Source organism: Verruconatronum alginivorum (assembly GCF_056590205.1).
In genome coordinates, this window is record NZ_JBWPVQ010000001.1 from 1,095,757 (window position 1) to 1,153,427 (window position 57,671).

The 57,671-nt window shown below is 58.1% G+C and carries 45 protein-coding genes and 1 pseudogene (2 of these 46 only partly in view); 20 read left to right on the forward strand and 26 right to left on the reverse strand.

All coding sequences use genetic code 11. The features are described from left to right. The 4 genes in view from ACWUI2_RS03695 to ACWUI2_RS03710 are tightly spaced (each overlapping or abutting the next) and all read right to left on the reverse strand, a layout consistent with a single transcriptional unit that may run on beyond the window. Positions 1-971, reverse strand: partial view of a flotillin family protein gene (locus ACWUI2_RS03695; RefSeq protein ID WP_486981515.1) — the 5' portion only. 802 nt of this gene lie to the left of the window's left edge; the window shows 971 of its 1,773 coding nt (coding positions 1-971); its start codon is at positions 969-971; its stop codon lies beyond the left edge, outside the window. Beyond that, positions 968-1,636, reverse strand: a complete 669-nt coding sequence (locus tag ACWUI2_RS03700) for a YqiJ family protein (protein WP_486981516.1) — start codon at positions 1,634-1,636, stop codon at positions 968-970. The genes ACWUI2_RS03695 and ACWUI2_RS03700 overlap by 4 nt, the downstream gene beginning before the upstream one ends. Then, the gene (locus ACWUI2_RS03705; protein WP_486981517.1) at positions 1,636-2,319 is read right to left on the reverse strand and encodes a PspA/IM30 family protein; all 684 of its coding nucleotides are present in this window, start codon (positions 2,317-2,319) and stop codon (positions 1,636-1,638) included. The genes ACWUI2_RS03700 and ACWUI2_RS03705 overlap by 1 nt, the downstream gene beginning before the upstream one ends. Next, on the reverse strand, positions 2,316-2,843 hold the full coding sequence (locus ACWUI2_RS03710) for a hypothetical protein (protein ID WP_486981518.1): 528 nt from the start codon (positions 2,841-2,843) through the stop codon (positions 2,316-2,318). The genes ACWUI2_RS03705 and ACWUI2_RS03710 overlap by 4 nt, the downstream gene beginning before the upstream one ends. Positions 2,844-2,946: 103 nt before the next feature. Between ACWUI2_RS03710 and ACWUI2_RS03715 the strand changes: the two genes are divergently transcribed. Next, on the forward strand, positions 2,947-3,894 hold the full coding sequence (locus ACWUI2_RS03715) for a hypothetical protein (RefSeq protein WP_486981519.1): 948 nt from the start codon (positions 2,947-2,949) through the stop codon (positions 3,892-3,894). Between the two features lie 321 nt (positions 3,895-4,215). Here the strand turns inward: ACWUI2_RS03715 and ACWUI2_RS03720 are convergent, their stop codons facing one another. The 3 genes from ACWUI2_RS03720 to ACWUI2_RS03730 all read right to left on the reverse strand — a co-directional run bounded on the left by ACWUI2_RS03720 (position 4,216) and on the right by ACWUI2_RS03730 (position 6,331). Continuing rightward, positions 4,216-5,271, reverse strand: a complete 1,056-nt coding sequence (locus ACWUI2_RS03720; protein ID WP_486981520.1) for an Ig-like domain-containing protein — start codon at positions 5,269-5,271, stop codon at positions 4,216-4,218. Between the two features lie 97 nt (positions 5,272-5,368). Further along, positions 5,369-5,851, reverse strand: coding sequence for a hypothetical protein (locus ACWUI2_RS03725; RefSeq protein WP_486981521.1), 483 nt, complete (start codon positions 5,849-5,851; stop codon positions 5,369-5,371). A 105-nt stretch (positions 5,852-5,956) separates the two neighbouring features. After that, entirely contained in the window at positions 5,957-6,331 is a 375-nt protein-coding gene (locus ACWUI2_RS03730) for a DUF3817 domain-containing protein (RefSeq protein ID WP_486981522.1), read from the reverse strand. Between the two features lie 607 nt (positions 6,332-6,938). Between ACWUI2_RS03730 and ACWUI2_RS03735 the strand changes: the two genes are divergently transcribed. Next, the gene (locus ACWUI2_RS03735; RefSeq protein WP_486981523.1) at positions 6,939-7,754 is read left to right on the forward strand and encodes an amidohydrolase family protein; all 816 of its coding nucleotides are present in this window, start codon (positions 6,939-6,941) and stop codon (positions 7,752-7,754) included. Positions 7,755-7,934: 180 nt separating this feature from the next. On the opposite strand, the gene ACWUI2_RS03740 is transcribed toward ACWUI2_RS03735, so the two are convergent. Beyond that, a complete protein-coding gene (locus tag ACWUI2_RS03740) occupies positions 7,935-9,863 on the reverse strand; it encodes a hypothetical protein (protein WP_486981524.1) in 1,929 nt (642 codons plus the stop codon). 141 nt (positions 9,864-10,004) lie between these two features. Here ACWUI2_RS03740 and ACWUI2_RS03745 point away from each other — a divergent pair, with 141 nt between their 5' ends. Both ACWUI2_RS03745 and ACWUI2_RS03750 read left to right on the forward strand, forming a co-directional pair. Further along, positions 10,005-11,438 carry a tetratricopeptide repeat protein gene (locus ACWUI2_RS03745; protein WP_486981525.1) on the forward strand — a complete coding sequence of 478 codons (1,434 nt, stop codon included), beginning with the start codon at positions 10,005-10,007 and terminating at the stop codon, positions 11,436-11,438. A gap of 256 nt (positions 11,439-11,694) precedes the next feature. Continuing rightward, positions 11,695-12,687: a hypothetical protein gene (locus ACWUI2_RS03750; RefSeq protein ID WP_486981526.1), complete on the forward strand. Its 993-nt coding sequence runs from the start codon at positions 11,695-11,697 to the stop codon at positions 12,685-12,687. Here ACWUI2_RS03750 and ACWUI2_RS03755 read toward each other — a convergent pair. Beyond that, the gene (locus ACWUI2_RS03755) at positions 12,633-13,181 is read right to left on the reverse strand and encodes an OsmC family protein (protein ID WP_486981527.1); all 549 of its coding nucleotides are present in this window, start codon (positions 13,179-13,181) and stop codon (positions 12,633-12,635) included. The genes ACWUI2_RS03750 and ACWUI2_RS03755 overlap by 55 nt on opposite strands. Positions 13,182-13,402: 221 nt before the next feature. Between ACWUI2_RS03755 and ACWUI2_RS03760 the strand changes: the two are divergent. From ACWUI2_RS03760 to ACWUI2_RS03770, 3 genes and pseudogenes are all read left to right on the forward strand, one after another. Next, a pseudogene (locus ACWUI2_RS03760) lies at positions 13,403-13,588 on the forward strand (hypervirulence associated TUDOR domain-containing protein); the annotation flags it as partial. Positions 13,589-13,606: 18 nt separating this feature from the next. Then, positions 13,607-13,951, forward strand: a complete 345-nt coding sequence (locus ACWUI2_RS03765) for a DUF3140 domain-containing protein (RefSeq protein WP_486985037.1) — start codon at positions 13,607-13,609, stop codon at positions 13,949-13,951. A gap of 70 nt (positions 13,952-14,021) precedes the next feature. Then, positions 14,022-15,224 carry a LuxR C-terminal-related transcriptional regulator gene (locus ACWUI2_RS03770; RefSeq protein ID WP_486981528.1) on the forward strand — a complete coding sequence of 401 codons (1,203 nt, stop codon included), beginning with the start codon at positions 14,022-14,024 and terminating at the stop codon, positions 15,222-15,224. 662 nt (positions 15,225-15,886) lie between these two features. On the opposite strand, the gene ACWUI2_RS03775 is transcribed toward ACWUI2_RS03770, so the two are convergent. Beyond that, the gene (locus ACWUI2_RS03775) at positions 15,887-18,607 is read right to left on the reverse strand and encodes a leucine-rich repeat domain-containing protein (RefSeq protein ID WP_486981529.1); all 2,721 of its coding nucleotides are present in this window, start codon (positions 18,605-18,607) and stop codon (positions 15,887-15,889) included. Positions 18,608-19,065: 458 nt separating this feature from the next. Here ACWUI2_RS03775 and ACWUI2_RS03780 point away from each other — a divergent pair, with 458 nt between their 5' ends. The 3 genes from ACWUI2_RS03780 to ACWUI2_RS03790 are packed head-to-tail and all read left to right on the forward strand — an operon-like array spanning position 19,066 to position 21,365. Continuing rightward, positions 19,066-19,587, forward strand: coding sequence for a GNAT family N-acetyltransferase (locus tag ACWUI2_RS03780; protein ID WP_486981530.1), 522 nt, complete (start codon positions 19,066-19,068; stop codon positions 19,585-19,587). Positions 19,588-19,593: 6 nt separating this feature from the next. Then, positions 19,594-20,550 carry an ABC transporter ATP-binding protein gene (locus ACWUI2_RS03785; protein ID WP_486981531.1) on the forward strand — a complete coding sequence of 319 codons (957 nt, stop codon included), beginning with the start codon at positions 19,594-19,596 and terminating at the stop codon, positions 20,548-20,550. Then, a complete protein-coding gene (locus ACWUI2_RS03790) occupies positions 20,547-21,365 on the forward strand; it encodes an ABC transporter permease (RefSeq protein WP_486981532.1) in 819 nt (272 codons plus the stop codon). The genes ACWUI2_RS03785 and ACWUI2_RS03790 overlap by 4 nt, the downstream gene beginning before the upstream one ends. Positions 21,366-21,428: 63 nt before the next feature. On the opposite strand, the gene ACWUI2_RS03795 is transcribed toward ACWUI2_RS03790, so the two are convergent. From ACWUI2_RS03795 to ACWUI2_RS03805, 3 genes are all read right to left on the reverse strand, one after another. Next, positions 21,429-22,931, reverse strand: a complete 1,503-nt coding sequence (locus ACWUI2_RS03795; RefSeq protein ID WP_486981533.1) for a bactofilin family protein — start codon at positions 22,929-22,931, stop codon at positions 21,429-21,431. Between the two features lie 27 nt (positions 22,932-22,958). Beyond that, entirely contained in the window at positions 22,959-26,408 is a 3,450-nt protein-coding gene (locus tag ACWUI2_RS03800; RefSeq protein ID WP_486981534.1) for an Ig-like domain-containing protein, read from the reverse strand. Positions 26,409-26,836: 428 nt separating this feature from the next. Next, complete coding sequence (locus ACWUI2_RS03805) at positions 26,837-29,026, reverse strand: InlB B-repeat-containing protein (RefSeq protein WP_486981535.1); 2,190 nt, start codon at positions 29,024-29,026, stop codon at positions 26,837-26,839. A 598-nt stretch (positions 29,027-29,624) separates the two neighbouring features. Between ACWUI2_RS03805 and ACWUI2_RS03810 the strand changes: the two genes are divergently transcribed. Both ACWUI2_RS03810 and ACWUI2_RS03815 read left to right on the forward strand, forming a co-directional pair. After that, on the forward strand, positions 29,625-31,334 hold the full coding sequence (locus tag ACWUI2_RS03810; RefSeq protein WP_486981536.1) for an FAD-dependent oxidoreductase: 1,710 nt from the start codon (positions 29,625-29,627) through the stop codon (positions 31,332-31,334). A gap of 6 nt (positions 31,335-31,340) precedes the next feature. After that, positions 31,341-34,847, forward strand: a complete 3,507-nt coding sequence (locus tag ACWUI2_RS03815; RefSeq protein WP_486981537.1) for a discoidin domain-containing protein — start codon at positions 31,341-31,343, stop codon at positions 34,845-34,847. Between the two features lie 45 nt (positions 34,848-34,892). Here ACWUI2_RS03815 and ACWUI2_RS03820 read toward each other — a convergent pair whose 3' ends face one another. Further along, positions 34,893-35,561, reverse strand: coding sequence for a hypothetical protein (locus ACWUI2_RS03820; protein ID WP_486981538.1), 669 nt, complete (start codon positions 35,559-35,561; stop codon positions 34,893-34,895). 271 nt (positions 35,562-35,832) lie between these two features. On the opposite strand from ACWUI2_RS03820, the gene ACWUI2_RS03825 reads away from it, so the two are divergent. Both ACWUI2_RS03825 and ACWUI2_RS03830 read left to right on the forward strand, forming a co-directional pair. Then, positions 35,833-36,213 (forward strand): hypothetical protein, encoded by a 381-nt coding sequence (locus ACWUI2_RS03825; protein ID WP_486981539.1) that lies wholly within the window; start codon positions 35,833-35,835, stop codon positions 36,211-36,213. Positions 36,214-36,385: 172 nt separating this feature from the next. Further along, a complete protein-coding gene (locus ACWUI2_RS03830; protein ID WP_486981540.1) occupies positions 36,386-36,550 on the forward strand; it encodes a hypothetical protein in 165 nt (54 codons plus the stop codon). Between the two features lie 833 nt (positions 36,551-37,383). Here the strand turns inward: ACWUI2_RS03830 and ACWUI2_RS03835 are convergent. Beyond that, on the reverse strand, positions 37,384-38,838 hold the full coding sequence (locus ACWUI2_RS03835) for a PhoH family protein (protein ID WP_486981541.1): 1,455 nt from the start codon (positions 38,836-38,838) through the stop codon (positions 37,384-37,386). Positions 38,839-39,890: 1,052 nt separating this feature from the next. Here ACWUI2_RS03835 and ACWUI2_RS03840 point away from each other — a divergent pair. Further along, positions 39,891-40,628, forward strand: a complete 738-nt coding sequence (locus ACWUI2_RS03840) for a PEP-CTERM sorting domain-containing protein (protein ID WP_486981542.1) — start codon at positions 39,891-39,893, stop codon at positions 40,626-40,628. Positions 40,629-40,849: 221 nt separating this feature from the next. On the opposite strand, the gene ACWUI2_RS03845 is transcribed toward ACWUI2_RS03840, so the two are convergent. Both ACWUI2_RS03845 and ACWUI2_RS03850 read right to left on the reverse strand, forming a co-directional pair. Further along, positions 40,850-41,287, reverse strand: a complete 438-nt coding sequence (locus ACWUI2_RS03845) for a hypothetical protein (protein WP_486981543.1) — start codon at positions 41,285-41,287, stop codon at positions 40,850-40,852. Between the two features lie 289 nt (positions 41,288-41,576). Then, positions 41,577-42,455: a phytanoyl-CoA dioxygenase family protein gene (locus ACWUI2_RS03850; protein WP_486981544.1), complete on the reverse strand. Its 879-nt coding sequence runs from the start codon at positions 42,453-42,455 to the stop codon at positions 41,577-41,579. A gap of 112 nt (positions 42,456-42,567) precedes the next feature. On the opposite strand from ACWUI2_RS03850, the gene ACWUI2_RS03855 reads away from it, so the two are divergent. Next, positions 42,568-43,461, forward strand: a complete 894-nt coding sequence (locus ACWUI2_RS03855; RefSeq protein WP_486981545.1) for a helix-turn-helix domain-containing protein — start codon at positions 42,568-42,570, stop codon at positions 43,459-43,461. On the opposite strand, the gene ACWUI2_RS03860 is transcribed toward ACWUI2_RS03855, so the two are convergent. From ACWUI2_RS03860 to ACWUI2_RS03885, 6 genes are all read right to left on the reverse strand, one after another. Then, positions 43,451-44,440 (reverse strand): transposase, encoded by a 990-nt coding sequence (locus tag ACWUI2_RS03860; RefSeq protein ID WP_486981546.1) that lies wholly within the window; start codon positions 44,438-44,440, stop codon positions 43,451-43,453. The two genes, ACWUI2_RS03855 and ACWUI2_RS03860, sit on opposite strands and share 11 nt — an antisense overlap. A 204-nt stretch (positions 44,441-44,644) precedes the next feature. Further along, the gene (locus tag ACWUI2_RS03865) at positions 44,645-46,333 is read right to left on the reverse strand and encodes an AIPR family protein (protein WP_486981547.1); all 1,689 of its coding nucleotides are present in this window, start codon (positions 46,331-46,333) and stop codon (positions 44,645-44,647) included. Positions 46,334-46,445: 112 nt separating this feature from the next. After that, positions 46,446-46,838: a hypothetical protein gene (locus ACWUI2_RS03870; RefSeq protein WP_486981548.1), complete on the reverse strand. Its 393-nt coding sequence runs from the start codon at positions 46,836-46,838 to the stop codon at positions 46,446-46,448. Then, positions 46,817-47,668, reverse strand: a complete 852-nt coding sequence (locus ACWUI2_RS03875) for an ImmA/IrrE family metallo-endopeptidase (RefSeq protein ID WP_486981549.1) — start codon at positions 47,666-47,668, stop codon at positions 46,817-46,819. Before ACWUI2_RS03875 ends, ACWUI2_RS03870 begins: the two co-directional genes overlap by 22 nt. Positions 47,669-47,687: 19 nt before the next feature. Continuing rightward, positions 47,688-47,918 (reverse strand): helix-turn-helix transcriptional regulator, encoded by a 231-nt coding sequence (locus tag ACWUI2_RS03880; protein WP_486981550.1) that lies wholly within the window; start codon positions 47,916-47,918, stop codon positions 47,688-47,690. Between the two features lie 397 nt (positions 47,919-48,315). Then, on the reverse strand, positions 48,316-48,624 hold the full coding sequence (locus tag ACWUI2_RS03885; RefSeq protein WP_486981551.1) for a hypothetical protein: 309 nt from the start codon (positions 48,622-48,624) through the stop codon (positions 48,316-48,318). 729 nt (positions 48,625-49,353) lie between these two features. Between ACWUI2_RS03885 and ACWUI2_RS03890 the strand changes: the two genes are divergently transcribed. Further along, on the forward strand, positions 49,354-49,575 hold the full coding sequence (locus ACWUI2_RS03890; RefSeq protein ID WP_486981552.1) for a PIN domain-containing protein: 222 nt from the start codon (positions 49,354-49,356) through the stop codon (positions 49,573-49,575). A gap of 273 nt (positions 49,576-49,848) precedes the next feature. On the opposite strand, the gene ACWUI2_RS03895 is transcribed toward ACWUI2_RS03890, so the two are convergent. From ACWUI2_RS03895 to ACWUI2_RS03905, 3 genes are all read right to left on the reverse strand, one after another. Next, a complete protein-coding gene (locus ACWUI2_RS03895) occupies positions 49,849-53,076 on the reverse strand; it encodes a ribonucleoside-diphosphate reductase subunit alpha (protein ID WP_486981553.1) in 3,228 nt (1,075 codons plus the stop codon). Between the two features lie 53 nt (positions 53,077-53,129). Continuing rightward, on the reverse strand, positions 53,130-53,522 hold the full coding sequence (locus tag ACWUI2_RS03900; protein ID WP_486981554.1) for a four helix bundle protein: 393 nt from the start codon (positions 53,520-53,522) through the stop codon (positions 53,130-53,132). Positions 53,523-53,628: 106 nt separating this feature from the next. Next, a complete protein-coding gene (locus tag ACWUI2_RS03905) occupies positions 53,629-54,714 on the reverse strand; it encodes a ribonucleotide-diphosphate reductase subunit beta (protein WP_486981555.1) in 1,086 nt (361 codons plus the stop codon). A 413-nt stretch (positions 54,715-55,127) separates the two neighbouring features. Between ACWUI2_RS03905 and ACWUI2_RS03910 the strand changes: the two genes are divergently transcribed. The 3 genes from ACWUI2_RS03910 to ACWUI2_RS03920 all read left to right on the forward strand — a co-directional run. After that, positions 55,128-55,754, forward strand: a complete 627-nt coding sequence (locus tag ACWUI2_RS03910; protein ID WP_486981556.1) for an RNA polymerase sigma factor — start codon at positions 55,128-55,130, stop codon at positions 55,752-55,754. After that, positions 55,751-56,236: a hypothetical protein gene (locus ACWUI2_RS03915; protein ID WP_486981557.1), complete on the forward strand. Its 486-nt coding sequence runs from the start codon at positions 55,751-55,753 to the stop codon at positions 56,234-56,236. Before ACWUI2_RS03910 ends, ACWUI2_RS03915 begins: the two co-directional genes overlap by 4 nt. A 97-nt stretch (positions 56,237-56,333) precedes the next feature. Beyond that, on the forward strand, positions 56,334-57,671 hold the 5' portion of the coding sequence (locus tag ACWUI2_RS03920) for a sodium-dependent transporter (RefSeq protein WP_486981558.1). Its footprint extends 33 nt past the window's final position; the window shows 1,338 of its 1,371 coding nt (coding positions 1-1,338); the start codon lies at positions 56,334-56,336; its stop codon lies off the right edge, out of view.

The window sequence follows — 57,671 nt, forward strand, 5'->3', positions numbered from 1 at the left end:
TTCTTGGCGACGGCGATCGCCTGCTCCTGTTGGGAAATCTCGATCGACTGGGCCTTCTGAATCTCTTCGGTTTCGACCGCCCTCAAGGAAAGGATTTTCGCCTGATCGACCCGCCGTTCGGCTTCGATGTCGGCTTCACGGGCCTGCCGTTTCTGCTCCGCCCGTTGCTTGGCGATCTCGGACTCCTGATGGGCGCGCTGGGTCTCCACCTCCTGCTCTTTTTGCAGGCGAGCGTATTCCATGTTCCGGGCGATCTCGAAGTTCTTCCGCTCCGCCTCGAGGTTCTTTTGTTCGATGGCGATCCGGGTGTCCTGCTCGATGTCGTTGCGCTGTTTCCGTTTTGCTTCGACGGTTTCGGTCAGCTTGGTCAAACCTTGGGCGTCGAAAGCGTTGTCGGTTTTGAAGAACTCCCGTTTGGTTTGGTCGAGGGAGGTGAGCGACACGGTTTCGAGCTCCAAACCGTTTTTCCGCAAATCCTCGGTCACGGCGTTCTGCACCGACTGCACGAAGTCGGCCCGCTTCTCGTGGAGTTGCTCCATGGTCATCTCCGCCGCCACCGCACGGAGAGCGTCGACGAATTTACCTTCGATCAACTCCTTCAACAGATCGGGGTCGAGCGTCCGCGACCCGAGGGTCTGGGCGGCGTTGGCGATCGCGTCGGCCGAGGGAGCGACCCGCACGTAGAATTCCGCCTCCACGTCGACCCGCATCCGGTCCTGGGTGATCAATCCGCCTTCGTTCGCCCGGACCACCGCCAAGCGCAAGGTCTTCATGTTGACCGGAATCACTTCGTGGAGGATCGGGAAGACGAGGGCGCCGCCGTCCATGATCACTTTTTGCCCGCCGAAACCGGTCCGGACGTAAGCGCGTTCCTTCGAGGAACGGGTGTAGAGCTTCGCCAGAATGATGCCCGCCGTGATGAGGGCGAAGACCGCGATGCCGGCGTAGGTAAGGATATCGATGATTGTCATTTTGAGGAATCGATTAGATTTGGATTAGGATTGTTGATTGCGTTGAAGAAAATTCCGCTCCTGGAGACCAGGAGGACGGAGGAGCCCCGCTCGAGGACTTCCCCCTCGTTGTCGGGTTTGACCATCACGTAGTGGTCTCGTCCGAACTCGTCTTTCAGCCGGGCTTCCGCCCCGCGGTCCCGGGTAGCCGTGCCACCGGTGACCAGGGCCATCCGGCCGATGAAGGTTTCCTCGCTCACGGCGTAGGTTTCGTCCTTCGGTATGACTTTTTCCAATACACCGTGTCCGACACGGAGCACCGGCAAGACCACCAGGAAAACCGGTATCCACGCGACGGCGGCCGGCAACAAGGAACCGGTGATCCCGTGGACCATCGACTGGAGGATCAATCCAAGCACTCCGAACGCGGTCAGGAAAAGGATCAGGGTGATGAGAAACGGAACTTTTCCGATTCTCAACCACCCGAGGAACTTGGTCATCCCGCTGGTGTTGGTGAACTCCGGAGCATCGAGTCCGTCGAAATCGATGCTCGGTACCAACTTGTCGAATACATGCGTGATCCCCGCGCCCAGCACCAGACTGGTCCCTTCCATCAAGGCGATGATGATCATCACCGTCAGGGCGACGGTGAAGGGAAGGTTTTCGCTCGCGAGGAACAACGACATTATTCGGGACGGTTGAGCAGCTTGGCCTTTTGCAGGCGCTCCTGGATCTGATTCTTGCGATGAAGTTCCTGCAACTCGGCCATCTTGGCGGCGTCCTGACGGTCAAGGCCGGCGTCGCCCCCCGGAATTCCGGTGGTTCGTTCGTGGACCCGCGAAAAGGCGCCGGCCGCCCGCTCCGCCCGATGTTCCGGCTTCTCCTTCGCCTTCCCCCCTCCGTCGACACCGGCGGCGGCGGCCGACTTGCGGGAGGCGCGGAAGCGACGCAGGTCCTCTTCCATTTCCCGCTTCTTCCCCTGGAGGGCGACGATCGCCTGGTTGAGTTCCGCTTCCTCCTCTTTGGCGCTTTGCAGGCTCTGTTCGAGGACCGGCAACTGCGCCTCGATGTCGAGTTGCTTGGCGATGGCGGCCTCGGCCAGATCTTCCCGGTTTTCCTTGAGCGCGGTCTGGATCTGCTCGCCGTAACTGTCGTGGCGGGCGCTCTTGTCGGTGATCGATTTCACCAGCAAATGCTTGTTGGCCTCGACCGTGCCGAGTTCCTGACGGACGTCGGCGATGACGTTGTCGACATCGCGTATCGCCTGTTCCATGACGGTTTCAGGAACGGCCCCTTCGATGGCGTCGACAATCGAATTGGCGGTGCCCGTGATGATTCGCGAGATACGGTTGCTCAGTTTTTCTTTCATGGCTGTTCTGCTTCGGGTTTAAGGAATTGCTTGGACATCGCGTCCGTCAGTGAAAGGAGGCTTTTCAAGCGCTCCCGGAAAAGTCCCGGATCGTAACACGGCGGGGCGGGCGAAACCCCGATCCGCAACAAACCGTCGATCAATTGGAAAATCTCGTCGAGCAGGCGTTTCTCCAACTGATGGAGATGGGCGGCTTCCTCCTCCTTTCGGCCGGGCCGGCGGCTCGTCATCAACGTCGCCATCAGACGCGGCAACGCCTCCACCAAACGGTTGACGAACTCGGAACGGAGACCGTGGTCATATTCCATCTCCTGGATCTGTTCGTAGGTGGGGTTCATAAGATTCCGGAATTCCATCAGACAATTCCGGAAATCCCGGAGATTCTGCTGATGCCGCCGATACTCGGAGAGCACATGCCGCATCTTATCGCTCAACGTTGTAGCCCCCGGAACCTCAAGCGCAAGAAGGAAATCCGCATCTTCCATGTCCACCCGGCAACTAATCGTGGTCGTTTTCTGTGGCATAAGAAAACATTTGCAACAAAACGCATACGATTGCAAACAAAAATTCTTGGGATGAACGGATTTTTCTCGGCAGTGCCCGGAAGGCCTTGGAAAATGAAGCGTCATGACTTCTTCCCTTTTCCGGATCCAACGATCGGTTTCCCTCCTCGCGGGTGGAATTTTATTTACCCTTCTTTCGCCGACTTTCGCGCAGGCGACCGGTTCCGGAAGCAGCGTCCTGGGGCCCCTTTCGGAACAGGTCCGGGGATTGAGCATCGGCCCGGGAGCTTTCCACGTCTTCGGAGCGGATCTCCGGGGGGGTGCGGCGGGAGATGTGAGCGTCAGCCGGTTTCCGATCCAGCTCGACTACAACCCGCCGCCGGACGCCCGGGGGTTTCTCCGGGTGAATTCGGTTTATGAATACTCGGACTACCGTTGGAGCGACGAGGATTTCTTCGAAACGACCGATCGCGTCGCGTTTTCCGCTCTCGGTTTGCGTCGTTTTTCAGAGTCTCCCTGGGGGATTTTCGCTTTTGGGCAGGTAGCGTGGACCGCCGAAGCCAACGGGGGCGATCTCTCGCGAGGCTTTTCCTCGACGGTCATCGCCGGTCCGGCTTACAGCTTCTCCAGAGCGTTGAGCGTAAGCGCCGGAGCATTGGTCAGCGTGCAACCCGAGCGGGAAACCCGGGTCTTTCCAGTCGGATCGGTCAACTGGCGGATCAACGAGCAATGGAGTCTTCGCACCCTCAACGGTGCCATCGTCACGTTCGTTCCCGATCCGGAGGAACGTCGGCTGCAGGTTGATTTCTCCACGGAATACCGGACCCGGGGAATCCGCTTGCGCCGCCAACTTTTGCCCGACGGATCGATGCGTCGCCCCGTCGCGGAGGAACGGGAGATCGCGGCGGGGGTCGGGGCGATCTGGAGGATGACCGACCACTGGAGCTTGCAAACAAACGCCGAATATCTGTTCGGACGCAAATGGCGGTTCCGGTCCGATGAGACCGATTACCGAACGGTCGACGCCGACAATGCCGTTTTGGCCGGGCTCCGCCTCTTCTACGCGTTTTAGACTTAGAGGTTTAAGGTCGCTCGTTCGGCGACGATGGCGAAGCCAAAAGCGCAAAATTCGCATCTATCCCCCCGTGGGGTGAGTCGGCCTTCCGCTTAAGTTCCTATCATTGCGCCTTTTGTGCCTGTGACAGCGGGGAAGACAACACACCCCACCATGCTTGCGCATGGTCCCCCCCTCTCTAGAGGGGAACGGCGTACACGAAATTCCCCTCTAGAGAGGGGGGGACCGCTCGCCAGAGCGGTGGGGTGTGTGGTCGGAGCGGATCCGGGAAACCCCAACCCCTTTCGAACGGGGTCTAAACACCGCTAGCTTAAGTTTTTAAGGTCGCTCGGCCGGCGACGATGGCGTCACCGTCACCGCCGCCCGGCGGATCAATCCGCCGTCGCGGGTCCGGACCGAAACGATGGTTTCCCCCGGCGAATGGGAGGTCACCACCCCGAACGGACTCACCGACGCGATGCTTGGATCGGCGCTCGACCAAGTCACCCCTTGGTTCGCCGCCTCCGACGGTCGGACCATCGCGACGATCTCGACGAAATCACCCGGAGCCAACTCGACCGCGTGGGTCTCCAACACCAGATCCTCGACCCCAACCGGCGTGGCGGCGCCGTAGTCGTATTCATAATACCCACCGACTCCCGGCCGATCGAATCCGGCGCGGATAAAGGAGATCGCGGCATAGGCTGTCAGCTTCCATGGATACGTTCCGACTTCGCGCTCGCGTTGAAGATGGTAGTAGTCGTCGACGTCGTTCGCGCCGCCGATGAAGGCGTTGAAATCCCCTAACCCGGCGGACGGATTCGGCCACGACGGATCAACCATGTTCTGGGAGAAGTCCCAGTTGAAAACGATGTTGTCGCGGAGCCGCAGATTCACCGGCTCCTCCCGGGAGTGGATCCCGGCATTGACGCCATCCCCGAGGCGGTTGGCGACGATGTTGTCCACGACATCGATGTCGCCGACGAAGGCACCGACGATTCCCCAAACCGCCCGGGTTCGAGGCGCGCGGTTATCGGTCGGATCCATCAACCGACCGTCGAGGACGACGTTTTGCACGATCCGGTTGTTGAAATCATAGACCGCCGGGTCGCGGGGCGGAGCCACTCCACCCATGTTCACCCCGACCGCGTTGTTGACGAAAAGATTTCGCTCGACCACCCCTCCGGACCGGGCCTGCATCCCGTGTGCCGCGCCCCGGACGGCGATATTTCCACGCATCACCCCGCCGGCGCCGTTGCTGTATTGGATATAGACATTGTGAGCGAACATATTGGGTCCGGCCTTTTCGACATGCGGCGTCCAGCCGTTGTGATCGAAGAAGTTCTCCTCCGGTCGGCCGAGGCGGTGTTGAACGCGTCCCGCATGTCGAGGCAAGGCATGATTCGGACTTTCTCATTCATCCCGAGACTCTCGCCCGGAATTGCGGGAAAGTCAGCCGCGTTCTATCACGCCGGATTTCAAAGTCGACGTCTCAACGAAAATACCACCGCACTCCGACGGCGGCATTCAGGTTGAGTTTGGTACTCGGCGCCAAATCGAGGATCGGCACAAGCTCGCCGAACACCTCGATCGGAGCTTGGTCAAAATGATAAGCGATCCCGACCGGAATCCGCACTCCCAACCGGTCTTTGCCCCGATCCCCCCGGCCGGGCCGGTTTTCGCGCCCGGCTTTGAATCGCGCGCCCACGCCGTAATAGACGGGCAGGGCTCCCCGCTCCACCGGAATCAGCTCGAAGTCATGCCAAAGCCAGTCGGCGTGCAAATGAAAGGAGGTCGGTCCGTCAAACGACCAACCGATGGCCCCATCGATGGCCGAACGTTCGTCGATCCAATGTTTCACGGAGATCCCGGTCGGTTCCCCGACGATGACACCGACGCCGGTGCCGCCGTGCTGGGCATTGACCCAGCCCGCGGAAAATACGCTCAATGCGAAAACCAATATCGTCTTTTTCATAGAAACAAGTCCCCGGTTTATCCGCTCCGGTTGGAATTTTTCTATGAACTCATGCGCGACCCCGGCAAGCGTTCTTGGGCCGAGGCCGCGGTTTTCACATTTTGCTTACGCCCGACCGCTGCTTGCAGCACCGGCCGCCGTCGAGGGAATCCCGGATTCGTCCGCGGAGTTTTTTGAGTCCAGCCCCGAAACCCCAGGCAGACGGCGGTCGATCACGAACGGGCCAAACGGGAAGAGCGACGCCACGAAAGCCAAAAACGCGAACCGGAACGGCCACCGATATTCATACCAGCAGCGCAATGCCAGAATGCAATAGGCGATGAACAAAATGCCATGCGCCCACCCGACGACCTTCACCGGCCATTCGATCCCGAGACCGTATTTAAGCGGCATGGCGAGAAACAGAAGCACCAGGAAGGAAATTCCTTCCGGGATCGCCACCCGACGAAAGCGTTGCAGATGTTTTTGGTCCTGTGACATCCGAACAAGGGATGGTCAAAACTTGCGGAAAAGCAAGCAAACCACGCCGGATCTCGCCCTCGGCAAAAGTGGGTGAGGCGACCCGCCTCAGCGAGTAGGTCCAGCAGACGGAGCCCAGGAACCGCCCGGAGCCGGGACGGCTCCGCCACTTTGTGGCTTATTACGCCATCGGCGTTTCGCCCTGCAGCCCAGGGTTGCCGCGCGAAGCGGGGCTACCCTGGGTCTTGGTCCCACGAGTCGTTCTACCCCGAAGGGGTTGCGCCCGGGCCGGTGTGCGATGGTAGATCGGAGGCGGGCGGAACCGCGTTGCGGTTCGTGGCCTCGGGTATCGTTTCCCAAGGTAGGCCTCGTTGCGCTCGGCTCAACCCCGGGCTGGAGGGCGAAAGCCCGTTGGGCTATGGAGGCCCGATTCTGGCGTGGGTCGCCCAAGTGGGTGAGGCGTCCCGCCTCGGTGCGTCGCTCCTGCATACGGAGCCCAGGCACCGCACGGAGCCGGGACGGCCCCGCCACTTTCGCGTAAATTTCGGCGGTGGGAAAAACGTTGAACCGAAGCCCTCCTTTGCTTAAGGTCGGCCATCCATCAAAAGGATCGACCGGAAAGGCTTTTATGATCATCGACGTCCACACTCATCTCAACAATTACGACGAAGAAAAAACGGTTCCGCTCTCGGAATCGCTCGCGAACTTGCAGGCATCGATGGCGAAAAACCGCGTCGCCCATGCGATGGTCCTCACCTCCTACAAGGTCAACGAGCACCGCCCCTCTACCGCCGACGTGGTGGAGGCGACCGAAAACCTCCCCAACATCCATGTCGTCGCCGGGATCAGCTACCTCAACTACCGGGAACGGGACCTGCGGGAGCTGGCCGACTTTCTGAAAGACCGCCGTGTCGTCGGCTTGAAGTTATATCCTGGATACGAACCGTTTTACCCGGCCGACAAACGCTGCCAGGTTCTTTACGATCTCGCGATGGAGTTCGACGTGCCGGTGATGTTCCACACCGGCGACACGTTCAACCCCAAAGGGAAACTCCGGTATTCACATCCTCTCAACATTGACGAAGTGGCGGTCGACAATCCCAACCTGAAAATTGTCATCTGCCACATCGGCAACCCATGGATCCGCGACTGCATGGAGATTGTTTACAAAAACAAGAACGTCTACGCCGACATCTCCGGCCTCGTTCTCGGCGACTTCGAATCGAAGTTCAAGAAGTTCATGCTCCAGCAAGTGAAGGAAATGATTCTCTACGCCGGCGAACCCCATTACCTCCTCTACGGCACCGACTGGCCGATCTGCCGGATGGCAAGCTACCTGAAATTCGCCAACAACCTCGGCCTCCCCCCGGCCCACAAGGAACTGATCCTCTGGAAAAACGCCGCTCGGCTTTTCAAACTGGATCTCCCAACTCCGTCGACATAACGGAGCGATCGTTTATGTTCCGGTAGCATGCCGGCTTTCGCCGGATGACTTTCGCCGGATGCAGGAGCCGCCCGCTTCAGCCGCGGTCGTGAGTCGCCCGGAGTCCTGAACCCGCATCTCGGCCCGACGACTTTGCCCAAAGGACGAAGCTCCCGTCACGCCCAAACGCTGCCCACTCGACTACCGCCAGAAATCATGAGGCTCGGCCGCCCGCGGAGGCGGGTTTGCCGCTTCGCCGGTCGACCCGCCCCAGAAATCAACCTTTGGCGAAGTAGCCGCCGATCCGTTGCCCCGGGAAGTCGGTCGGTTGTAGTCGAATTCCGCGACCTGAAAACCACTCTCGCCCGCCAATCTCACGAAACTCGCCCGCATCGACTCGGCCATTTCCCGGGTGGCGTAATACCCCATCAAGGTGGTTTCGCCCGGAGCCAACGCCCGGATTTCATCATCGATGATTCGCCGGAACGGCCAAGTCCCGTCGCCGCGGCGGTGCACCGCGAACGTGTTGGAAACCGACACCACCGGCGACCGCTCCTCGATGGTTTTCGGCTCGAGGCTGTAGGAAAAGAAATAGACCTCCGGTCCCTCCACCCGATGCGACGACAGAGGAACACCTCCATCCGGAAATTGCGCCAGCAGATTTCGACGCAACTCCAGGATCATCGCCTGCCGCCTGGTCTCGATTTCCCCCAGTTGCCGTTGGCGCTGGGCCTCCAGACGCTGCCGGGCCTCCCGTTGCTCACGCTCCCGCTGATGATTGGAAATCATCGTTCCGAGATTTCCAATGAACTCCCCTACCGCCGGATCGGTGTCGCCGAAATACAAATCGGCGCTCGCCCGGATGCTTTCCCGCTCGGCGGCCTCCAATTGCCGCATCTCCTCCCGCAAGCCTTGGAGTCGCCTCCGGTAGTCATGCTCCAACTCCTCCGCCGTGGCGTAATCCCCGCGGAGGTTCGTCAGATCTTCGATGTTGCTCCGAACGTCCCGGACGGCCTGGCCGGCGTAAAAGCTGCGCGAAAACGCCTCCACCCGTCGGTCGATCGCCTCGTGCGTCTGCCTGGCCCGGTCGGCGCGCAGCCGTTGCTCGGCCTCGAAACCGGCGAAACTTTCCTCCGCTTCCCGCCGCCGCACCGCCTCGGCTTCCGCTTCGCGGGCGCGCCGCTGTTCCTCGAGCCCCGTGTGAAATGCGGTCTCGCTGATCTGCCGGAATTGTCCGTCGCCTCCCCGGCGATAATATCCTCCTTCCGGGGAACGGGCGAATTCCGGGACTCCGCCGCCGCCGGAACCAACGCCGCTCCCACCCCCGTCGGCCGCGGACGAACCCGATCCCCAGAAATTCCCCGAGGCAAATTGGTTCTGCCGCCGGGCGCTTTCTTCCGCCTGCCGCCGTGCTTCCTCCGCCTGCCGCAACGCCTCCTGTTCCTGATAGCGTTGGAGTTCCCGCTCCTCCTCGGCCCGGCGCATCTCCGCCTCCCGCTCGGCTTTGGCCCGCTCCTGAGCGAGGCGACGCTGCTCCGTCCGATATGCATTCTCCAACGCCGCGTTGCGCAGCGGCCTCGGGTCCGCGTTCACCACGAGGTGAAGGCCCCGTATGAATTCCCGCGCTTCTTCCGCCGAATACTTCGGGGGCAAATGATCCGAGACTTTGCCGACGATTACGATTTCCCCGGAATAACAATTCCATCCGCTCGGATCGGTAGGCTCCCACGCGAACTCTGCCACCGGCACTCCCCCGCTCATGACCCGCCCCGAAAATAAGACGGGCGGCGCCACGGGAGGAGGCATCGAAGCCGGGATCTGAACTCCATCGACCCAATACCGGCTGCTTCCGACCGCCGATCCCCGAACCCGCCCCATGATGATCGTGATGTTTCCGGAGCAACTAACCAATCGATAATTCACTTCGATCAGCGCATTTTCATACCCATCGGGTCGCCCCGGACCGGACGAAGCATAGATCACCACCGCGGTTCGCAAATCGTTGGGTACGCCATCCCCCTGCCCGAAGAGCGGTGATTCCCCCCACCAGATCAATGCCACCAACACCCCCAACCACAAGAGCCGCCTCCACGGACTTTCCCCCAGCAATCCTGCCTTTTCCGTTTTCATTGAACAAAACCGAGCCAAAACCGACCTGCCCCCTTGGCAAGTGATGCAAATTAATGTCCAGACTACGAAATAAGAACAGCAAAAAAAGCGTGACAATTTGCTTGTCCCGGGTTGCACGCCCGCCGATGAATATCGCCACCAATGAAATCCACCGCCATCCTTGCGTTCTTGCTGCTCTTATCAACCCTCTCCCTCGGCGCCCAGAGTCCGGTCGCCAAGTTCATCTTCGAAGACGCCGAAGCGGCCTTTGCGAACCAACAATACGACCGGGCCCTGCAAAAACTCCGGGAGGCCGAAGAGGCCTTCGGCAATATCAATCCGCCGATCCTTTACCTCCGCATCATGGTTCGAAACGATATGGTGAGGAATGCTCCGCTGGTCGACGGCGAAACCCTCGAACATTTATTGGAGGATTGCCGTTTCTATTTAAACGAATACGGGGGAATTCCCGCGATCGTCGACCAAGCCCGCGAAGTTTACCGGATCTCCGATGGCCTCAGGAATCTTCCGGTCGAACGAATGGACGCGCTTCTCGCGGCGGGTAAGTTCCAGGAAGCAATCGACTTCGCCGACCACTTCGGACGAACCGTAAAGGCCGGTCTCCCGGAACCCGCCCATCGACTGAAGGTTCGCGCCCTCCACCGACTCGTCACCGCGGAGAATTACGACAGCGCGGAGCGCGCCCGGCGGCTGGTCCAAGAAGTCGGTGATTACCTTGCCCGATTCTCCGATACAGCTGCCGTTGGAAACGGCGACGGCTTGCGCGAAATCCACGACGTCGAAGCGAACCTCCCCGGACTTGAAGACTATCTTGAAGGTAAACGCCTCCTCGCCGCTCACGAATTCGATCGGTCGCTCGCGGTCTGCCAGGAAGCCGCCAGACAGGGAAGCCCGATGGGGATGGCTGCCGTCGGCGTCCATTTCCTCGCTGGACATGGCACGCCCCAGGATTTTTCCATGGCGAAACACTGGTTTGAGAAAGCGATCGAATTTGGACACGCCCCGGTCGCATTCTTATATCTCGGACGCATGTACCATAATGGCTGGGGAGTGACGCAAAACCATGCGACGGCCCGCGGATGGTACGAAAAGGCGATTGTTCACCCTGATCGCGCGCACAGTCAAGTTGAGACGGAGGCGATGCTCGGCTTGGGCGTCCTCTATCGCGACGGTCAGGGAGTCACGCAAGACCTGGTGAAAACCGCGGAATGGTTTCGAAAGGCGGCGGAGGCTGGCAATCCCACCGGCCTGAGTGCCTATGGGAGTCTGTATTTTTTTGGTCGGGGTGTGCCCCAAAATGATGCGATTGCCAAAAAATGGTGGGAACTCGCGGCGGTTCACAATCAAACCGTCGCTTTATTCAATCTCGGTTACCTCCACGAAACCGGCCGAGGAGGCGTTCCGCAAAATTACGCGGTCGCCGTGCAATGGTACACGCGGGCGGCGGACCTGGGCTACGTGGATGCCATGAAAAGAATAGCGGAAATTCATCACACCGGTGGATTCGGCGTGACCCGCGACCGACGGCAAGCGCGCGAGTGGCGCCAAAAAGCGGCCGCCGCCGCAGCGAATTGAAGCGGGTCCCAATGGGTCGGACGTATTCGAACAGACGATCTGATCTGGTCGATAACCCTCCCGCGCCGGGACGTCTACCCTGTTGGTGTCCCGCCTTCAGTCCGAAGTTGAGGAAGGTGTGGGATCGCCTATAGGCGACGGTAAACAAATCGGCCAGATGAATTAGTCTTACGTATTCGATCCATTGCGACAATTTCGCCTTGCCATCCGGCTCCGAAACCACTCTTCTCCTGGAAAACCAATAACCTACCCGCATATGCCCGACCTCGCTTCCGCCCGCCACTTTAACGAACTCCTGGCCGACGACGTCTCGTCTCCCCATTACGATTTCCTCACCTTGTTCTCCGGCGAAGGATTCTTCGCCCGCCGCCGCGCCAAACGCTGCTTTGGATTGCTGAAGAAATGGGACGAACGGCTGCGCCCGGTTTTGCGTCCCGATGAACGGGTGTTCTTCGCCACCACCGGGACCACCTCGACCTTCGTGGAACAATGCTTCGTCGGTTGGGCCGCCTACTACCTGAACAATCGCGCCATCGTCTTCACCACCGAACGTTTGTTGCTGCTTCACATCAATTCCCGCAAACGTCCGCGGAAGTTGGTGTCGCAAATCCGTTATGAGGAAATCGCCGCCATCCGGTCAACCTGGAACGGCATTTGCCAGATCCGGTTGCGCAACGGCAAAAAACTCAAATTTCTCAAGGTGCCGCGGGCCGAACGAAAATTCCTCCATCGTTTCCTCAAAGACGTGGTGAAACCGATTCCCTTGGCACCGGGCGAACGGGTGCGAGCCCCCGAACACCTCTGCCCGTTCTGCTTTACGGTCGTCCCCGGGCATCCCAACACCTGCCCTTCCTGTGAAGCGACTTTCAAATCGCCGACCAAAGCCACCTTGCTATCCCTCGCCTTTCCCGGACTCGGCGACTTCTACCTCGGACACCGCCGCTTCGCCTTTCTGGAAATGGCCGGCGGCGCCTTCCTCTGGTTCGCGCTCATCATCGCGCCCTGGCTCGCTGCGGGTACGATCGATCCGGAAACGGGCGAGATTTTTGCCGTCGATTCCAACTTCTGGATTTCGAACGCGATCATTCTCGGCCTGGCCCATGGCATCGACGCGGCCATGACCCGGCACTTCGCCCACAAGGGCCATTACCCGGGCTCACCTCCTTCTCAACATGCAGGGAACGAAAATCAAGCCTACATCGTTTCCACTCCCACTTCGACCGGCAACGACTTGGAGACCACGTCGTAAACCGGCGAGAACTTAACGAATCCCGCGATTTCCTCGGCCGGAACATCGGTCCGGACCCGGAACTTCGCCCGGATTTTCTGATACCCCGGCCGCACATCCTCTCTCAAACCAAGGAAGCCTTGCAGGTCGAGATCACCGGAAAAGTCCGATTCAAGTTCTTCAATTTTGATCCCCCGGGCCGCCGCATGATAAATGATCGAAGTCGTCATGCACGCCGACAAAGCCACCAATAGATGCTCCACCGGATTCGGACCTTGGTCGCGTCCCAGTAAGACCGGCGGTTCGTCCGCGGTTACCTCAAACGGCACGGCGCGGCCACTCTCCTGCCCGGCCGCATGATACCCGCTGATTTCCGAACGATTGTGCCCACCGTCGATCCAGTGATTGTGCGCTCGAAACTCGCCTTGCGCCAAATCTGGATTTTCCCGAACAGCGCCGACCATCTCATTCAGCTTTTCCGTATCGACTCCATTGATATGATATTTTGAAATCATTTCGCACCTCCTCTGTGGAATTTCCCTCACAACACGATCCTCCCGAATTCGCCGGGACTCAAATGGACCCGAATGTTCGCCCCCCTGATTTTCGGTGGGGGGCAAACCGGTAACGAGACCCCACGGACCACCCGTATGAATGGTCCTGCGGTTTGACACGCTAACGGATGGACGGAGTGTTGAAGTCAATCGAACCAACGGATACAACCGGGAGGAAGCAAATGGGAAACAATCTACAACGCGGCGATCGGGTGCAGTGGAAGACCTCGCAAGGCAAAACAAAGGGAAAGATCGTTCGGAGGCTCACTTCGCCGACCAAAATCAAGGGACATCAGGCAGACGCGTCGAAGGCCAAACCGCAATACCTGGTGGAAAGCGAGAAGAGCGGGCAAACGGCCGCGCATAAACCAGAAGCCCTGGAGAACATTTCAGCGGACGACACCGGCGACAAAAAGGTGATCCGCGAGACGTTTCATCGTCTGGTCAATATGCCACCCGCTGAATTGAAGCGATGGCTGGAGTCCGATACGTCACGATCAGTCGGATACAAAAAACGGGAAGACGCGGAGTCGGTCGGACACGCATCCGGTCGCCGGATTCTGTCCTTGCTCCGGACCAAAAGAAGCGAACTCTCCGACGACGATTACAGCCACATGCGAAAGGTGATTGGTTACATCCGCCGTCATCTCGCCCAACAACCCGAAGGGAATTTGTCCGACACCCCTTGGCGTCACTCCCTGATGAACTGGGGCCACGATCCGCTGAAATAAACCGCTCCAAACAGGACACCCCACCGGGGGGAGGGTTGTCCGCCAGGTGAAATGGCCCTGCGCATCAACCATGCCTGCGCATATTTTGGCTTGCCTCGGTCAACTCAGGAAGGTTTTAGTCACGACGATGACCGCAGCTTCGTCGGATCGCCCCTTTCTTCCTCTTCACAAAAGCTCCTCCTACGACCGTCTCTGGCGGGAACTGGAGAAAGTCGTCACAGCCCATTTGCCGATTTCCAATCTCGCGCTCTTCGCCGAAATTGCCCATGAAACGGTGCCTCAAATCTTGCACAGCACAGGACGGCTCTACGAATCCCTGCCGACGGAGATTTGCCGGAACATGATCGTGACATCCCCACTTCTTGGATACCTGCGGAGCAACCCGGGCAGAAGGATCGTCCATTGGCAGGATTACGGGGGCACCGAAAAGGAACATATCTCGACCTCCCACTTTCGCAAATACCTGAAGCCGCATGGTTGGTGGTATTTCATCAACCTCTGCGTCTATCGGAAACAGAATCACCTGGGCGGATTACTCCTCGCCCGCACCCGGGCTCAAGGTGATTTTTCCCAGGCGGACCGAACTTGGCTGGAAGAGCTTTATCCGCATTTGGAAACGGCTCTACTCCGTTGCGCCGCACACTTTGAAGAGTCCAGTCGCCACGCGGCGGCGCGGAACTGGTGCGAAAACCTCCCCCACGCCGCCATCTTGATCGACTGGAATCTCACCCCGGTTCTCTTTACTCGTGCCGGACGGGAGGCCCTGCAAAAGTGGAGTTCGGGTCCCACAGCCGGACGACCCGTGGCCAAATCCTCCTTACTGGAACTTCCCGCCGATCTCCGTGCGATCATCCGCCGGTGGAAAGAGACTCACTTCCGGCGGCTCCTGGCATACCAACCGGTCTCCGCGGATGGCCCGATTGAACACCCGCACCCGACGGCCAACGGCCTCTCGGCTTGGATCCGGGTAATTCCACCTGTCCGCGGCTCCCGGCGATTTCCTCTGTTTGAAGTGACTTTCTCGCTTCCAGAACCATCCCCCGAACCGGCGACCCGTCTCCTGCTGGATCGGACCCGAAGATTGTTAACCGCCGGGGAAAGGGAATTGCTGGACCACATCCTGCAAGGATTGAGCAACCAGGAAATCGCGGATCAACTGAGTAAATCGATTGGCACGGTCAAAAACCAGATCAGCGCGATCTACACCAAACTCGGAGTGAAAGCCCGCCCTAAGCTCCTCGCTCTCGCCCGCCACTTAGCCACCGATACCTGATCCCCGATCCGTTCCTCCATCCGGCGAAAGCCGGGATGCAACTTACGCCGGAGCTTCGTGCTTTAGCCGATGACCACCGGGCACGGGGATCGTCCGCAACTCGCCCGTCGAACATCGGCGGCTGAATCGCGCCGCTCCTTCATCCGGCGAAAGCCGGGATGCTACTCCAAGCCGGAGCTTTGTGCTTTAGCCGAAGACCGCCGGGCACGAGGATCGTCCAAAAACTCCGCCCGTCGAACGTCAACGACTGAAACACGCCGCTCCTCCATCCGGCGAAAGCCGGGATGCTACTCCAAGCCGGAGCTTCGTGCTTTAGCCGAAGACCGCCGGGCACGGGGATCGTTCCCAAACTCCGCCCGTTGAACGTCGGCGGCTAAAGCGACGCTAAAGCGCGCCGCTCCTTCATTCGGCGAAAGCCGGGATGCTACCGGAGTTTCGTGCTTTAGCCGAAGACCGCCGATCGTCCCCAAACCCCGCCCGTCCAACGTCGGCGGCTGAAGCGCGCCGCTCCTTCATCCGGCGAAAGCCGGGATGCTACCGGAGTTTCGTGCTTTAGCCGAAGACCGCCGATCGTCCCCAAACCCCGCCCGTCCAACGTCGGCGGCTGAAGCGCGCCGTTCCTTCATCCGGCGAAAGCCGGGATGCTACCGCCCTACCGACCGTCACGGAGCCCACGAGGGCTCCCGGCCTGCGGTGATCAACACCGGCGAGCTGCTTCCTTCGGCGCTCTCGATCCGGTAGATGTTGCCGTCGTTTTCAAACGCGATCCACTGCCCATCCGGAGACCAGGTCGCATGGGTTCCCGCGGTCAGCGTGTAAGTATCTCCACTCGCCAGGTCTCGGACGCGGATCTGGCCGTTGTGGTCAAAGGCAAGATAGTTGCCATCAGGCGACCAAGCGGGCCGGCGCCCGGAGCCGAGACGGGAGCTCGGGTTTCCGCCGGTGGCGTTCATCGTGTAGATCCCGAAGTTGACGCCGTCGCTGAATTGTTCCCACGACGGATCCCCGGAGACGGCCAACCGGGTGCCATCGGGCGACCAAGCCGGGTCGAGCATGAAACCGCCATCGGTGATTGTGCTTCCTTGTCCCCCTCCAACCGTGGTGCGATACACCAACATCGGAGCGATGGCGGGATTAGCGCCGTCCTTCCGGCGGGCGGCATAGGCGATGCTGCCATTGGCCGCCCACGATCCGGCATAGAAATTCACCTGATTGCTCCCGGAAAAGTGACTGGCCCCAACCACGCGGGTCTTGTTCGCACCGGAAACGTCGACCCGCCAGATTTCTTTCTCTTGGAACTCTCCGTCCATGTAAAGGATCCGCGTGCCATCCGGAGACCAAGAGGGACGCGCCTGGCCGCTGATCCAACTTTGGTTAGAAAAATGAACCGAGGTAACCGCCTGCGGAGTCCCGCCATCCGCGTCGATCGTGTAAATGGTATTCTCGTGCACGAACGCGATCCGCCCTTCGACCTGCGGCTCCGGAACACCGGCCCATTCCCCGAAGTCATGGGGCGTGGCGACGGTCCGCATGTCAAACTCCCAGCCAGGGACGACCGGCAGAGCGTGAAGAAACGCCTGATCGGGGAAAACGTGCCGGAAAAATCCGTTCGCATCGGTCTCGACCGGAAAATTTTGATTCGGGTTGTAGTAATTCGCCAAATACACTTGGCCTTGCAGCGGGTTGCCTTCGTCGTCGACCAAAGTCCCTTGGACTTCATGGATGCGATAGACCTCAAAATTCACCGGGCCCGGACGAGTCATCGTGATACTTTCCGGTTCGAAGGCCCACCCTACTCCAAGAATTGGCGTCACCGTTACCTCGCCCTCCACTTGCTGGTCCCACAGTTCATCCAGGATCGTGGTCACCTCCCACGAGCCTTCCGAGCTCTCGAAGGCCACATCGATCAAAGACCATTCCGACGGCGCTTCGGAACCGTCCTTGACCGTGATCGTGCCGTGCAGGAAATACGGTCCGTCGCAAGTGCCGGTCTCGACGATCGCCCCCGATTCCAGCAACTGATCAACGACGTACCAAGCGTCGTACTCACACCAATTCGCCGGGGTGCCGGAGAGCCAGAACCGCTCGGCGGCCGAATTCTCCAGGTGATAGAAAAATTCGACCTGGGTATCCCGCAGGTCCAAACTCCAGAGCTTCGGCATGTGGATGTCCCGCAGGGGATGAACGAGGCTCACTTGAGTCCCTCGTAATACGAGGGTGCGCAACTCCGGCAAATGGCCGAAGGCGGCGATGTCGGAAAGTGGGTTGTTGTGCAAATGGAGCAACGAGAGCGAGGGATGTCCGTCCAAAGCGGATACGTCGGAAATTGAGGCGTCCCGGGCCAGCAGTTCCTTCAAACCGGGAAAACTCTCGACTCCGGCGAAGCTGGTAAGCGGGGTATTGTTGACGCGAAGGGATTCCAGCGAGGGGAGACTTCCCAGTTGGGAAAGATCCGTAACCCCGGTTCCGCTGAGATCGAGGTGAACCAGCGGGAGTCCCGCCAAGGCCGTGATGTTGGTCAACGGAGCGTTCCCGGACAAGTCGAGATCCGTCAAATCGCTCAAACCAGCAAGGGGAGAGAGGTCGCTGATGGCGGCGCCGGAAATGTGCAATTCCTTCAAACCGGAGAGCGCGGCAAGCGGGGAAATGTCGGACAGGTTGCTGAGGTGGGCGACATGAAGAACTTCGAGATTCCGCAGATACTCGATCTCCTTCAAATCGGCGTCCGGGCCCCCATTGAGGTAAAGCTCGGTGATGCCGTCAACATGGGCCCGGGTGATCGGCTTGTCCGGATCGTCCCGAAAATCGGGATCCTCCTCGGCGAGAAGTCGGCGGACGGTTTCATTGAGGAGTGGATTGGTGAAGACGATGGTTTCGATCACCGGGTAAAACACCCGGAACCTCATGAAGCGGGCCCCGGCATCATCCGTCGCCACCGCATCACGCACCATGATCACCTCAGGGAAGTCGCGCAGGACGACCGTGTGGCCGGGCCCCGAATCCCACTCCACCAGATCGGTCGAAACCTCGACGACCCGTTCGAAATCGCCGGCTTCGGGGAACGTCTCGGCTTCGAAATAAAGATACTCCCTCCCCTCGTGTATGATCGTCGTCGGCCGGGGCAGCAGATCCTGACTCGGGGTCAGCGGATCGAGACCGAAGATGAACTTGATCAGATTGGGAATGTTGTCCCCGGCCGGATCGTCTTCCGGTCCGCGGTGCCCCGGTTCGACTCCGCTCTTGACGATCCACTCCTCGAACGCGGCCATCGTCGCAGCCGAACCGGATTCAGCGCTCGGCACCGCCGAAGCACTCCGCAAATCACCGCGGAAACCGATTCCGAAAACCAAAACCAGCAAGACGAAAAACGAGACTCTATTCATAACTATTCACGCTGTAACATGGAAAAACTTCCGCGACCGACGACGAAAGAATCGGTGTGACGAACCCGAAGGGGTGACTCCGAAAACGAAAGCTCCCGGCTTTCATCGGCGATCGTGGTCCCCCCATCATGCCGGACCGCGCCGGACGCGGCAAGGTAAAATGTCCACATCGAGCAGACCGACGCCACCGGCCGCTCTGACCCGGGCGAAAAACACTGACTAGCAGATTGCAGGGCCAAATCGGAGGGTTGGCTTCCCAGCCGACCTTCCTCCAGCCCGACGCCGACGGCGGACGGCAGGATGCCATCCCTCCCAGTGGACGGACAGTTCACCATGTGTCTTGATCGCGCCCTGAGTCGTCTATCTGCTATCATCTATGCGTCTTCGCCTGCAATCAACCCTTGCGCTCGCTCGGCGACGGGTTTCACTTGACGCAGTTTTTAACTTCATTTCCCGTCATGATCAATTTCCGGCATGCGACCCTCGACGACCTTTCACTCCTTCGGCATTGGGGAAAGCAACCTCATGTGATCGCGTCGGGAGCCGGAGAATGGGATTGGGAGGACGAACTCGGAGAAGCCCGGGAATGGCGCGAACAATTAATCGCCGAACTCGACGGGCGACCGATTGGCTTTGTCCAGATTATCGATCCGGCACTGGAGGAGACTTGCTACTGGGGAGAGATCGGTCCCGGATTCCGCGCGGTCGACATCTGGTTGGGCGACAAAGAAGATTTGGGAAAAGGCTACGGGACCGAGATCATGCGAATGGTTTTCTCACGTTGTTTCGAAGACGAAGCCGTCGAGGCGATCCTCATCGACCCAATGGCAACGAACACCCGGGCGCACCGCTTCTACGAACGCCTCGGCTTTCGTTTCGTCGAGCGTCGCCGATTCGGCGACGACGATTGTTTCGTGTATCGACTTCTTCGCGACGAATGGACAGCACCTCTGCCCGACGACTCCGGCGACCGTCGCTGAAAACGTATGGCCCAGATTACGTCCAATTCAAAGTCGAGCGGCGAGGCTGCTGCGGAACCGCTGCTGGAAGTCCGCGGCTTGATGAAAGACCTCGGCGGCAAACGAGTGGTCGATGGGGTCGACCTCTCCTGTCGGGCCGGCGAGGTGCTCGGATTGCTCGGTCCGAACGGGGCCGGGAAAACGACATCGCTGCGCATGTGTTACGGGTTCCTCAAGCCCGACGCCGGAAGCATCCGGATCGCAGGGCATGACTTAATCACCGACGGGGACGCGGCCCGTCGCGCGCTCGGTGTTTGCACCCAGGAGGATTCCTGCGACGTCGATTTCACGGTGCGGGGAAACCTGGAGCAAACCGCCCGCTATTACCGTCCCCATATTCCCAACACATCCTCTCGGATTGATGAACTGCTCGATCAGTTCGGACTCACCGACTATGCCAGCCGCAAACCCGACACACTCTCCGGCGGCTACAAAAGGCGTCTCATGATCGCGCGTGCCGTCGTGCATAATCCCCGGGTCGTTTTCCTCGATGAACCGACCACCGGGCTTGATCCGGAGGCGAGAATCGGCGTTTGGAAACTGGTGGCGGACCTTCGTTCGGCGGGCATGGCGGTGGTGTTGACCACCCACTACATGGACGAAGCGGAGCGTCTCTCCGACCGATTGATCCTGCTGCGGGCCGGGAAAGTCCGTGCTGCGGGGACAACGCGCGAGTTGCTCGGCGACCTGGTCGGTGAACACGTGGTGATGATGTCGCCGGCGGCGGAGGAGGCCAGCCGGATCGAAGATTGGTTCCGGGAAAAAGGAATCCGTCCCTCGACGGTGTTCGCGGACTGGCACATCGCGCTCGACGCGGCGGGATTAGCCGCCTTCGTCGCCGCCTTCCCCGAACTCCGCTACGAAGTGCGGTCGCCGACGCTCGACGACTTATTCCTCAACCTGAGCGAGGAGGAACCTGTATGAGTTTTCTGGATTTCTTCCGGGCTGCGTTTCACTGGCAAAGCCGGGCAGTGATGGGACGTCACTTGCGGGTTCATTTGCTGAATTGGCAAACCGCAACCGTGCCACCGGTCTGCGAACCCCTGATCATGTTGCTGGCCTTCGGCATAGGACTTGGGAGCCAGATCGGGGCCTTGCCCTGGAGCGGACGATCGCTCGACTACCTCTCCTACCTGGCGCCGGGAATTCTTGCTTACACGGCATTCATGACCTCGTTTTTTCAGTCGCTCTATTCCGCCTTTATGCGGATGCATTTTCAAAAAGCGTGGGAAGGACAGTTGACCACGCAAATTCGGCTGGAGCATGTCGTCTGGGGAGAAGTCCTTTGGTCGGCGACCCTGGCGACCGCCTATTCGTTGATCGTCTGCCTGGTGCTGCTTGGTTTCGATCTGGCGGGAGCGGTTGCGTTGGACTGGTCCTGGATCGTGTTGGCGTTTCCGGTGGTTTTTTTAACGGCTCTGGCATTTTCGGCCGTCGGACTCTTCTTCACCGCCACGATTCCGACCGTCGACCACATGAATTTGCCGTTCTTCTTGGTCATCCTGCCGATCGGATTCGTCAGCGCCACCTATTTCCCGTTGCCGGACGTTTGGTGGTTGGCCGGGATGATGCAATTGAACCCGCTGTATCACCTGGCTGAAGGTTTTCGCTGGCTGCTGCTGGAGGGGCGGCCCACCTGGCATCTGCCCGTCGCCCCTCTCCTCGGCTCGATCATTGTCATGGCGCTCATGCCGCTCGACATGCGCTTGTTGCGCAAACGGGTTTTCGGCGATGCTTGATGTAACCGTCTGAAAGGCCAACCACGGACGGCAGGCTGCCATCCCTCCCAGTGGGGGCGGTTTTCACCGTCTCGTCCGGCGGAGGGCCACCGACACCAAAACCGCCAGACCGAATACCAGCACGTAAGTTCGCGGTTCGGGGATGTAGCTGAGATTAAGATCGCTCCCGTTCGTACTGAGCTCGAAAGACCAACCCTCCGGGATCGGATTATTCGCTTCAAATTGGCTCGTGTCCAAAAGTACCGAGCCCGTTGAGAAACCCAGAATCGTCTCCCCCGTTGCGAGCAACCACTGGTAGGTTCCGTACGGGTCGAACCCGCTTAACGGACCGATCGCATTGTCCGGGTCGAGAGAGATCAAGTGGATTGTGAAGGGGTTCTCCTCGGTTGCCGTGATCGACAGGGTGTGCTCGACCACGAACAAATCCCAGCCTGGATCCTGGCCGGCCCCACCGTCGGCGAAATTGATTTCCACCTCGTAGTTTCCGTTCGACCCCCATTCAGCCGACTCCGCCGTGAGGGCTCCGGGACTCGAGCCGGGCGCCAACGTGCCGCCGTCAGAAATCACGACCGATCCCACCCGGCCACCGCCCGCCAGGACCCCGTCATTGGTGACACTCAACGAGGCTGAACCCGTGGCGCTTCCCGTTGTATTCACTACTTGGAGTCTTCCGGCGGTCACCGAAACGAGCCCTTCGAAATCGCCTCCTTCACTTAGAATTAAGTTCCCCGTTCCTTCGTGCTTCAGAGTTCCGCTTCCTCGAAGTGCCCCCACCAATGCGATGTCCCCGGCGCCCTCAACGACGACTTCACCGTGGAGTGAAAGGCCGGAGGGCAGGTTCGTGGTCGCGCCTCGGGCGCGAATCCGATCCCCGTTCGAGAACTTCAATCCTTCGCCCTCCAGCGGGGTCAGGTCAACGGTGACACTCCAACTTTCGAGTTTTCCGGCACCTTGTGTCGCTTCATGTGAAAGCAGAAGCTGCCATTCCCCGGCCGCCGATCTGCCGTCGAAGGAATTGAGCTTTGCCGTGCGCGGATCGGTGTCGACCACGTTCTCGGGAAGTGTTTCCCGGCCGCTGGGCGCCAATACGCCCGTGAGCGGGTTCTGGTTAAGCTCTCCGGTCAAATTCCGGTAAGAGTGAATGTCGGCAGCGCCATCCTCAAACGTGACGTCGAAGCCGTTGTCCATGTATCCGAACGGCCACTCATTCGTCTTTCCAACCCGGTTGAGCAAAACCGCGTAGCCGCCTTGATCGTATCCAAGGCCCGCATACCAATCGCCGTTTGCCATCGGCCCGCCTTGTCCGGACAGCGTCAATCCGACGCGCACGGCCGATAAGGTCGCGTTGCCGAAATCGACGGCCTGGGTGTTCAGCAGCTCGCCTCCTTCCGGGACGTTTTGGTTGATGGTAAACTCGCGCGACACCACCAGGGACGACTGGCTCTCCGCCTGGCCGCCGACGGGCAGGAGGACGGCGCACAGTCCGGCGATGGCAAAACGGACGAGTGCGACCCGCAGCAATGTCCGTTCCCCTGTTTGAATAGCTACCTGAAAGTTCTCGTTCATTTTTTGATCCCTTCTTACTGATTCCTGCTATTGCCTCACCGCCCGGTAAAAGCGCTCAGTGTAGTCGCCCGCGTCTTCGTCAATGTATTCGTAAACTCCCGACGTTCCTGCCTCAAGGCTGCCCAGAGGTTCCCATTCTCCGTTCAGGTCACTGGTAGCCTGGATTTGGTAGGTTCGTCCGGGCACTCCCACAAACCGGAGGCGAATATGCCCCGCCGTGTCCGGCACGGATTCGATGCCGAGGAGATTCAACGTTTGATCGTCCGCATGGTCCCGCACGACGACAACAACCGTCCCCAAGGCCGAACCGCCCTGTCCGTCTTCCACTCGAAACGTAAAGGTGTCGTCTTCGTCAAACCCGGCCGGCGGCAGGTAGAATACCCATGGCTCCTGGTAGAAAACGTCGCCGCCGGCTGCGCTTCTTGCCGCCACTTGCCCGACCGCCAACGGGTTGCCGAGCGGGTCCTGGCTCGCTCCGAGCAGGTCGGCGAAAGGCAATCGCGCCGATTGACCGGGGAGCCGTTCAACGGTGACCGTTCTTTGCGGCTCGGCGATGATTTGGAGGCTTTCGCTGATCGGCTCGAAAGAATCAGCCTCGAGCTCTACAACGAGGCGGAAGAACGTGAGCTCGGTTTCCGGGTCCAGCGGAACCAACGCTTCCCAAACCGTCGCTTCGCCATCGTCGGTGAGACCGATCCAACGCAGTGCCACATCCTCATGCGTGGTCCAGAAGCCTTCGTCCAGGGAGTCGCTTGATTGCAGCATCCAAGTGGCTTCACCTTCATCAAGGTGGTGGTTTGCGCGGAAACGGATCACCGCGTGGTTTTCCTCGCCAGCTTCCTCCATTCCCTTAAACCGCATCAATTCGGGCAACGCTTCAGAATTGGGGTCGAGTCCGAAGAAATAGGAAAGAGCGTTGTTGATGCCGTTGCCTGACGTGTCAGTTCCCGGCGCCTCGACCGCCCCGGCCTCGAAAAAGCGCGTCTCCATCCACTCGGTATAGGATTCGGGGTTGGCGGTGACGTCGAGGTAAACGGCGATGAGCCCCTGATCCATCTCGTGGCTGTTAACGATCTCGTAGGAATAGTTGTATTCTTCGGGAACGTTACCGATTCCATCTCCGACACGAGCCATGATAACCCCACCGGCGGCGCCCCCGCCGGCCTGAATAAGCGTGTATCGACCCGGGCCGAATCCCGGCATCGCCTCGATGTCCACTTCGCCTCTGAAACCGCCGATGTAATCGACGATTACGAGATCATTTTCACCTTGCCCGACTATCCCCGGGCGACCGAGTTGAAAACGGAACCGGTCCCCGAAACCGAGGTCGCCCCTAAATTGATAGAGACGGGTTGTCTGGATTCCGGGGCCGATTTTAAACTCACTCCCGCCTTCGGGATAGATGTGTGCGAAACCGTGCTGGGAAAAATCACCTTTCATCTTCATCGCCGACCCGGTCCTGAGATTGACGAGATTCATAGCGGAACTCGCATCGATTTGCAGTTTCGTCCCCGCTTCGAGCGTGGTTTGCGACAAAGCCGTGCCGCCGGTCAAAAACAAGGTGCCGTTGCCCCGAATGGTCGCCGCGCCGACATCGGTTTCCGTCGCGTTCAGGATCGTTCCCTCAAGAGGCGTGTCGCCGTCAATGTAGATTATCAAGGTGCCGCCTCCGGGAACATAGGTCGTCGGTCCCAGGTTGGCGGGACTCTCCTCGTTTCCGATTTGCAGGTCCCCCTCGATCAACCGTATCCTTCCAGGAAAAGAATTTTCTTCAGCGAGAAGCGTCAACGGTCCGTCGCCGGTGTGTGAGATACGCAATTCCCCGTCCGGGCTTCCGCTCAGCGGGGAACTCAACACGGGGTTGTCCCCGGTGAAACGCAGCTCCAGCACCCCGCTGTTGATTTCGAGAGGGCGGTCGAAGGAATTGTCGATTTCGTCGATGACGAGACGATTGCTACCTCCCTTGATAAGTTTCCCGGGCCCTTGCAGGCGGGAATCGGTCAAGCGGAGTCTGTGGGAGATCGGATCGATGCGGCCACCACCTTCCCCCAGGTAGATGAAGGAATTATCCGACATGGAAGTATCGAAACGATAGTGAAACCGGATTCGCCCGCCATTGTCGAGAAACAGGCGTTGGGTCAGGAAGTTCCGTTCGCTCACGCTCAAGGTCGCTCCGTCTATTTCATATTCGGAAAACTGACCGTGGCCGGAAAAATGCAGTGTACCGCCGCCCTGAATACGCAGACTGCTTTTGCCGAGGACGTCGCCGCCAAAGTTGACGGTCACCCCCTCGTCAACCTCGATAATGTTACCTTCCGTGCGATGGAGGAAGAGGCTCTTCTCCGGCAGATTCATGCTTTCGGTGAAACGCAGCGTGCCGCCTTTGAGGCTGACGTCATTTTCCGCCGGACCAAGATTCTCAGCCGCGGCGATCTCGGCATAGTCGGTGACCGCGAACGCCTCTTTGACCTCCAGACGCAAGTCGAGGAATTCGAGCTCCACCGCGTCGAGGCGGTAGCTGAATCCGACCGGCACGTCTTGCAGGTAAGTGATTTGGAATGTCCGGGGGGACGCATACGATAGACGAGAGAGGCCTGGTAAACGGACAAAATCGTAGAGAATGTATTCCCCGGCACCGAAACCCGGCAGAGCCTCGATACTCAGGTAGCCGAAGAAGTGGGAGCGCAGAATGGGAAAATTATTGAGATCCTCGAAATCGAGCCGCAGGAGATCGTTCACCCCTTCACCTACCACGCCGGGTTGCCCGAGGCGAAAGTGGATCGTGCTCAAAGGCAGATCGAGAGGGGACTGGCCGGTGAAATCGTAAGTATCCCAAAAGGCGTCATTCCGCGAGTTGGGATGGGTAATATTTACCCCGTGCGGCACGCTGAATTGGAAAAAGCTGCCGGTGAGCGTGCGCGGGCTTTCACCTTGCTCGCTGAGATGCAGTTCCGCTCCCTGGCGAAGAACCAGGAGCGATTGAGCTTGATTGAAAGAGCTGTCTTGCGCCGGCATTGGCATTTGGAAATCCCCGCGCAAGATCGCTCCGCCCCACACGTCGATGCCGTGGGCTTCTCCGTTGAGATCGACCTCGCCCTCCTCGATGGTCAGGGTAAACAGGAAGTTGTCGGGATTGCTCAAGTGCAGGCTTCCCTGATTGCGCTTGATGAAATGGTCGACTCGTTCCAGGACTCCTTCCGTTGTTACCGAATCAATCAATTGATCCAACTCCACCTCGCCGCCAGGCAGATCGAACACCACCGTGCCCTCCTCCAGATCCTCCAGGATCAGCCCACCGGCGACATCGCTTTCCTCGGTCACGGTATAGATCCCGCTATCGACCACGACCTGACCGTGAAGAGATGTGACCAGAGCAAAACCCAAACCCAAGGCAACGGCCGAAACAATCAGGCCTGAATGTGGGAGAGTTGAACGCAATTTCTCTTCGCGCGTGGACGGCTTAGGTGATGTCTTCATAATATGGCTCCCACGCGGTGAACGGGGTTTGGCGATTCTGCTTGCAAACAAAAGGAGGAGGGGCATTGCACCCCAAACCCCAATGCCCTGCGAGTCAACGGAAAATTTGAAGCGAACGAGAGACGCGACCCGGGAGAACTTACAGGCCCCTTTCAGGTCCGGGAAAGGAGTATGCGGTCCTATTCAGTTGCCCCGGTTAGCGATGGGACGGAAGAGATCGGCCAGGCTCAGGCTACGCCGGCAGTAACAGGAGGTTTGTCACCTCGATCGCTTTCGATGATCCTGCTTCGGTTATGTCGTCCCACCAGCGGTTCTGTCCTCAGGGAGAGGCGGATCCAGGCGGCTGCGACGGCAATCGTCCTCGCTGATGAGGTCGGAGAATTTCGGTTGGATAATGCAAATTTCACGCCTCGGACAAAGAACCGTTACTACAAACGAACCTCTTCCCATTTCCCGGTGTCGTAAAAGTATAACCAGCGCTTCTTCGGCGTTCCCCCGACTTGATAGTAGGTCCAGCCACGGGTGTTGGAAAAGAAAAAGGGATAGATCTTCAAACTGGTCCAGAGCCAATCCTGTTGAATAGGGTGCCATGTCCACGCACCGTGCGTAAGTCGACCGCTGCCGAAAAACATCCATCCGTGTTCTTGATGTGCGATCCATCCTCTGGTGGTTGCGTGATCGAAATTCCGGTCGTCGAAAGCGCCGAATACAGCAGAGTCCCGCTGGTAGTTTGATGGGTCGCGTACCAGGCCGAAGGAATCGCTTCCCGTGTAGCTGAAATCATAAATAAAGGCATGCGAACCGAAGCTGCCTAACGGGTTTGTATTGGAGAAAGCGAAGGAGAGGACGTGTTCTCCGTCTGGGATTTCGATGGTCCGGGGCCTTTCCGGGATTGGGGATGCTCCTTCTTCAATTCGGGCATCATTCAACCGATAGGTGAAATAATCCCTTTGCCGGGCCGTCTCACTCACCCGGTAGGAAAACCGTAAAGTGCCCGGTCCCCAGATACGGGTTTTGAGTCTCGATGAACTGTGTCCCCGCAAAGGTCCGTTCGTAAAATAGGATCCATTCTGTGAGCGTCCCAACCTCCATTCGCTCTCACCGCCGGTCAACCAGACGCTGTCGGGCAGTCCCACCTCATCACCCCTCAACATCCTAAAGAAATGTGCCTCCACCGCGACGTCCGCGGTCATTTCAACAGTAATCGGATTCTCTAGACCTTCCCGGTCCCCGCGCCAACCGATGAAGGCAGACCCCGGTTCGGGAATAGCTTTCAATGTCACCTGTTCCCCGGGAGCGAAGATATTTCGTTCAGGCGTCCACGAAATCCTTCCCGGACCCCGGCTCACCACGTCGAGAGCTACGTAGTTTCCCGGCGTGAAGGAGAGCGTATCCATGTAAGCCGGTCCGAGGGAGATACTCGCATTGTTTCGCCACCACGCCAACCTGTTCCACCCCTCTCCCAGCGAAACCCAGCGCTGTTCCCACCCCACGTTTTCGGGCCCCCTTCGGACTGTATTGTCATTCACGGACAAATACAGGTGGTATGGAGGAAAAGCAGGATCCCCCTTCCACCAAAAGGAGACGACGCCGGGCCCTTGGATTGCCGTTCCCAACCAATTGGCGGGATTGGCGACGGAGGGGATACCGAAAGCGAGTTGACCGCTATGGACGACTTCATTTTGCGGCCACCAGCCAACCAACTGCCCGAAGAAGGCGTTTCGGATCGAGACCCATTCGAAATCTTCTCCGACGACGCCCCCTCCGTCGGTCGCTGGTTGAAAAATCGCCCTGACAGACCGGTCCCGATCCATCGTCAACCGAAGGGGAATCTCTCTGCCGATGCCTTCCCACTTCCAAAAAACGTAGCCTTGATTCGGAACTGCGGTTATCTCCACCCCGGTCCCCAAGAGGTATTCCGAAAGATCAGGCTCCACCTTCACAGTGCCGCCAACCGTCTGGTTGATGGTGAGACGCCGAGTGGCTCTCGGCGTGAAATGAACAGAGTCGAGCACGATCACCGCTGGCATTGAATCAGGGCGGAATTTGAAAGCCTCCCATTGAAGATTGTGCGGTCCATCACGCGTAAGGGTTAAATCCACCCGCTGCCACTCATGTGACTGACCGAAGGTCTCGCGGGTCGAGCCGTTGTGCTTAAACGTAAGTCGAGCCGCGTCGCCGAAGACCTTCGCATAAAATGAAATGTGCCCCTGGCCCTCGAAATTCGTCTCCAGGATAACCCGGGTGTCGACGTCCCAGGAAGACCGTTCAAGCGGTCCGACTTGCAGGGCCGTTTCGCCCGAATGAACGTCGGACGTCTGAGGATGCCAAAGAGGCTGGGGCACGGGGCCAGGTATGAATTGACGAAAAGAGAGTTCCGGCGCGCCGACGAAGGCTCCATCCACGTCCTGCGCGAATGTCACGTGCGCGTGGATGCTGTCATCCATGGTCAACAGAATCGGACTCGCAGCCCCGAGATTCGCCAGCGCCGAACCCCAGCCACGAAGGTAAAAGCCCGGGTCCGGAATGGCATCCAGATAAACCTGGTCTCCCGGCGCGAACCGCTCTCCTCCCGGAATCTGAATCACATGGCCGTGGGCTCCTTTGCTTACACTCAAGACGGTTATTTCACCCTGCGAGGGAGACGTGGCACACATGAAAAATGCGCAGGAAAACACTGCGCTTTGCTGGAGTGCTCGGAAAAGCATAGCGGATGAGAACAGCTTTAGAAATCACCGTCAACTCCGGGCAGGCATCCACAGGTTGTTAAAACGACGAGGTAGGGTGTCGGGTTCATAAGAATCTGAAAAGCAACTCCACTTCCCGCCGAAACACACGCTCATCGGGCTTCCACGGCCACCGCGATCATCGGAATTCTCGCCCCCATCAGCCTTCTCCATTGCCCCGTGCCCCCCAAGAGGCCTCGCCTCCCCCCAAAAGACGTCGGGGCATCCCCGGAAACCAGCCGAGGAATCTTGGATCTGGCAAGAACCAGGACCTGACGTCTTTTGCGTTGCCCATCCGTGATGGATGATGTTACGCGGATTGAACGGATCAAAAATCCTTCAACAATACGAATGGTTCCGGGATTGAGTCCACCACGGCTGGGCCCGTTGAATACAGTGACCAATAATCCCACTAAAGCTGAAAGCTTTATGAAATCGGATACCAGCGAAAACCGGGACCAATGGAGAGACTTTTTAAAAGATAGAACCAATGACGAATTCAGAATTCAAGCCCAACGGACCGGGGGTGGCCGGACGGGCGTCGGTAGCCGAACATGGCGAGCTCGACGTCGATGTCCTGATCTACGGTGCGACCCCCTCAGGGATCATGGCCGCCGTTACGGTGAAGGAAGCCGGTCGATCCGTTGTAATTATCGAACCCGGAAAATGGGTTGGAGGCGTTCTGGGTGCGGGCCTCAAGCCAACCCAGGATATGCCGAATTACGCCGCCGTAGGGGGGATGACGCGGGCGCTCATGCTAAAGCTGGGAGTCAGAACAGATGAGACGCCGGTAACCCTTGCCCTGGTCAGGGATCTGATGAAGCGAAACATGAGTCCGAAGCATGTCCGCGAAGATTTTCTTCACCTCTTGGAGGAGAACGAGATTCAAGTCATTTATGATCACCGGGTGAGCCGGGTCGAAAAGGAGCGCACTCGGATTGTTAAAGCCGTTTTTGACTACGCGCCTTTCCATGAACACGGCTACCCCCTTCCCCAAGCGAAAAACCCCGAAAGTCTTTGTGTTGCCGCGTCGATCTTCATCGATGCCAGCTATGAGGGTGATCTCTTGGCGAACGCCGATGTCTCGAATGAGATCGGACGTGAATCCGTTCTGGAATATGGAGAGGAAATGGCCGGTGTTCGTCCTCCGGTCAATGTGACACCTATCGATCCGTTCGTCGAACCGGGCAATCCAAAGAGCGGATTGTTGCCCATGGTGATTGACGATCATCATAAGCCCGAGGGTGCCGGCGATCACTACACCCAAGCCTACAATTTCAGGTATTACGTGACCTCGGATCCCGAAAGGCGAGTTCCCATTGCGCCCCCGGATGATTATGATCCACTTGATTTTGAACTCGTCGGGCGATACGTGGAATTCATCAAAGAGGATTCCAAGGACGAGGAGGAAATGCTCGAAAGATTGAGCTGGATCTTTCCCGGATGGATGAACCGGGCAGATTACAATTATCAGAGGAAATCGCTCATCACCATGGCTCCGTTGAACGTCAGTCATCTCTACGCCGGAGGTGACTATGCGACCAAATCGCGGGTGTGGAAAAGCTACCAGGATTATGTTCGGGGTCTCTACCATTTCCTCACCACTGATGAACGGGTTCCAGAAGCTTTTCGACAAACAACCTCCGAATTGGGACTGGATCGTTACCATTTTCCTGATACGGAGGGATGGCCTCACCAGCTGTATATCCGGGTGAGCCGGCGGATGGTCGGCCGATACGTCATTACGGCACGCGATGTGTATAATCAAACGCAGGTGGATGATCCGATCGCCCTTGCTCAATATGGCATCGACACTTACCCTTCCCGGCGTGTCTGGGGGGAAAAAGATGGAAAGTACTTTGTCGCCGTCGAAGGAAATATGTTCGTGGGCGGTGTGAGCGGTCCAACCAATGTTCCCTACCCCATTCCCTACCGGGCGATCACTCCTCAACGTCACGAATGCACCAATCTCCTGGTTCCGGTGTTGTTTTCCTCTTCCCACCTCGGATATGCCTCCGCACGGATGGAGCCCACCTTTATGATCGCAGGTGAATCCGCCGGAATCGCCGCGATCCAGGCCGTCGAAGAGAATGTCGCCGTCCAAGATATCGACCTCGACCGATATTTGCGCGTGCTTCGCGAACGCGGCCAACGCCTAACCTGGGAGGAAGCCCAGAAACAGGACAACCCAGAGCAATAAGTATCCATGAAAAATATTCTCAAATCCAAGACATTTCGGTTTCACCTGATTCTCATCTTACTCGCGGCGGCCGCCTCCCTTTCCGGATGTGCCGTTCAGTCCATCGAAGCTGGAGAACCTGCGGAAAAGAGCGATGCGCAAGACCTTGCGCTCAATAAACCGGTCCGGGTGACCTCCACCGGATTCTGGCGAACCCCCGCCTCCCATATTACCGACGGAGATCCCGACACCGGTTGGCGCGCTGCCAGTTCCGATCCGATGCCGTACTACGTCGAGGTCGATCTGCAGGGGATCTATCAACTGAACCGTATTCACCTGGTTGAACGGATGCGGGGAGGCGGGTATCGGATGACCGGATACGGTCTGTTTGTCTCCTCCGATCGTGACTTGTGGGCGAAAGTCGATCAGGGAGCCACCGTCGGCACCGGAATTGCCATCGATTTTGACACCATTCCGGCGCGATATATTCGCCTTTGGATAACCAGCAACGACGGACTTGATTTGCCGATGATCGCCCAGATTGCCGCGTTTGGCCCTCCGGGACAACCATCTGAGAGAACGCGAAGCAGAGCCAGACCGGCCGCTACCGACTCATTGTCGAGCGACAGCGAAATTACCGCCTTCTCCCTGCGCGAGGCCGATGTCAGCGGCGAGATCGTCCGAGCCACCTGGCCGCGCCGGGAAGCCGTCCCGGCGGGGAATGGAAAGTACCGGTTTATCGAAGAATACGAAAAGCGGATTTCACTCGTTGTACCGCGGGGAACCGACTTGACCTCGCTCACACCGGTCTTTGAAAGCAATGGCGAGCAGGTCCATATCGACGGAGTTCCCCAGGAAAGCGGTGTCACCCAAAACGATTTTCGCGAGTCGATCACTTATACCGTAGTCGCGGAAGATGGCTCGGAGAGCGCCTACACGGTCACGGTTTATGAGGAACCTTCCGAAGCGGTAATCACGGTGTATGACGAGGAGATCGGAAACACCATGCCATTTGTCGGTTACAGCGCGATGAATCTGACGCAAGGCGACAATCTCGCCTCTTGGTACCGGTATTCAAACGTGAACGCCGTCCGCTACTGGTTGACTCCGGGCCGGCATGTCGGGGAGGAAAATGTCACCGTAGACGATGAGGTGACTGACCCGGATGCATTGGATGAAAGGAAGAACGAACTCCGCCGCCTGATGCTAGCGCGACGCTCCCATGAGACCGGCATCGACTGGCAGGGAGTAGCGGATCGCAACGAACTGCTTTATAACGTGGGCCTTCGTTACACCACTCACTATGCCCTCACGCGCCTCCGTGAACTCGGCATCGAAATGATGGCGGAACTCAACGACAGCGATTGGGCGGAGCCATTTGAGAATGAGGAGGACAAATGGCAACGAGCCTGGGTGCTTTGGCAGATGTTTTACGCGCAGTCGTTTTACCTGGCGTCCAAATTCGATGTCTGGAATTTCCAGGGACCAAACGAGCCCGATCATCAACTCGGCCGCTACAGCGGGTCGGCGGCGGAACGGGCTGCCGCCGTGGAACGGTTTGTGTTTATGAACTCCATTTATGCCGACGCGATGCGGGCGGCGGTGGCGGACGTGAACGAACTCTACGGCAAATCCCTGAAACCGCTCTGGGGCGGTCCGACCCTGGCCTCGAGCCCAACCGCGGATATCTCCCTGGCTACGATGCAAGCGAACCGGACCAACTACCGGGGGGAAACGGTCGACTCAGACATCGTCGATCTGTTCGTGATGCAAAGTTATTCCGGCCATGCCTCGTCGTTCACCGGGGCCAACGAGTCGGCGCGAAACGTCATGCGCGAGCACAATCCATCGGGAGTGGTTCTTCCCATTGCGTACACAGAATTTAACTACATGCCGGGGTCGGTATGGAGAAACCAGAGTTTCACCAGTGATGCCCCTCATGTTTTTCGTTCGATGGCTAGAGTCTGGAGCGAGAGCATGATGGATGGGATTTACGGGATGTTCCAATTCCGCATTGCCCGGCCGATGAATTTCGGCGGCAATCATATGCACCTGATGTTTCGCGGCCCCCAGGATCCGGCTCGAAACATCCTCTATGGAAGGCCGTATTCCGTCAGCTCTGAAGCTCCCGGGCATCCGCTGGCAAATGTATTGCTCAACGCCACCAGCTCCCATTTCGCCTGGAAAACCGCAGCGGACGCCCAGGGGCCCCACGAGGTAATCTGGGACTTGGAGGAGCCTCAAGATATACGCTGGTTCTTGATGAATCTCGGCTCCCGTGACGAAGGGCTCACCCACGCGGCATTGCAATATTGGGATGAGAGAAATGAGGCCTGGAAGACTTTTCCGGGCGGCGAAGTGCGCAACGGTAGTGTCGACGCTTCCCGTCCGATGGAGACGCACAACAGCCATATAAAACTCAGCAACATTCCAACCGTGATCCGCGAACGACCGCTCGAGGAAACGATTCGAACTCGCAAGATCCGTTTCTACTCGGAAAGCCCCGGGCCGATCACGGTTCGACGTATTTATCTGTCTGATACGGCAACCAACGGCGATGTGGGAGGCCCAATGAAATCGGCGGAAGTCACCCGACTTTTCGCGGAAGGGTTCAAGGGAAGCCGTCCATTGTATCGAACAGAGGCACAGGTTCCGCACGATCCTGACTACAAAGCCTACACGGCTTACGACGCCGAACGGGACCGGTTCGCGATCTGGATTCCTCAAACCAGCGATCGGGTCGATTACGAGACGACGCTCGATTTCAGTCGTCTGCCGGAAGTCAAGGGCGGGCTCGTGACGGTGCGCGAGGTGAGCCCCGAGTTTTTTGGCGATGTTGTCTACCAGGGGATTCTGGAGGAGTCCGGCAGGGTGACTCTGACCCACCCGCGCTCAAGTGTGTGGCTGGTCACTTTACAGCGCGGAAGAGAATTGGAACCGCTTCGGGTGGAGCCCGGCGATCGGGCCATGGTAGGCCTCGGAACATACGCCCAAACTCCGCTCGGATCGCCGTCGGAGATGATCGTCCGGCAAAACACCGCGAAACTGGACCTCAATCGGGCGATCTATCTGAAGTTTGACCTGACGGATGTTTCCGCGGAAGAGGTGCGCTCGGCCGTATTCAACGTTCATGGAAACTGGGCGACCGATATCGAGGGTAACGACAGACTTCAGGCGGGCGAACGCTTCACCATTCATTTATATGGGATCGACGAAAACGAGTGGAATGGTGACACCTTGACCGGAGCTTCAGCTCCGAACATGGGTCGTGGCGATTCCGTGATCACCGGCGCTGGTTCGCAACCGCTCGGCGTGATCTCGCTGCCCAAAGATCCGGGAGAAACCACGTCCGACATTACCGATTGGATACGAGAACGCGTCGGAGGCGAAGTTTCTTTAGTGCTGGTTCGCGAGCGCCGTCATGAGAACGAGATCAACGATAATGACTACGTTGTGATCAACACCCGAGAAGGACACGATGTTTCTCTGACGTTATGGCTCGACAGCGCCACCAACAACGAAGCATCTCCCTAAACCGAGATCACCAAGCCCTCCCGATTGGCAACAACCGGCATCGGGTCAATCCGGACAGTCCGCGAGACTGGCGGCCTGGGAGTAGCCGAGCTGTTTGAGTAAATTGACCAAACGGACGATTTCGCGGAAACTGGCACTCGCGCCCATCCGCCCGATCCGGCGATAATAGCGGGCATCCTGAGGGAAGCGTTCGGCTTTGCCGTACTGACGAATATGCCCGCACACGTTTTTGATGTGCGTGTGCAACTGCATGAGAGCCGAGACCAATTCAGGCTCCAGATACTCCGAATATTTCATGTTCAGGATCTCCCAAAGGTCCCCGGCTTTCTCGTCGAAATAGGCATAGCTCTCTTCCGTGAATAACGTGCCGTCGACAAGTCTCGAGGTGAGTTTCTCTGGGGTGAGCCTCTCGAGTTCACCGAAGAGGGATGCCCGTTGTTCAGACACGGCCTGAAACTGGACCCTTTCCGAGTCGGTCTCGGACAGATTCGGTTGAAAGCCGAAGACCCGGACGGCAATCCCATCGCGCAGCCGGTTGACGTTCCGCCCGATCAGGTAGTCAATTTGCCCCCGCACGATTTTCCAACGCTTTGTTTTGGATCGGACAAGCAAGGTATCAATAATGAACAGGGTGAACGCCGCCCCCGCTAACTCGGTGAACATTCCCAAGGTGACGTCCGGGTGAAGCTCCTGAAATATCCAAAGCCCGACCATCGTGATCGCAATGGCGGCGTAAACGGTGATCGGAATTTCCGACTGCAGGAAGAGCGTCCACCGGGATTGTGTCGCAGTGGTAACCGAGGGCGAGGAAGTGGCTGAGTCTTGGTTTTTCATGGTCTGTGAGGGGCAAATCTAAGACCGCCGCCGTGGAAATCAATGAGGTAACAGGACTGACCCCCAACATTTCACCCGCTTCTGCAATGAGGAGGGCAAATGATGCCGTGGGAGGGTTTATCTTTCCCGTCGTTCGTGCTTCACTTCCCTGGTGAACCTATTCGATGTGAGATGGCTGTGGCGAGCGGTGCGGGGGCGGAGCGTGACGTTTGCTCTCGTGTTCTTTCTGGCAGTGATCGGACTTTCCGCCCCCCGCGCCTTGCGCAGTCTCCTGGAATATTTCTCTGTCCCCTGGCTGGTGGCGTGGATTGTTTCCCTGCTGCTTCTCGGTTTCCTGGCGAAACTCGAACCCAAACTCATCGCGTCGGCAAAAGTGCGGTTCCGCATCGCACTGGGATTAGTCTTCGCCGCATTGGTATTCGCTTTTATAATACCCCGTCTGCTGCCGCGGGAGGATCCACCACCAGAGACCGAACAACAGGAAGAGGAACGACAACACCCGAGACGGATCAGGCGACCCGGCCGAGGTTGAATGATCACGCATCCTAGCCAAGGAGTTCACGATCAGGCTCGAGACTGGGCAATTGGGAGACAAAAGACCGAAGGAGACGCCCGAGGAGATTCTTACCCAATTTAGAAATCTGCGACGGTTGGCGCGCAAATGCCCTGAGTCGCCTAAATTGCCAATCAAGCGAGGGCCGACGTTGAAGCGAATCGTCGCGGACGCCTCCTTTTGCGGGGCGTGGGTGCTCTCCGACGAAAGTTCATCGCGGGCCGAGAAGGTGCTGGCGGCGCTCCTGCGCGGAGAACTGAAACTGTGGGACGCACGTTTGGCCGATGCAGCGAAGAATCTCAACGTGCTTCCTTGACCCTCTCGAAACAAGCGGCAAGCCCGTTCTTATCCGCAAGCACGCGGAATTATCAATGGCTTTTCTCCAGAAGGCGCTGTTTTTCCGAGGACCGAGACAGCGGATCCTTGCCGGAAATGCAATTTTGATCCTCGGCTTGGTTTACGTCCAAGTCGAGAGAAAGCCGAACCTTACGAAGGGAAAGAACCACCGCGCTCAATCCCACCAAGAGCGTCGCCAGAGAAACCGCCACCGCCCCGCCGACGGCCAGGATTTTCCGCGGTTTGCCTGGCTCTTTGGATTTTTGGAACCTTATAGTCGATACTAACTCTCGGAGCGCTTTGTTGCAAGTGGCAGACGGGGTTCAGAGCGGAGGTTTCCACATCGCGAGTCATCGAGCCGGGATCTCCTTTCCAGTTGCCTCAATCCAAGCGGCAGCGGAGAGGTTACCGGCGACATCGGAGGCCCTCGACCTCGTTGAGACTTGGTGATTGAGGGTTCTCGGTCATCGGGTCGTGTGAAAGGCAGCGATTCGCATCGGCGAATGCTCCCGGGCTTGGGTAACCATCAGAACAAGAAATATGGCTAACCTCTTACGAAACTTCACTGTTCATGCGGGTTGCAGGGCGATCAGGTTTTCGCGCGAAGCGCTTTGGAGTGCGGTGCGTCCCCGCACCGCTTTTCGAACGGTCAGTGATAGCCGCACGCCCGGCAGCCATTCGACTGATGGAGGTCTTCCGCACGCTCGAAAGCTCCGCGGGGACGCGGAGCACTCCAAAGAGGCTTCGCCTCAAATCCAAGTTTCATTCTATGTTGTTCCCCGGGCGCAGCCAGGATTGTTGCTGCAGTGAAGCTCACATCAACGTCACCGCCAACTCCGCCAGTTGGCTCCGCTCCCCCTTGGTCAGTTTCACGTGCGCCGAAATCGACGTATCGCGTAGCCGGTTGCGGGCGTAGACCAATCCGTTGGACTGGGAATCGACGTAGGGATTATCGATCTGACTCGGATCGCCGATCAGGATCAACTTCGATCCTTCGCTCATCCGGCTGACCACTGTTTTCACTTCGTGAGGGGTCAATTGCTGGGCTTCGTCGAGGATGAAAAACCGGCGCGGGATCGACCGGCCGCGGATAAACGACAACGCCTCGATCTCCAGGAGGCCGGCTTCGATCAGTTTCACATACGGCTTGACCGGCGGGCCTGATACCGCCGCCGCCAGCTGCTTCTTTTTGCTTTGCTTCGGCTTGCGCGTTCGTTCCTGACCATAACTCCCTCCTGAAACCGGAGGGAAAATCACGTTCAACGCGTCATGGTATGGTTGCAGCCACGGCGTCATTTTCGCCTCGATGTCCCCCGGAAGAAATCCGAGTTCCTTTCCCAGAGAAAAGATCGGACGACTGATACTGGCTCCATCGTAATGTCCCTCCCCGATCATATGGAGGGCGCTCGCGGTGGTGACGATTGTTTTGCCGGTGCCGGCCTTACCGTAGCAGGTGACCAACTGGATCTCCGGATCGAGCAACGCGTCGACGAGAAACCGCTGCTCCGTGTTTCGCGGCTTGACCGGAACCGCCCCGGGAAAGGTCAGATGGGCGGGCAAACGCAACCGCCGCACCAGGCCGTGCCCCACATAACGCGCCGGCTCCCGCCGTTCCTCGTCGGTGGCAAGGAAAACGTAATCGTTGATCCCGAGTCCCTCTGGAAGGGATTTGCCGATCTTCAGCTCTCCCGCTGAAGCGAAGCGTTGAAGCTCATGAACCGTAATCCGGATCTCCTCGTAAAACGTCTCCTCGTTGTCGAGCTTTTCGGTCACCTTGTCGTTGAGGAAATCCTCCCCCCGCAATCCGAGGGAACCGGCCTTGAGCAACATATTGATGTCCTTGCTGACCAGGACTGCCGGGCCCGGGACGGTTTCCTCGAGATAGAGCAGACAAAGGAGAATGCGGTTGTCGATCTTCGTGAGGTCGGGGAAAACCGAGAGCATCCGTTCGAGGCCCTTGCTTTTGACCGAACGGTTGGTCAGATACGGATTCACCACCACGGAAAGACGACCACCTCCCGGAAGCGCCGCCCCCTTGGTCATTGAGGAGCCCTTGGCGGCGAAGAGCTGCTTCAGTTGCCGATGAATGTAGCGCGCGTTGCGCCCTTTCTCCGACGGATCGCTCTTGAACCGGTCCAGTTCCTCCAGGACTTCGACGGGCAGGGCCACGTCATGTTCCTCGAATTTATAGATGGAATCCGGGTCGTGCAGCAGGATATTGGTATCGAGGACGAAGGTCTTGGGGCTCTTTCCAGGCTTGGCTTTCATTCGCGAAAAAACCCAAACTTGCGGCCCCGCCTCCGAAGGTAAAGCACGAACTCCGGGGTGGAGGCGATTTTCCTAGAAAAAGACAGGGGGGCCCACCGTCGCAGGATTTGCCCGGTTGCCCCGAGGCCTCCTGCGGCTCCCTCCACATTCGCCCGAACCTTATTCAGATGAATTCAGTGAAACATGCGCCAGCGGAAATCCCGACTCCACCAACAGCACTTGGCAACGGCCCTGGAACGGACGTCCCGTCAACCGTCGAAAACGATTGCGGCGGAGGGGAGCATGTCATGACTACTGACAATTACCTCTCATTGTAACGCCGGACAAACTAACTGTGACGCTTGCAGGGGCTCCCATGTCGAGGCGCTGGGCGAGCCAAGGGTTGGGAACGGCTGTGGTTTGCTTTATCCTTGCCGCCAGCACCACCTTTTTTGGGCGCGGACTTCCTAGGTGGCAATGCGGCAAGATCAATCTTGAACTCCGTCGCGAACGCCTGCAGTCGCTCCTCCCACCCCTCCCACTGCTCCTCCCGCCGACGCGGCCTCGCCCCATGGTCTTCGCCCAGAAGTCCAGCCCGGTCCAGCTCCGCCCCTTTCAATTTCAGGTCTTTGACCAAAGCCGTCCGAAAATCCTTCGACCCAATCGCCCAACCCCGGCTCAGGTTGGAGAATCGGCCCTCTCTTCGCTTCGGATCCACTTCGGCCAGCATACGGGCGGCCGCTTTCACCATGGCAACGGCTAAACCGATTCGCCCAAGTCCCTTCAGCCACTTCATCCCCTTGCTGAAATTAGTCTGCGTGGGTTTGCAGTGCCAAATGATAATAAATACTCATAACCACGGAAGGCATGAAACACAGACAAACTAAGGAATTCCCCCTAATAAAGACAGGAAGCAAACCCCATTTAAATCAGAGATTTAAAAAATCTTTAAAGAGAATTGACTAAGGGTTGCTTGAATCCCCATACACATCTCCGCTGGACGAAAATCGTCCTTCACGCATGACGCGTCTAAGTCAACATAAACACAAGAATAACCTGCACAACTAACACGAATGGAAATAAAATCGATTCTCTCATATTTGAAGACGGGCTGCCTGTCCCTTATCGTCGGTGGTACGGCATCTCTCGCCCACGGCAATGAAAGTGGCCTCTACTTCGATTTCGACAACAACGACCTGCAAGGTTGGTATAATGTACGGACTTCGACGACCGTCGACGGGCCGACCGAGTTTGCCGCCTATGACCCAACCCAGCCGTGGGCGTTCGAGCCGCTTGCTGGCAATAGCATTATCGCGCCGACGCCGTTTGGGACGAATGATGAGGGTGAACGCACCCGCGACCATGCTCACCAGACCTTGGTTTTGCGATCCCCCGAGTTTCTTCTTGATGGAAGCGGCGGCATCTCCTTCTCCCTTTCGGGAGGAACGGGTAATACGATCAGCCCGGGCGCGAGTTTCGAAAATCTACCCGCCGTTTCTTCAGGGGCAGGCTTCATGGGTGTTGCCCTGCGCCGCGTAAGCGATGACGTCTACGTGATGGCCACTTCCAGATCAATGAATGGCCAAGCTTGGGAGTTGCTAGGCTTTTCCGAGCAAGCTCTCGCTTCTTATGTCAGCGCTTCCGAAAGTTATACACTCGATTTAATTGACACGTTCGATGGAAGTTGGGGTTGGATCGCCATGGACGATGTTTTCATCAGTGGCACTGTCATTCCCGAACCGTCCGCTTACGCCTTGATTTTCAGCGGGCTCCTCGGCGGATTGGCCCTCCTCCGACGCCGGTTCAAGTAAAGGTGCAACCTGCGCTGCATGGCGCTTCCAGACAGGTTATACGAACCGGGTTATTTCCCCTTGCTCGGATGACCTGTGCCACGGCCAGATAACCGCAGTCCAACGCGCTTTTCACAGAACGCATTGGGCTGCCGGTTTGGCAGGGACCTCGCTCGAATGTCTCGGTTATCAAGAGCAGGTCATCATTTCTGGCAAGGGCGGTCGAGGGGGTCATATCGTGACTACTGACAATTACCCCTTTTATTGTAACGCCAGACAAATTGACTAACGATTGCAGGGGCTTTCATGTCGAGGCACTGGGCGAGCCAGGCGTTGCGAACGGCTGTGGTTTGCTTCATCCTTGCCGCCAGCACCACCTTTCGGGAGCGGACTTCCGAAGTGGCAATAAGGCGAGATCGGCCTTGACACTCCTTCGCGAATGCCTGCAGTGGCTCCCTCCTACCGCCGACGCTGCCGCGCCCCGGGTCTTCGCCCAGAAGTCCAGCGCGGTCCAGCTCCGCCCCTTTCAATTTCAGGTCTTTGACCAAAGCCGTCCGAAAATCCTTCGACCCAATCGCCCAGCCCCGGTTCACGTTTGAGAATCGGCCCTCTCTTCGCTTCGGATCTTCTTCGGCCAGCATGGCGAGGTATTCGTCATCCTTTCCATCCGTCCCGGTCATCCTTTAATTGCCCCGCCTCGATAAGCACCATTTCAGGTTCCATGAAGCCGGGACGCTCGCGACGCCGAAACCACCACAAGCTGCTCCATTGATAGGCGCCCACCCACTTGGATGCATGAAGCCGCCAGCCGTGGGCCTCGCACGCTTCTGATCACATGGTAACAGGCTCCAAGGCATTCGAGACGTAGCTTCCTTGTCGTGCCTGCGATTGAGAATCAGGAAGGAGCACGCGACGGGACCCCGTGCGCTAATTGACCACTTGCGCGAATTGAGACAACCTTATCCCTGCTCAGCATTCGACGTCTTTGCCTTCGCTGCCGAAAATGGCGAGACGCTCCTCCTTCGACCATTCTTGCGCGCCGGAATTGCGGTAATGAAACTGCAGGGCGCGGCGGCGCAACGGGGAATTGTTATGCGGCGTGCCGTGCGGGAGCAGACCATCGAACAGAAGAAGCCCGCCCGGTTTCAGCGGAGCCGCTACGATCCCTTCCTTCCCTTTCATCTCGGTGTCGCAAATCTGCCAGTCCCGTCGCTTGAAGTGGATCACCGGACCCTCCTTGTGCCGTCCGGCCAGCACCCGCATGCAGCCATTTTCCAGAGTGGCTTCATCAAGGGCGACCCAGACCCCGACCACCCTGGTGTCGAGGGGGAAATTGAAATAGGCATGGTCCTGGTGCCACGGTTTCTCGCGGCCCAACTGAGGCGGTTTCAACAGGGCCATATTCTGGAACATCACCGGCGTTTCGCCCATTATCCGCTGGATGAGAGAGATCAGTTTCGGATGATGAGAGAGCGCTTTCAGCCGGTCGTCGTAATCGATGAAATGCATCAGCTTGCGGACGGCGTCCTGGCGGGCTTCCGGACCGAGGCTCGGGAGAATCTCGCGAGCCCTGGCTTCAAACGTGACTCCGTCGAAGTCCGGGTTTCCGCCCATGATCAAGTGAATCAGGCCGGCGATCGCTCCCTCCACCTCGTCCGGGGTGAAGGCATCCTCAATCGCAAGGTAACCCTGTTCTTTGTAGAGTTCAATTTGCTCGTCGGTGACGTTCCCCAGACCGTCGATTTTCTCCGCGATGCTGTCATGGTTGTAAAGATCAAGCGCGTGCATCTCGGCACCCGGATCGTATTCTCGTTCCACTTTCTGTCGTTGCGTGTCTACCTGGCTCATTTGCATTGAAACGGGTTTAAGGGGTGAGTTAAATGTAACACTCCCATGATAATACCATGCGTCCAGGGTATCCGCCATCGACTGAATCGACATTAATTTGTATTTATACGATATGGAACAGAGAATCGATTGGGGCGGTGTTGGCTTGCGTCTGGGGCGCTGCGGACGGGTCCGCTGCGAACCGGGCTGGCGACTGGGGCCGGAGTGGTCGGGAAGCCTGACCGATTTCGACCTCTGGCTGGTCTGGGCGGGGAAAGGCCGGATGTGGACGGAGGCCGGCGAATTGGAGCTGCGGCGGGGGATCTGCCTTTGGATGCGCCCCGGCGGACGCTATGAGGCAGTGCAGGACGGAAATGACCGGCTCGGGGTAAACTTCGTTCACTTCATGCTCTATGACCGGGGTGAACGCCCTCTGCTTGGATCCAGGGCGATCCCGCGCGAGCTGTGCGAGTTGGAGGATGCCGGCTATTTTAAGGCGGTGACGAGCCGCATCATCGAACTGCGCCGCCGCGGGTTGCTGAGGGCGGAGGCGGTGGCGAGCGGACGGAAAGGGGTGCCGGAACTGCTGATGGAGGCTCTGTTGAGAGAATTCGAGAGCGGCGTCCCGCCCGGTCCGGCCGGAGAACCGGCGGGGCTGCCACGGCATCACCGGGAACTGATCTTCCGGCAAGTGGCCCGGATCTACGAAAGTCCGGCCACGGCGCCTGCGGTGCGTGAGCTGGCCAGGGAGGCCGGCTACAGCCCGGATCATTTCAGCCGCGTCTTCAAGAAGGTCACAGGGCACACGCCGCAAGCATTGAAGGTCCTGGCCCGGATCGAGCGGGCCAGGCAATTGTTATCCGAATCCTCGCTCTCGATCGGGATGATCGCCGTCGTTCTCGGTTACGAGGATGTATTCTTTTTTTCACGACAGTTCAAGGAGAGGACCGGCGTTTCGCCGACCGAATACCGACGCCGAGGGGAGCTCCAGAAGACGCCAACCGCTCCAGAAGACGTCAGGTCTTGACTCTTGACAAAATCAGTTTTCCCACGGCCCTTTCACCTTGGCTTGTGAGCACAAAGCGGCGAGCGAACTGACTGGCGGATGCGGGCCGCCCCATGGCAAGGCGCTCGGCCAGCCAACTATTCGAGACCGAGGTGATTCTTTTCATCGCCGCAGCCAGCAACGCTTTGTCGGGAGCGGATTTTCCAGACGGTAACTTCATCAAGTCAATCTTTGCGATCTCGGCCAGCACTCGAAGTTCCTCTTCCCACGCCACGGCTCGCTCCTTTTGAATGGTCTCCGGCTCCAACCCCTCATAGCGCGCCCGATCAATGGCCGCGCCACGCTCCGCCGCCTCTCTCCGCATCTCCTTCTTGAACTCCTTGCTTCCCAAACACCACCCCCGACTCATCCGACGGGCAGTCAGCGCCTTTTGATTTTGTTCATCGGTCGCGAGGAAATCGAGGTATTCCCCATATTTTCGCCAACCGGCGCGGGTGTCGGGAAGACTCCCGGCCCCGGAAAGCAGCACGGACGGCTCCAACCACTCCGGACGTTTCCGCTGCGGAAATTTTGGCAAACTGCTCCACGGATACTCCGCTGCCTTGTCCGACTCCACCACTTTCGCCCGAACCGGATTGAGATGAATATAGTGGCACACCTGCGCCAACGGATGTCCCGGCTCCACCAACAGCGCCTTGTAACGGCCTTGGAACGGACGCCCCGTCAATCGGCGAAAACGATTGTATCGACGGATCCAGGTCCCCTGCAGCCATTTCATCCCCTCGCTCAGGTTCGGCTCGGTCAGTTCCAAGGCCAGGTGAAAATGATTGCGCATGATCACATAGGCATGAATCCGCCATCGGAATCTGTTGGCGGATTCGTCTAAAACCCGTTCAAAGGCCTCCGCCCCACCGCCCTCAAACAGATTGCGCCGGTAGTTCCCCCGATTGATAACGTGGTAACAAGCACCCGCATATTCGATCCGCAATGGCCGTGGCATGCCCAGAAATCAGCCGAAGAATCTTCAATTTGTCAAGAGTCAAGACCTGACGTCTTTTGCGTTGCCGGAAGGGGTCAAAACGTCGGGCCAGGGCAAGGGGGCAAACATAAAGTTTAAATGTTCTCATGAACTGAGGCGAAGTCCTCGGAACGCCGGGGTCGCCTTCATCTGTAGGTTGCCGGCCGCATGCTGCCACACGTCTCACTATGCGAGAGAAAGGCCCGAACAAAGAGTGCGAATGGGTTCAGCCTTCTTTCGCACGACGTCTTTGGAGTACTGTGCAACCAACCGTGCTGAAATTTTCTTGCACCAATTCGGACTCTTAAGCTCGTTTTTGTAGTCAAAATTCTCAGCACCCTCCCCAACAATTTCTGCGTTTAAATCTAAGGCGATCGACTTGGCCAAGGTTCCAAAGAGCTCGACCAATTCTGCTTGTTTTCCAGATGTTAGAATTCCCTTCATGTTATTCAACATTGCTACACCAGCTGAATCAGTTCGGATTAGACTGACAACTGCGTAGACCAAAAAGTATTTGGTAAGGTTGTAGTAAGCAAAATGCTTGTCGTCGATCGCTTCAACTGCCGACTGGACCGACTTAAAACACTCCCAGTAGCCCAAAATTCTCGGGCCCGTGACATCAGGCCTACCAAAGATCTCTGAGTGGAGTTCGTCCATAACCTTGTATTTTTGGTGACAGCTCCACGGTTGTTCAAGATCCATTGCGAGCAGGATCAGGCCAGCCTGCTCGTTGGTTAAAACTACCTTGCCTTTGTTGTCCTCCCCTTGCTTAATCTCATATGCAACACTGCCATTGCTGACTGCGCTAACCTCAGCCTTTAGGCGTTGCTGAATGTTGTGGTTGGATTTTAAATCGCGAGCCTTAATTGCGTTCTGATTATTACTGTTTGTGGTTATCCTCTGGGAAAGAGCCGCGTCACCTTTCGTCTCAATTAATTTAACCAATATTTTCAGATCATCAGTAATCTTCGACTTTTCGGCCATCAACGACGTGAGGCTTTGTGCGCCGTTCACCACTACAAAGTCCTCGACTTCTATCCTTTCCTCGGTTTCAGAAATAATTTTTCTGCATAATACGTTAATTCCGTTGTGGTAGAGCGGAAAGTTTTTGTGCTCTCGCTTTTGCTTGATGCTTTCTCTTAATCCTTTGTTGACCTTAGTGTTACCCAAGGCCAACCGGACGTTCTGCTCGAAGAGACGACCATCCGCGATCCCGTCCATCTTGAGAAGATTAAGGGCTGGGGCTAAGAATAGGCGGGCAGCCGCACCGCCGGCGTCATATTCGATGACATCTGAGTCAGAAACATCGAAATAGTAACTATCCTTGATGCCACCGGCGATATCTAAATCAACGTAATCATTGGCTATTGCAACGGCATCATAGAGTTCGATCTTCGGCAGTTTTGCGAGAACTGCCTTGGCATCGCCGTTTGCCCGTGCATTGCTTATGAAGACACCAATTACGTCATACCCGCTGTCCACCTTTGCGGCAAGACCTGTTCTTAAAACAGTCTGCCTCAGCTTGTCGTTCTTCGTTTCAGAAAAAATGGCGTCGATCTTCTCTTTGCTATTAAATTGCTGGAGGGTCCCGAAGAATTCCTTAAGCTCGGTATCGCCGAACTCAGCGTTGTCCTTAGTTTTGGTCTTGGCTTGGATTATGTGAACGCTCTCAGTGACATCATCAACATAGATTGCGTCTACGCCCTTATCGTGCTTGGCATCTACGCACGCGTCATCGGCATCAATCTCTTCCAATCGATATATGTTCTCTAAGAACCATCTGATAAACCTCCCAGAGAAGTCGGGTGCCCGATTCTCATAAGGTTTAAGTTCATTCTCGGAAAAAGCGTTGTGATTGAGGTTTCTGACCTTCATGGACTTTTCTCGTTCGCGTCGGTTATAGTTTCCTGAAGCTTCTTGTTTGAGGCGACGTGAAAAGCCGCATTGTCAAGAACTTCGAATTCCTCTGAAGTGTCAAGCTTTGCCACTAATGGGGCCGTTTCCGGCCCCGCATTGGTTGTTTTAAACTACTGGCACGCTTCGCATTCTTCGCTGTTGCGCATAGCTTCGATGCTGCAGGCTTTCTTTTCTTCTTCTGTGTAGGTGCGTTTTTGTGGGTCGCCGAGGAGGCCGGGGCGGATTTCTTTTTGGCGGCTACGGTGGCTTTCTCGATGTTGGAGGCTTCGAGGGTGCGGAGGTAGTAGGTGGTTTTCAGGCCTTTTCTCCACGCCGCGCGATACATGTGGGAGAGGGTCTTCATGTCGGGGGTGCCGAGGAAGAGGTTGACCGACTGGGCCTGGTCGATCCACTTCTGCCGGCGGGCGGCGGGAAGACTTGTGCGAGGGAATAAAGTCTTTGTCATTGCTTGAGGCCTTTCCATCGGATTTCGAGGCGGTGTTTTAGGTCGTTGTGGAAGTGGGGGCGAACCCGTTTTTCCCTGTGTTGAAGACGGCCTAAAGCAATGCTGGGGGCAATCCTTTTCTGGCGGGCGAAGTGGATGATGTCGTGACGGTTAGGTTCGGGATTCTCAGCGAGAAATTTTTGCCAATCCTGGGGCGGGATCAGGAAATCGGCTGACCAGCGGTTGGCTTCCTCCTCTTTCGGATCGGAGGCGCCTCGGAATTCGAAAAAAACATCGGTCTTGCCGTGCTTTAAAATGTGGGCCGCTTCATGGAAGAAGGTGAACCAGAGCAGGTCGTCCGTTTTGTAGCGGAGGCTCAACGGGAGGAGGGCTTTCGTGGGAGTTAACCAGCGGGTGAAACCGTAAACGTGCGTCCTGGGCAGTTCCGGGACAAGAACGACCGCGACTCCGGCGTCCGCGCAGAGGCGAACCGCCTCCGGCCAGTCTTTGGCAGGCGGGTCGCAGGTAAGGGTGCGGATCCGCGTTAACGCTGCTTGAAAGCGGGCGGCATCGTATGGCTGGCAATCCACCCGTTGCGCGAGGATCTCTCCGGCCCGCAACCAGGCGCTGAGATCGCCGAGCGAACTGCTCAGCCCGTCCTGTTCGCGAGCAGCCCCCTGAAGGCGGCTGTAGGTAATTTCCCACTGTTTGAAATTCGCGACGCCAAAATAGCGGAGGAGATTCTCCACTTTTTCGACCTTGTCGCGAGTCGGCTCCACCAATCCCATGGCCGCCATTTTCGCGTAGGAGAACTGCTTCAGCCACCCGGTTTGTTCGTCGAGACGCTGCTTTTCCTGAAGGCGAGCCAAACGTTCCCGGTAATTGGCTTCAAGGTTGTTCCAGAATCCAGCGGGAACGGCCGGTGACCTTTTCCAGTTGGAGGGCGGTTTCCGCCGTGATGGCAGCCACCCCTTTGATGATCTCATTGATGGTTTTCAACGGCCGGCCCGTTCGAAGAGCGAGCTCCTTTTGGGTCATCCCCAACGCGTCGATTGTCTCCTGGAGCGTCCGGCCTGGAGGCACAGCGTAGTCCGGGTCGAATGGATATGGCTTACTCATGGGTGTCGGCGATTTCGAGAATGGTGATCCGCGTGACGGCTGACCAGTTAAGTCCCCCATCCGGTTTGGAAGGCGGCGGTTGATGGTCCGGAACAAGAATTAAACGATAGGGATGATCGAGATCGACGGATAGTTGCCCCGCGCGGTTTCCTTTCAGCTCATGGCAGCGAGGTCCCGGAAGGTATCGAACGATTTCCAGCGTGTCGGCGGCCTCAAGTTGCGTAAGGCGTGTTTCGATGAGTTTCGCGCGCCGCTCTCCGTCTTTGCGTCGAAGAGCTTTGGCGGTGGTTAGTTCTTTCTGAAGTCGATGATTGCAAAAAGAAATTACATCGTTCTCGGGGGAATCAAGAAGGAAAGTTAACCTTTGGGGTTAATGAGATTCGATGGGCGTAACGATTCACCCATACGCACCGGTCCGGGTCTGGTGAATCATTTCCCAGATCAGGTCGGATTGGCCCTCGGCAATGACATTGAGGGGGCGCTGGTTGTCGAACCCTGAGTTCGGGGTTTCGAGCCAGGTCTTAAGTTCGCCCTCGGGGATGATTTCGGAAAGGGCTTCGAGGAGGCGAAGGCTCTCGGTTAATTGTCGTTGGACCGGCGGGGGAAAATGAGTGGCTTTTTCGTAGGTTGCCAGTTTGCGTTCGGAACAGTTGGCGATGCGGGAGAAGGTGAGGCGGTTGATACCATGCTCTTTACGCCACTGCATCAGGCGCGGGCCACTTCGTGTGACGGACTTTGCTTTGGCCTTGCGCGTCTTCCTGGATTGAATCGGTTGCATGGTCCAAATAAGAGGCAAACCTGCAATTTTGCAGGCTTCAACCTGGATCAGACGATGTCGATGTTAAGTCCGCGGAGGACAACTTTAGCTTGGAGATTGGCCAATTTTACTTGCCTTGGGGAATTTCCATCGCGATATCGTCGCCAAACATTGCGGCTTGTGTTTTAAAAACGGAGATGACCGAAAAACCGTCAGTTTATATCGAAACCACGATCCCCAGCTTCTTGACGGCTCGGCCGTCCGTTAATCTGATCGTCGCCGGAAAGCAGGAAGTGACGCGACAGTGGTGGGAGCGTAGAAGGGAACACTATCACCTCTTTCTCAATACGTTCTCGATGAGGCCGCTGGCGGCGACTCAGAAGCGGCAGGGAAAAGGCTCGAAGCAATCGAGGGAATCGAGTTAGAGGGTATCCGAAAAGGGTTTCGGGCGTTCGCTTGGTTGAAACCAGCGGGGACACACCCCACCATGCTCGCGCATGGTCCCCCCCCTCTCAAGAGGGGAATGGCTTACAAAAAGATCCCCTCTTGAGAGGGGGGGACCGCTCGCTAGAGCGGTGGGGTGTGTTTCCAGGCCGGTCCGGTCGCCGCAAACCCTTTTCGGACGGGACCGAGTTACTGGAGGTGGATGAAGAGGTTCTTCGCCTCGCCGGCGAGATCATGAAGACCGGATTGATACCCGACAAAGCCCATACGGATGCCGCGCATATCGCGGTGGCCGCGCGGCACGGTATGGATTTTCTTCTCACCTGGAACTGCACCCATATTGCGAACGCCGAGATCTTGAGTAGGATTAATTTCGCGGTGACAAACGCAGGGCATTTGCTGCCGACCATTTGCACTCCCGATGAACTTTTTGGAGGAGAGAACGATGAAACCTGACCCGATTGTTTCCGAAGTCCGCAAGCAACGAATGGCAATTCTTGAGTCCTATGACGGGGATTTTGACAAGATGTCCAGGGACGTCATGAAACGTCAGTGGCAGAGCGGTCATAAGGTGGTTTCCAGACCCAAACGGAAGGCCCGGCCAGATGCCGCACCGAATGCCTACCCGCCGCGGCAGAAGTAGGTGTCTCTGAAAAAGACGAAGCGGGGCCGTTTCCGGCCCCGCTGGAAGGGAAAAACGGACAGGAATGTCCGTTCTCCTTTATTTTTTCACTGGCAGGCTTCGCACTCTTCGCCGTTGCGCATGGCTTCTATGGAGCAGGCTTTCTTTTCTTCTTCGGTGTAGGTGCGGTTGGATTGGTCGGCGAGGAGGCTGGGGCGGACTTCCTTTTTCACGCTGACCGTCGCTTTTTCGATGTTGGAGGCGCCGAGGGTGCGGAGGTAATAGGTGGTCTTCAAACCCTTCCGCCAGGCGGCGCGATACATGTGGGAGAGAGTCTTCATGTCGGGCCGGCCGAGGAAGAGGTTGACCGATTGGGCCTGGTCGATCCACTTCTGGCGGCGGGCGGCGGCGTCGATGAACCAGGCGTGGTCGATGTCGAAGGCGGTCAGATAACGTTCCTTGATTTCCTGCGGGATGTTCTCGATGTGGGTCAGGTCGCCGTCGAAGTATTTCAGGTTGTCGATCATCTCCGGGCCCCAGAGGCCGAGGGCCTTGAGGTCGCGCACCAGGTGGGCGTTGAGGATGATGAACTCGCCGGAGAGGTTGCTCTTCACGAAGAGGTTCTTGTAGGCGGGCTCGATGCAGGGGGAAGTCCCGGTGATGTTCGAGATGGTGGCGGTCGGAGCGATCGCCAGGACGTTGCTGTTGCGCATCCCTTGTTTGGCGATTTTTTCGCGGACGGGAGTCCAGTCCATCTTGCCGCCGCGGGGGACTTCGACTTCGACGCCGCGTTCGGATTCGAGCAGGTCGAGGGTGTCTTGCGGGAGGAGGCCGCGGTCCCATTTCGAGCCCTTGTAGGTCGAGTAGGCGCCGCGTTCGGCGGCGAGGTCGCTGGAGGCTTCGTAGGCGAAGAAGGCGACCGCTTCCATGATCTCGTCGTTGAACTCGACGGCGTCTTGCGAGGCGAAGGAGATGCCGCGCTGGTAGAGGCAGTTTTGCAGGCCCATCACGCCGAGGCCGATCGGGCGGTGGCGGGAGTTGGCGGTGCGGGCGGCCTCGGTCGGGTAGAAGTTGATGTCGATGACGTTGTCGAGGGCGCGGACGGCGATCCGGATGGTGTCGCGGAGTTTGTCGTGGTCGATGTTGCCGTCGGCGTCGAGGTGGTTGTCGAGGATGACCGAGCCGAGGTTGCAGACGGCGGTTTCGTCCTTGCCGGTGTTGAGGGTGATCTCGGTGCAGAGGTTGCTGCTGTGGATCACGCCGGCGTGGTCCTGCGGGCTGCGGATGTTGCAGGGATCCTTGAAGGTGATCCAGGGATGTCCGGTTTCGAAGAGCATCTGGAGCATCCGTTTCCAGACGTCGATGGCCGGTTCGATTTTGCCGTAGATTTTTCCTTCGGCGGCGAGCTTTTCGTATTCGAGATATTTTTCCTCGAAGGCTTTGCCGTAGAGATCGTGAAGGTCCGGGGTTTCGTTGGCGCGGAAGAAGGTCCAGTCCTCGCGGGCTTCCATCCGTTTCATGAACAAGTCCGGGATCCAGTTGGCGGTGTTCATGTCATGGCAACGACGGCGGTCGTCCCCGGTGTTGCGGCGGAGTTCGAGGAAGTCGTAGAGGTCGTTGTGCCAGGTTTCCAAATACGCGCAGCCGGAGCCGCGGCGTTTGCCGCCCTGGTTGACGGCGACCAGTTGGTCGTTGTGGAGTTTGAGGAACGGAATGACCCCCTGGCTCTCGCCGTTGGTGCCGCGGATGTGTCCACCGGTGCCGCGGACAGCGGTCCAGGAACCGCCGAGGCCGCCGGCCCATTTGGAGAGGAAGGCGTTTTCGGCGATGCCGCGGAGCATGATCCCCTCGATGGAGTCCTCGACGTAGTAGAGGTAGCAGGAGGAGAGTTGCGAGTGGAGGGTGCCGGCGTTAAAGAGGGTCGGCGTGGAGGAGCAGAAGCGCCGGGTGCGATAGAGTTCGTAGAGGGAAACGACCCGGGCTTCGCGGGTCGCTTTTTCCTCGCCGATGAAGAGGCCCATGGCGACGCGAAGCCAGAAGATCTGGGGCGTTTCGAGGCGGCGGTCGGTTTTGCCGGTTTTGTCGACGATCAGGTAACGGTCGTAGAGGGTCTGGATGCCGAGGTAGTCGAACCCGAGGTCGGCCGAAGGATCGAGGGCGGAGGCGAGGGCCTCGATGTCATATTCGAGCAGGCGGGGATCGATGCGTCCGATCTCGATGCCGCGGCGGAGGTATTGTCCGAAGTAGCGCTGGTGGGCTTCCTTGATGCCGCCAATGCCGTCGCGGAGGATGTCCCAGCCGAGGACTTCTTCGTAAATGTAAGTGAGGAGAATGCGGCCGGCGAACTTGGCGAAGTCGGAATCCTTTTCGATCAAGGTCCGGGCGTTGAGAATGATGGTGCTCTTGAGATCGGCTTCGTTGATGTCGTCGAAGAGGGAGCGGCGGAGTTCGGTTTCGATCTCCTCTTCGTCGAGGCAGAGATCGAGTTCGATCATGGCGAAACGGATACGCTGCTTGAGGTCGGCTCCGTCCCAGAAATAAGCTTCGCCGTCGGCCTTTTTAACCAGGACCATGGAGTCCTGTTGCGGCTGGGGTTCGGCGGCGGTTTGTTCGCGGAGGGCGGTGCGCTGGGCGCGGTAGAGGATGTAGTGTTCGGCGACCTTGAAGTGGCCGGCGCGCATCAGTTCCTCCTGGACGATGTCCTGGACCTCTTCGATGTGGACGAAGGCTTGGCCGTTCTTGACCCGTTCGCTGACGGCGCGGGCGACGGCGGCGGCCGGGGAGGAGTCTTTCTGGAGGGAAAGGAACGCCTTGCGGACGGCGATTTCGACCTTGCCCTCATTCCAGGGAACCAGCTGGTTGTTGCGGCGGAGGACCCGGACGTTGACGGTGTTGGAGGGGGTTTTGAGCCGGAGGGAGCGCCCGAGGAGGAAACTTTTGGCGACCTCGTAGGCGTTGTTATCGACGAGGGTTTGTTCGACGAGGACGTGGAGGTCGCCGGAGGAAATCTTGGGGGCGTGGCCGTTTTCGCGACGTTCGTGGAGGTTGCGGGCGACCTCGCCGGTGATCCGGGCGACGAAGCGGCGGTTGTCGTCGGTGAAGATGTCGGCGGTGGCACGGGAGATTTCGAGGTCGGCCAAGGCGGCACCGACGCTCTCGGCGACCTTGGCGGGATCGAACGGATGTTCGCCGCGGGAGTTGGCAACGGTCAGGTCGAGCTCGGGGAGGACGACCCCGTCGAGGACCTCTTTCCAGGCATAGGCCGGTTTTTGGTCGGCCGGTTGGGCGACGACGGATTTAAGGACGTTATCTTGTTCTAATGAAATAGGAGACATGGGAAAAATTTTGGATTTTGGATTTTGGATTGCGGATTTTGGATTGCGGAAAATTAAGCGTGGGCGCGGCGCGTGGAAAGTTTGTTGGTTTTAAGGATCTGGTTTCGGGAAGTTTTTATTGATGAAGCGATGATCGCGGTGATTTCTCCAGCCTCCTGCAAGAGCGACTCCACCCGCGGTGCGGGTAGTAGTTTCGCGTCGGTGATGAGCTCCATCCAATAGGCGGATTCATCCGCTTCCTCTTCAACAATGCCGAGTCGGGCCACGAAGTCGGCGCGGGAACGTCCGCGACATGCGGATCGATAATTCGCTCCCACAGCTGTCCCGGATCGAACCAATTGATTGCCAATCGCACGGGCAACGGCCGTGTTCGGGAGTGCATCCACAAGGGAAATCACACGCAGAGCGAACTGCTTCGTCCGCTCCTTCAATTCCTGTTCGGTCATCGGATTCGGGTGAACCGGATAAGGACCGGAATCTGGCGTTTGGAGGGCGCTCGTCACGAAGCGCCTGCCAAATCCAAAATCCGCAATCCAAAATCCAAAATTACTATCAGAGTTCGTCGTCGTCGGCGGTTTCGAGGGAGCTGGCTTTCTGATACTCGGTGACGCGGCCTTCGAAGAAGTTCTGTTCTTTTTTGATATCCATCATTTCCGCCAACCAGGGGAGCGGGTTGCGAATCCCGGGGTTGAGCGGGGCGAGTCCGACGCCTTCGAGACGGCGGTCCGCGATGTAGTCAATGTACTTCAAAAACTCGTCCGCGCTGAGGCCGACGGCGTTTACCGGGAGGCAATCCCGAATAAATTCTTTCTCGAGTTCGACGGCCTGCCGCATGAGATCGGTCAGCTCCTGTTTGAAGTCGGAAGTCCAGACATCGGGGTTCTCTTCAACCAAGTCCATCAGGAGTTTGCGGAAGAGTTCGATGTGGTTGGACTCGTCGCGGAGGGTGTAGCGGAACATCTGGCCGATGCCGGGGAATTTGTTCTGCCGGTAAAGGGCTAGAATCATCCCGAAGAGTCCGTAGAATTGGGTCCCCTCCATGCATTGGCCGAAGATGAAGATGTTTTTGGCCAGGAGCTGTTTGTTCTCGGTTTTGGTGAGGTCGAGATCGCGGCGGAGGCTGCGGGAGATGCCGGTGACGAACTCGTTCTTTTTCACCACAGTCGGAATGTCCTCGAAGATCGCCTCGCACTCGTGGGGGTTGATGCCGAGAGAGCTGATCATGTAGAGAAGCGAGTCGGCGTGGATGTTCTCCTCGTGGGCGTGGCGGCCGAGGACGAGCTTCAGTTCGGGGGCGGTGACGGCCTCGCGGACGACGTGGATGATGTTGTCGCCGACAATCCCTTCGGCGGCCGAGAAGTAGCCGATCCCCATCATGATGATCCAGCGGTCGACCTCACTCAGGAGGCTCGGGTGGCGCCACTGTTCGATATCCTTGTTCATTGGGATGTCCTCCGGTTCCCAATGGTTGGCCTTCATGGTGCGGTAAAGTTCGTAGGCCCACTGGTATTTCAGGGGGAGGAGGTTGAAGGTCATCGTTTCGCGGCCGTTGATGATCCGTTTCGCCGCGAAGGCGGCTTCCGCTTTCGTTTGATCGAGGACGAAGGTTTTGTTTCCGATTGTGTAAGTTTTTTCCATGAGCGACTGCTGCAAGAATTGTGAAAAATGACGACGTTTGGCCTGCGGTTTCGGGCTCCGGCCGACCGGACGCGCCGGTGCTTCCAGAGGACTGAAAAAGAATGTTCAGACTATATCAGCCGGAGGCGGACTGGGAAGAATTTTTTTGGGAATTTTTTCGGGCGATCACTAGATGTTGTGGTTGAGACGATCCCATACCACAAGATATGGGGTTTGAAGCCATTCGCCCGAATTTTTGACGATCTTTTTGCGAAGTCTCGTGGTCCGAGGTGAAAGCTACGGTGAGGCTAGGCGCCGAAAGTCGTCCGGCAAGGGAATTCAATTCACATTTTGCTCACAATGGCGGGAATAAAAATTCGCTTCGCCGGCTTGGATGAAACCTTGCTCCCGCCGCCGGTGATTAACTTAATCGCATGCATGAGGCGACAAACACATTTTCGGCTTGGGCTTCGGCCGACGTCGCGCCATCCGGCACGGTGATGGAGAGTTCGGCCGAGCAACGGGAGGTCGACGAAGACGCCCTTTTAATGGTCCGTGTCGGAGAAGGAGACGAGGCGGCGCTGGTCGATTTGATCCGGCGCTGGCAAAATCCGTTGATTAATTTCTTCTACCGCTCCCTCTCCTCCCGGGCCGACGCGGAAGATCTTTCCCAAGCGGTGTTCGTCAAGCTGCACGGGGCGGCGGAGCGCTACAAACCGACCGCCCGTTTTTCGACCTATCTGTTCCATATCGCCCGCCGGGTGTTGTTGAACGAGTTCCGCCGGCAAGGCCGCAAGCCGTTGCACTTGGTCGCCCCGGAGGATCTCCCCTCCCCGGCCGCCCCCGATCCGGAAATCAAACTGCTGGAACTTGAAGAAATTTTTCAGAAAGCGTTGGAGCAGATGCCGGAAAACCACCGGAGCGCGATCCTTCTGTTGCGTCAACAGGAGCTGAGTTATGCCGAAATCGCGGAAATCATGGAGACCACCGAAGGAATGGTGAAGACCTGGATTTTCCGCGCCCGCCAACTTTTAAAAGAAGAATTAAGGAAGACCACATGAAACCCGATTTCTCCCATGAAGCCCCGGATCAGGATTCGGCCTTCGATCCGTTATTCAAGATCCAGCCGATGGCATCCCCCGATTTCGCCGAACGGACCTTGGCGGCGATCCGGGCGCGCAACCGGCGACTCCAGCGGCGGCGGTTCGCTGTCTGGACTTCGGCCCTGGCCGCCTCGCTGGCGGTGATCATCGGCTTGAATTTCGCCCAACCGGGCGGAGGCGACAACGGACCGATGGCAACGGTCGATTCGCCCGAACCGGTCCGGATGGCGGCGGCGAGCGAGCGCCCGGCCCGGTTCGTCCACGACGGCCCGACTCCCGGCGAATTGACCTCGCTGCTCTACGCGGCCCTGCTGGAGAGCGACGACGAGATGTTCGGCAACGGCGGGGAGATCGAAGCCCTGCTCGCGGAAGCGATCGCCACCTCCGACGTGGAGTCGCTGAATACCCTCGATATCCTGGTGCTGTTGGCCGGGTATTGAGAGTCGACGGGATACGGCGGAGGCACGCCCGGGCCGGTGGCGGGCAAAAATGCTTTGAAAACGCGGGGCGTTCCGGTTGTGATCGGTTCCCTGCGACATGAACAGCTCACCTTCTCCTGAATCTCGCGGCGCCTGGGGTTCCCGCTTCGCATTCATTTTGGCCGCGGCCGGCTCGGCGATCGGGCTCGGCAACATCTGGCGTTTCCCGGTGTCGGCCAGCGAAGGCGGCGGCGGCGCCTTTCTGCTCATCTACCTTCTTTGCGTGCTGCTGGTCGCGCTCCCGGTGATGCTGGCGGAAATGGTCGTCGGACGGGCGGGGGAAAAAAATCCGGTCGGCGCCCTCCAGCATCTCCGTCCCGGTTCCCGCTGGTATTATATCGGCGTCCTCGGCGTCGCCACCGGGGTGATCATCCTCTCCTATTACAGCGTCATCGCCGGCTGGACCCTCTACTACTTTTTCCAAGCGGCCTCGGGCACCTTCACCGCCGACGCCGACACGGCGGCCATTTTTGAAAACCTGGCGGGTGACGCCGGAATGGAGCTCTTCTTCCACTTGCTGTTCATGCTGATCACGATCTTCGTCGTCGCGGCCGGTGTCCGGCGGGGAATCGAACGCTCGATCAAGATCCTGATGCCCCTGTTCTTCGTGTTGTTGGTCCTTCTGGTGATCCGCGCGGTGACCTTGCCGGACGCCGGAGAAGGATTGGCCTATTACCTGCGACCGGATTTCTCCGAAGTCACCGGTCGAGTCTGGCTGGCGGCTCTCGGGCAGGCCTTTTTCTCGCTGAGCCTGGGCATGGGGGTGATGATCACTTACGGATCCTATCTGACCAAAAAGGAAAATTTGCCCGCCTCGGCGGGGTTCGTCGCGGGCGTTGACACGATCATCGCGGTCTTGGCCGGCTTCATCATTTTCCCGGCGATCTTTTTCGCCGGATTGGAACCCGGAACCGGGGGACCGGCGTTGGTGTTCATCGCCCTGCCCCAGATCTTCGCGCAGATGCCCGGCGGGGAACTCGGCGGAATCGTGTTTGGGGCCGCCTTTTTCCTCCTATTGGCGGTCGCCGCCCTCACCTCCGCGATCAGCCTCCTCGAAGTAGTGGTGGCCCATATGGTCGACGACTGGGGATGGGCCCGCAAAAAGGCGGCCTGGCTCGTCGGCGGGGGCATTTATCTGATCGGGATTCCCTCGGCGCTCAGTCTCGGCGCGGTCGGCGGGCTCAGCGCGCTGCCCGGGATCGGCATGGGATTCCTCGACCTGATGGATAAGATCGCGGAAATCACCCTGATCCTCGGCGGACTCGGGCTCGCCATTTTCGTCGGCTGGATCTGGGGATTGAAACATGCTTTGGCCGAGATTCGCCGGGGAACCCCGGAGTTCAAACTGGCGACCCTTTGGTCGCCGCTGCTCCGGTTCGTCGCGCCCGTCGGCATC

Bases quoted from the DNA above. Each gene is read 5' to 3' on its own strand.
- ACWUI2_RS03700 (WP_486981516.1), bottom strand. From the start codon at position 1,636: ATGTCGTTGTTCCTCGCGAGCGAAAACCTTCCCTTCACCGTCGCCCTG.
- ACWUI2_RS03705 (WP_486981517.1), bottom strand. From the start codon at position 2,319: ATGAAAGAAAAACTGAGCAACCGTATCTCGCGAATCATCACGGGCACC.
- ACWUI2_RS03710 (WP_486981518.1), bottom strand. From the start codon at position 2,843: ATGCCACAGAAAACGACCACGATTAGTTGCCGGGTGGACATGGAAGAT.
- ACWUI2_RS03715 (WP_486981519.1), top strand. From the start codon at position 2,947: ATGACTTCTTCCCTTTTCCGGATCCAACGATCGGTTTCCCTCCTCGCG.
- ACWUI2_RS03725 (WP_486981521.1), bottom strand. From the start codon at position 5,851: ATGAAAAAGACGATATTGGTTTTCGCATTGAGCGTATTTTCCGCGGGC.
- ACWUI2_RS03730 (WP_486981522.1), bottom strand. From the start codon at position 6,331: ATGTCACAGGACCAAAAACATCTGCAACGCTTTCGTCGGGTGGCGATC.
- ACWUI2_RS03735 (WP_486981523.1), top strand. From the start codon at position 6,939: ATGATCATCGACGTCCACACTCATCTCAACAATTACGACGAAGAAAAA.
- ACWUI2_RS03740 (WP_486981524.1), bottom strand. From the start codon at position 9,863: ATGAAAACGGAAAAGGCAGGATTGCTGGGGGAAAGTCCGTGGAGGCGG.
- ACWUI2_RS03745 (WP_486981525.1), top strand. From the start codon at position 10,005: ATGAAATCCACCGCCATCCTTGCGTTCTTGCTGCTCTTATCAACCCTC.
- ACWUI2_RS03750 (WP_486981526.1), top strand. From the start codon at position 11,695: ATGCCCGACCTCGCTTCCGCCCGCCACTTTAACGAACTCCTGGCCGAC.
- ACWUI2_RS03755 (WP_486981527.1), bottom strand. From the start codon at position 13,181: ATGATTTCAAAATATCATATCAATGGAGTCGATACGGAAAAGCTGAAT.
- ACWUI2_RS03770 (WP_486981528.1), top strand. From the start codon at position 14,022: ATGCCTGCGCATATTTTGGCTTGCCTCGGTCAACTCAGGAAGGTTTTA.
- ACWUI2_RS03775 (WP_486981529.1), bottom strand. From the start codon at position 18,607: ATGAATAGAGTCTCGTTTTTCGTCTTGCTGGTTTTGGTTTTCGGAATC.
- ACWUI2_RS03780 (WP_486981530.1), top strand. From the start codon at position 19,066: ATGATCAATTTCCGGCATGCGACCCTCGACGACCTTTCACTCCTTCGG.
- ACWUI2_RS03785 (WP_486981531.1), top strand. From the start codon at position 19,594: ATGGCCCAGATTACGTCCAATTCAAAGTCGAGCGGCGAGGCTGCTGCG.
- ACWUI2_RS03790 (WP_486981532.1), top strand. From the start codon at position 20,547: ATGAGTTTTCTGGATTTCTTCCGGGCTGCGTTTCACTGGCAAAGCCGG.
- ACWUI2_RS03795 (WP_486981533.1), bottom strand. From the start codon at position 22,931: ATGAACGAGAACTTTCAGGTAGCTATTCAAACAGGGGAACGGACATTG.
- ACWUI2_RS03800 (WP_486981534.1), bottom strand. From the start codon at position 26,408: ATGAAGACATCACCTAAGCCGTCCACGCGCGAAGAGAAATTGCGTTCA.
- ACWUI2_RS03810 (WP_486981536.1), top strand. From the start codon at position 29,625: ATGACGAATTCAGAATTCAAGCCCAACGGACCGGGGGTGGCCGGACGG.
- ACWUI2_RS03815 (WP_486981537.1), top strand. From the start codon at position 31,341: ATGAAAAATATTCTCAAATCCAAGACATTTCGGTTTCACCTGATTCTC.
- ACWUI2_RS03820 (WP_486981538.1), bottom strand. From the start codon at position 35,561: ATGGTCGGGCTTTGGATATTTCAGGAGCTTCACCCGGACGTCACCTTG.
- ACWUI2_RS03835 (WP_486981541.1), bottom strand. From the start codon at position 38,838: ATGAAAGCCAAGCCTGGAAAGAGCCCCAAGACCTTCGTCCTCGATACC.
- ACWUI2_RS03840 (WP_486981542.1), top strand. From the start codon at position 39,891: ATGGAAATAAAATCGATTCTCTCATATTTGAAGACGGGCTGCCTGTCC.
- ACWUI2_RS03845 (WP_486981543.1), bottom strand. From the start codon at position 41,287: ATGACCGGGACGGATGGAAAGGATGACGAATACCTCGCCATGCTGGCC.
- ACWUI2_RS03850 (WP_486981544.1), bottom strand. From the start codon at position 42,455: ATGAGCCAGGTAGACACGCAACGACAGAAAGTGGAACGAGAATACGAT.
- ACWUI2_RS03855 (WP_486981545.1), top strand. From the start codon at position 42,568: ATGGAACAGAGAATCGATTGGGGCGGTGTTGGCTTGCGTCTGGGGCGC.
- ACWUI2_RS03860 (WP_486981546.1), bottom strand. From the start codon at position 44,440: ATGCCACGGCCATTGCGGATCGAATATGCGGGTGCTTGTTACCACGTT.
- ACWUI2_RS03865 (WP_486981547.1), bottom strand. From the start codon at position 46,333: ATGAAGGTCAGAAACCTCAATCACAACGCTTTTTCCGAGAATGAACTT.
- ACWUI2_RS03870 (WP_486981548.1), bottom strand. From the start codon at position 46,838: ATGGAAAGGCCTCAAGCAATGACAAAGACTTTATTCCCTCGCACAAGT.
- ACWUI2_RS03880 (WP_486981550.1), bottom strand. From the start codon at position 47,918: ATGAGTAAGCCATATCCATTCGACCCGGACTACGCTGTGCCTCCAGGC.
- ACWUI2_RS03885 (WP_486981551.1), bottom strand. From the start codon at position 48,624: ATGCAGTGGCGTAAAGAGCATGGTATCAACCGCCTCACCTTCTCCCGC.
- ACWUI2_RS03890 (WP_486981552.1), top strand. From the start codon at position 49,354: ATGAAGACCGGATTGATACCCGACAAAGCCCATACGGATGCCGCGCAT.
- ACWUI2_RS03895 (WP_486981553.1), bottom strand. From the start codon at position 53,076: ATGTCTCCTATTTCATTAGAACAAGATAACGTCCTTAAATCCGTCGTC.
- ACWUI2_RS03900 (WP_486981554.1), bottom strand. From the start codon at position 53,522: ATGACCGAACAGGAATTGAAGGAGCGGACGAAGCAGTTCGCTCTGCGT.
- ACWUI2_RS03905 (WP_486981555.1), bottom strand. From the start codon at position 54,714: ATGGAAAAAACTTACACAATCGGAAACAAAACCTTCGTCCTCGATCAA.
- ACWUI2_RS03910 (WP_486981556.1), top strand. From the start codon at position 55,128: ATGCATGAGGCGACAAACACATTTTCGGCTTGGGCTTCGGCCGACGTC.
- ACWUI2_RS03915 (WP_486981557.1), top strand. From the start codon at position 55,751: ATGAAACCCGATTTCTCCCATGAAGCCCCGGATCAGGATTCGGCCTTC.